Source organism: Chitinophaga sp. (assembly GCF_035538455.1).
Classification (GTDB): Bacteria; Bacteroidota; Bacteroidia; order Chitinophagales; family Chitinophagaceae; genus Chitinophaga.
The window spans coordinates 1-41,422 of sequence record NZ_DATLKJ010000047.1 but is presented as its reverse complement, the minus strand read 5'-3'; the positions used below and the strand labels follow the sequence as shown (position 1 = coordinate 41,422).

Here is a 41,422-nt window from a genome sequence, read left to right as displayed (position 1 = left end):
TCCACTATTTTGGTGGCAGTGTGGGGAAGTACCATCCTTAAATTCCCGATGCCTGCATCATAGCCGTAATCCTTTAATAGCTTACCATTCACGATTTGACTGAAAGACTTATTCTGAAACAGGCACAAGACGATGGAAATGATTGAGATTAGTTTTTTCCTTCTCATTTAATTAGGTTTTCTATGTTGTGTAGTAACCAGCAGGAATAGTTTATTCTGAGGTTGTTGGAATTACAAATAGGGTGATGATTCCGGTATTCCTGGCTTGCAAAAATAAGATTTTCCTGATCACTCCAAATATTATTTTGTTAAAATGATTTTGGTGACGGCGGTCAGGTAAATCCGCTACAGTCCTATGTCCGTAAGATTTTATATCGACATAAATAACGTGGCTTATGACAGCATATTTTGCTTGAAAATGTATATGATCATCATCACTATTTACTTAACGTCCGTCTTTTGCTCTTCCATGAGCAAACCTCCTGCAGGCGGGGTTTGTACCGTGTGATCGGGAGAAAGCCCGTCATCAACACCTTTGAGTCTTGCGGGTATGCCTTGTGTCATCCATTTTGGGGGGGCATCGCCTTTAAGGTAGTGCCCGAAAAACTGGCTCATGCGTATACTGAAATCTGTTGCCGGTTTCCCAAAGACGCCGTGATTGCCTTCGGTATATTCCAGCAGCCACGCTTTCTTCCCTAACCGGCGCAGCGCTGTAAACAGCTCCAGTGCTTGCGTAAACCGGCATATGCCGTCGTTGGTGGTATGCATCATCAGTACTGGTGTTGTAACTTTATCTACCGTAAAAATGGGCGAGTTGCTGATGTATTTTTCTGGTATCTGCCATGGTGTAGCTTTCATGCGTATCTGGCCCCCATCTTCAAAGACGCTTTGCATACTATAACCATTGTCGATCAGGTCGCCGTAGGCGCTTATCAGGTTAGAGAGACCGGAGGCGGTGCAGGCGGCGGCGAACATGCCGGTATGCGTTACAATATAGTTGGTCTCCAGGCCGCCAAAACTGCAGCCTTGTATGCCCATCCGGGATGCATCCACATAAGGCAACGCAGAAAGGTACCGGGCTGCGGAAACAACGGCATTATAAGCGCTCTTCATGGGATCGCCAGCTGTATAATGAATATCCGGTGCAAAAACCAGGTACCCTTGACTCACATAAGACGGGATATTGATGGTGCAACCATTGGCAAGGCTTTCAGGTGTAATAAAGGCGTTCAGTGCATCTGATTTTCTTTCATAGTAATGTAGTATGACGGGGTATTTTTTTTGTGGATCGAAATTTTCCGGCTTGTAAAGAATGCCTTGTATATCAGTGTTGTCTGGCGATTTCCAGGTATGGAGGGTAGTCGTGTACCAGTTGAAATTTCTTTCGGGATGTATATCGCTGAGCGGGGTGAACTGCCGGAAATCGCTGGTGCTGAAATAATTGAGTGATTCTGTAGCGCTCATCCGGCCAACTATAAATACATCGGCTTTCTTCGCTTTAACGGGGCTGAATCCGTTCACAGGTGTATATGGATTCCAGATGAGCTGGTAAATGTAAGGCCCCATTGTCAGTGCTTCAGGATCGGTAGCCTTGTCGGTTCCAGCGCGGAAGTAGCCATTATCTTTATTAATTGTATTAAAAGCATTCAGCAGCAGTGTGCCTTCAGGAATACTGTTTTCCGTATTATCGTTTAGTCCGAGGAAGAAGATGGTTTTGTGCGTGCGCCCATAGCCGTTAGTGATGCAGAATGGTGCTTTTTCGCCACGGGGATCTATTCTCCAAATGTCATAGCGATCGTAAAGGAGTAATGCTGCATCATTCGTCGTCCAACCAGCAATGCCGCGGGGAGTGATGGTAAGGTCATCACGGTACAGATTCATCCAGTCAGGGGAAGGTACATTGGCTGTAATGTTACGCACGATACCGGTAGCCGTTTCATAACTGAAGAAGTTTTTCTCTTCTGAATTATAGTAAACGACATATTTTTCTCCGGAAGAAATAGCAGCGCCGTCATCACCCTGCTTTTTGTCAATAATAGTGGTGTGTTTGCCATCTTTCAGTGAAACAAGAACATAGGAAAAGCAGCTTGCAGCATTCCAGTTTTTTTCACCATTATCAGCATCAGATTCCCGGCGGCAGATCAACGCGTATGATTGGGGCTGTTGATTCACCAGGTATTCGTTTTCGGTTGCCATTGGTATGACGCGGTTGCCGGAGGGCTTGATGAGAAGCATATTAGTAGCAGGAGTACTGAGTGACTTATATTGTGCTGGCTGCAATTTTTCATCGCTGTAACTCCAAATATTAAGTTGCACAGCGTCTGGTCTGGTTTTAGGGACTGGCAGTATTTTTTTTGCAGATAGCTGGATATACTGACCATCTTTACTGAATCCGCTTAGTTCGTCCAGGGTGAAGCTATTGTCTGTTATGATGCGTACGGCGCTATCTTTTCCCAGCATATAATGCCATAAGGATAATGTCCCTGATGATGTGTCTTCTCCCAAAAATGCAATCTGCCGGCCATTTTCATCATTGACGATTCTGCGCGTATTGCGTCCGCGCCATATGGAAGTGCGTTTACCGTTTTTAAGCTTTAATAGATTAAGTATTTGTATGCTGCTGTCTTTCTTTTCAGCTGTTTGTACCAGTAACATGTTGTCGTTGTCAATGAACTGGTATTCCTCTACTCCTGTGAAATACTCTTCTCTGTTGCTTTTCAGCTGTCGGATTACCAGCTGTTTTTCAGGTATAGAAGTTTGATAAGCCACCCAGTTGGCGGTTGTTTTATAGGAAATCACATGTGGAAAATAGCTAATCATATTTGTACCGGTACGTATAATACCCAGGCTGTCGTTGTTATTCCTGAATATGGCGAAACGGCTGTCTGCTGTAAATGCGGCGTCGGTACAATCACGTATTTCCATTTTCCAGCCACCATCTGTAGAAGTCAGGATAAGTGTGGTGCTGCCGGGCGGGCGGTTCGCTATTGCGTAGGAAAAATACCGGCCGTCGTCACTTAGGGATTTTCTCCAATCAGCAGCGGGCCATTTGTCATATACGGAAGTATCAATGAGCGGCTTCATTTGCTGCTGTGCGAGGCCGCATATACAGGTGAGCGTCAGTAACAGGCATAGTATGGGCTGTTTCATGAAAACAGTTGTTTTAATGATTACCAGAGGTTAGAGGAATTTAAGCAATTTAACTGCAATGAGGTGGCAAAATGCCGGAATGTTCTGCTGTATGCTGGTTGCGGGATTAAACAGTAAATTGGGATTAGTGGGCAGCCTGATCATCTGGCTCTCCAAGTCATTATAACCCGATAGCTTAACCCATGATGATAGAAACACATCGTTGTTTTATTCCTGCTTAACCGTATTCATCTCCTCTGCTCTAAGTTTTACCGTTTCTTTTTTGTATAACCCATGGGGCCGCCGAAAACCATTATAAAAGAGTAGGCAATTTCTCTCCTTTAAAATTTAGTACAATGAAAAAAGCAAAAATTTTATTAACAGCTATGATCCTTTTGGGAATGGCAGGTGGAGCATTAGCATATAAGGCTAATGAAAGAGGACGTTTTTTTAGGATCTTTTTTAAGAAAAATCCAATTAATCTGCATTGTAGTGTCCAAACTCTTTTAAGGATGACAGTTACAGTTACCGGTGGGACTTCGGTGAACGTAAGCGTAGCAGCAACTACCGCTCCTTGTCCATGGATCAAGCTTATCATTGATCTGTGATTCTCTTTGAATCAGTTGTTTAAGTACTAGTTTTCAGGAATTAATGCCTAACACCTAATTCCTGAAAGCTCTTCCGAAATTTATTTAGCTAACTAAATAAATTCTCCTACATTTGTCTCATGAAGCTAAGAAAGGAGCAGGATACCATAGGCTATTTATTAATGCAGATCTGCAAACTGCGCAGGAACCAGAACAACGCGTTACTGTCGGAAAGCGGCCTGCATGCGGGGCAGGAATTCCTGTTGTACCATCTCAGCCAGGAGGACGGGCAAACCATTTCCTGCCTGGTGGGGAAGATGTGCATTCAGCCAGCTACTATTTCCAATATGATCGACCGGATGGAAGCCAGTGGTATGATCACGAAAATGAAGGATAGTGAGGATAAACGTTCATCCCGTGTATACCTTACAAAAAAGGGGAGGGAAGCCCTCGGCGCTGTGGACGATGTCTGGAAGAAACTGGCTACCATTACCACCAAGGGCCTTACGCCCACGGAAGAGGCAACGCTGAGTAAGCTGTTGCAGAAAGTCCTGACGAATCTGTCGTGATTTTTTTTCTTCAAAAACTTAGGTGGCTAAATAATTTTATTTCTATTTTTTTAACTATAAACTTAGCCGACTAAATAATATGAAAAACTTATTATTATTTGCAGGAAGCAACAACTCAAAGTCCATCAATCATTCGCTTATAACTGCTGTGGCAGGGCTCATAAGTGATGGCAGCCATAAAGTGATTAGTCTCCTGGATTATCCATTGCCACTCTACGCCATGGAATTGCAGGTGCAGGGAATACCTGCGGAGGCTACTGCCCTGAAAGAGATCATTGACGCTCATGATGCGCTGGTCATATCAGTGGCAGAGCACAACGGCTCTGTATCTGCCTTTTTTAAAAATACGGTGGACTGGCTTTCGCGTGCCGGGAGCGACTATCGCATATTCAACAACAAGCAGGTGGTGTTGCTCAGCGCTTCGCCAGGCGGTGGCGGCGTAAATGCCATGAACCATGCTGAATCGGTATTGACAAGGCTTGGAGCTACGATCACGCAGAAGATTCCTGTCAACAATTTTTACAAACGCACTTCATTCACGGATCATCATCTTGCTTTCAATGATCCTGCTCTGCGTGATGAGATCCTGGAAGCAGTGACACGCATTGCTAATTAAAAACGGAATACAATGAATTATTCAACAGCAACCGTTGCCGTATTGGGTGCTACCGGAAAAACGGGCAGCCAGGTATTGGCGGTACTATCCGATGCCGGCATTGTGGCCCGTGCACTTACGCGCGATCTTTCAAATGCCCGCCAACTACCATTTACAGAGTGGATACAGGGTGATATGAATGATACTGCCTGTCTGCGAACACTGCTGGAAGGCTGTAATCGCCTGTACCTTAATTCCGGATTATCTTCCACCATGGTGGAAGAACAAAGCCGTATTATCGATGAAGCGAAGCGGTACGGTGTGAAGTATATCCTTCGGTTATCATCTCCTGCCGCGCGGCCGGACGCTACCGACAATCCCGGCAAATGGCACTGGCAGGCAGATGAATATCTCCGCTTATCCGGTCTGCAATGGAACGTATTGCGGCCACAGTCGTTTATGCAGAACTGGCTGGGGGAGCTGGCGGCATCTGTAAAAGGGGAACGCAGCATATATGAAGCGGCGGGCGGCGGTAAGAAAGCGTTTATACATACGCGTGATATAGGTAATGTGGCAGCTGCGTTGTTCAACGATCCCGGGGAATGGGTAAATGCAGCTATCCCGTTGTCGGGGCCTGCGGCCATCAGCTACCATGAAGTGGCGGCTGCTATCAGTGTTGCAATAGAAGAGCCGGTTACTTATGTAGAGCTGTCGCCGGCGGATGCGCGACAACGCGTTATGCAGAAAGAGGAGTGCCGCCCTGGATGGCAGATATATACCTTTCTGCGGCCGCCGCCCAGCGTAGCGGAACAGCTGAAAAACTGCTCAGCAATCATGTAAGTAGTATAACGGGAAAGCTGGCTACAGATGTGTATGCTTTTGCAAAACAATACATCGCCGCATTTAAATAGTTTTTTAAGAAGATGTCCTTATGCAGCAGGAGAGGGCATCTTCTTTCTCCGTTTAATTTTCATTAACGATTTGTTTGAACTCCATTGACACCCTCCAATCGGAATAATGCCTAACTTTTCTCCCGAAAATTCCACGAGTACTGTGAGGTGCCATAGTGAAGACCCGAAACATGCTCCCAATAACTGTTAGCCAACAGATCTCTGTTTATTTTTTAACCATATAAAATAACCGATGGTATGAAAATTTCATTGTTTGCCACAGCGTTGCTACTGCTGGGTGCATTATCCGGATGCGAAAAGAAAATGACTCCCGGCGATAGTTTGCTCTCTGCTGAAAAGCTGAAAGGAGCCAATATCTCCGCCGACCTTGCAGCGCCACCTGCCACCTGGCAGGAACATTGGTTTGAACATCAGCAATTATTGCATCGCGTGTTTTATGATACCAGTGTAGCATTTTATTTTGATAATGATGTCAACAGCAGCGTCAGCTGGCCTTTCTCCTATGCAGCCCAAATCTGGAACTACACCAAAAGAACCTACGGAACATTCGGCAATGAACGCCTCTATGCGATTCTGCATTCCGGCAAATATGGTGGCGGCCATCCTTCTACGTACATGGTTGCCGACCACGATTACCGGAATGTGATTGATATAGGTGTAACTTATCCCAACGCCTGGATGAATGCCACCGATTATGAGATTGATGTGATCTCCCATGAAGTAGGGCACATCGTGGAGGGCGCATCCAAAGGCGTGCATGACTCACCGGCCTTTGGTATCTGGCACGACAGCAAATGGATGGAGATCTATCAGTATGATCTCTATCGTGCATTGGGCCGCACTAATGATGTACAGCGCTGGTATAACAGCAAGATCACGCAGACAGACAATTTCCCGCGTGCTAATACCTACTGGTTCCGCGACTGGTTCTATCCCATCTACACCAACTACGGTGGCGCACCTACGTTGAACAGGTTCTTTGAATTACTGGCGCAACATTTCCCGAAACAACCTTTCAACAATGGCGTAACCACTTATCCGCAATACACCCGGGGCATGAACTTCGGTGAGTTTGTACATTTCTGGAGCGGTGCTGCCGGCGCTGATCTCAGACAGCTGGCGCTGACGGCCTTCGGTGATAAAGATGAACAAAGCAACGACTGGACTGTGCAACTGCAACAGGCTAAAACTGATTTCCCCGGCATTAACTACGGCGCCAGTGATATTACCAACCAGGGTACTGTCACCGTCAGCAAGGAAAATGGTGGCGGCGCGGGTGCAACCAGACCAAGGCATTCACCGTGAGCAACCAGATTGCCTATAAGTATTACAGGCTGTACATTACAGCCACTAACGGCAGTCCTGACTTCCAGCTGAGTGAGTGGAGGTTGCTGAAGTAAAGAATTCCTGAACAGTGAACGTTCTCTGTGGCCATCGTCCTTTCGGGGGCGGTGGCCTTATTGCTATGTTTTTTTCCTATATTTAGGGCGCCTGTACTATGTAATAGTTAAATAGTTGATGATGATAAGAGTAGATTTTTATGGTAAAGGAAAAGAATTGTTGTTTACCTGTTCTTTTACTGATCATGCCGATGCCGAACTGTTGATTGCCGATGTACTGGTGGATGACCAGTATTGTGAGAATGGTCCGTATTCCATGTTGTATACGGACTCTCTGGGACGCGAAATACATACATACTACCTTTGTGAAATACCGCCGGCCACGGCCGCAGCCTTTGCCAGAGCGGTTGCTGCACAGCGCGAACATGATAAGGATGATACGATCAGCGCATAATACTTATCATCTATAACCATCATCTGAATTACAGTTGACAATGAAAAAGAGAGCATTCTTAATTATTTCCTTATTCTCATCCGTGGTCACGTACGCGCAGGTCCCATCTATCAATGGGCCGAGGCTTTATGGTGCGCGGCCGGGAAAGGAGTTTTTTTATATGATCCCGGTAAGTGGAGAACGCCCTGTAACTTACCAGGCTGCGGGCCTTCCTGCCGGAGTAACGCTGAACAAGGTTACCGGTGTGATTTCCGGAACGGTGGCGAAAGCAGGCACCTATAAACTTGTATTGTCTGCCTCCAACAAAAAAGGGCGCACTAAAAAAGAGTTCTCCCTGGTGGTTGGGGATAAACTTGCGCTTACGCCGCCAATGGGATGGAGCAGCTGGTATAGCTTCGGTCGCAATGTATCGCTTGATAAAGTGATCAAATCGGCTGAAATTATCAAGGAGAAAGGCTTACAGCAATATGGCTGGAGTGTGATAGAGATTGATGATCCCTGGACCAATCAGCCCGCAAAGAGTGATACGGTGTGGGCCCGGTTGAAACGGAAAGCCGGAGATGTATATGACTATTACGAAGGACCTGGAAACCTGCCAGGAAGAACAGGACGTGTGAGAGATGAAAATAATGAACTGATCCCCAACCAGTTTTTCACCAACATCCGGAACTTCCCGGCTAAGATGCATGCGATGGGCTTTAAGGCCGGTATCTATAGCTCGCCCGGGCCTCTTACCTGTGGCGGTGTTGCCGGAAGCTATGGATACGAAACAACGGACGCGAAGTTTTTTGCAGATAACGGTTTCGACTATCTGAAATACGATTGGTGCAGCTACGGAGTATTTGCAAAGAATAACTCTAAAGAGGAGCTGATGAGGCCTTACCGCCTGATGTCCGATGCTTTGATGGCACAGAAACGTGATATTATTCACGCGCTTTGTCAGTATGGTATGGGCAATGTATGGGAGTGGGGAAATGAGGCGGGTGGGCAGTTGTGGCGCACGGAAGGAGATATTACCGATAACTGGAAATCTGTTTACAGCGCATTCCGGAAACTGGCGGATAAATCCGCTTATGTAAAACCTGGCAGCTGGAATGATCCGGATATACTGCAGATAGGTGTAGTAGGCGCACAACATGAAGGCGAGGCCCGACGGAATCACCTTACTCAGGAAGACCCACTTCAGTATGTGGTGTCTGCTCAGCGCTCCGTTGTTGCTGGGCGCTAATGTGGAGTTACTGGATGACTTTACATTAAGCCTGATCACCAATGAAGAAGTGATTGCTGTGAATCAGGATGCGCTGGGCCGTGCTGGCAGACTCGTAACAGTATTGCCCGACAGTACGGAGGTGTGGAGCAAGTCATTGGAGGATGGAGGTATAGCTGTTGGGTTGCTTAACCCGCAGGCGGTGGAACAGCATACAACGCTGTTTTTCGACAAACTTAACTTATCCGGCACTTATGTAGTAAGAGATCTCTGGAAGAAAAATAATATTGCTTCCGGTAGAAAAGATATAACTGTCACCATTCCTTCGCATGGTATCATATTACTGAAGCTGATGAAAAGCAAATAATACGTACAGGGACGTATACATTATGCGTCCCTGTGCTATAGTTACTTCGCTGTTGATGTCAGCTTTTCGATTTGTGCTGTAAGGCTGTTTATAGTCTGTGGCTCCTGAGTTGGTATATCTGTTAATTCAATACCAAATTCCTGTTCGAGCCTGGATGCAAGTGACACAGCCAGAATGGAGGTCATTCCCAGCTCTTCAAGCGTAGCATCAGTGGAAATCGCATCAGTTGGTACTTGTAATTGTTGTGCAACGAGGCTTCTTACTTTTTCAATAGTGGACATGGTTTTATTTTTAAGGGTGATACAAATTGAGGTTCACTGAAAGTAAGATTATCTCCCGTATAAAGTTGTTAATCCAAAAAAATTAAGGGTTATTTTTTATCTTCTTCCATCATCTCTTCATAGATCTCGTCAAACTCTTTTCCCTTGTGCTTTTGCCAGAGCGCCGAAAATTTTATCTCGATATTTTTCAGTAGCTGTATGCACAGTTGCTTATCATCTTCGGTAAGATCATGGGTCATCATAGCGGCATTCTTTATGATCCTTGCTTTGGCGGCTTCTACAGTTTTCTCTCCTTTGGCGGTCAGTTCAATCCTTTTGGAGCGTTTGTCTTCTTTATCGTTGTGCTCTTTTATCAGCCCCCTTGTTTTCAGGCGGGTGAGCATGTCTGTACCGCTGGAAACTTCAAACAGGTTAGCGTATATGAGTTCCGTCTTTTTGGGATTTTTCTCCTGCCTGATGGTGAGCAGCAAGCCCAGTTCTTCAAGTTGGTTCAGTCCTGTACCCTTCAGGGATAGATTGGCGTAATTGCTGTTCAGCTTATGTATGCGGCCAATCGTTTTCAACAATACGCCATCGGCTACAGGGGGAATCACGCCGCCTACCATTGGTCCCTTCACTTTCTTTTGTCGCTGGCTGGCCAGGTAATGCCTGCAGAAGTCCTCAATGTTTCCATTCGGATGTTGCTCTTCAAATGCTCCCCACAGTGTTACCAGTTTAACAGTCTGATTCATAATAATTTATTTCGGTTTCGTCATAAAAATATAAAAAAATACTACGGAAGTAATAATATTGTTTCGTAACCGTTATATATTTGTTGTATAAATTACGATAACGTATTAAAATCCTATTCTGTCATGATGATTATTTATCACATCGCGCTCATAACGCATATCGCTGGATTAGCCATGATGGCTGGTATTACGCTGGCTGATTTCATTCTTTTCCGTCAATTCTGGAAACAACTGGCTAAAGCCCGGGAAGGAGGCCTCGCGGTCAGTGAGGCTTTATTTAAGTTGCCTATCGCGTTTGGTATCGGCATATTATTCCTGATCGCGTCGGGCGTTACCATGATGGCTATTACGCACGGAGCTTTCGGAGAACAGCTCTGGTTCCGGATCAAATTTGCGCTGGTCATCCTGATTATTATCAACGGACTGGCCTTCGGACGCAGACAGGGTCTGAAATTGCGCCGGTTCCTTACTTCCGGAGAAACGGGTATCACTATGGAACAAGGGCTGCTGAAGATAAAAGGCAATCTTCAACTGTTCCATCTGTTGCAGCTGGCAATGTTCATTATCATCTTTACTTTGAGCGTATTCAAATTCAACTGATGTGATCAGCTGTTTAAAAAGATTGGCGCAGGAAATATGCTTTATGATCCGTATTCCCCTGGTGATACATCTATGTGTACTCCGGTTGCTGATAAGGCTCTCCAGGAACCTGAAGTATTTTATGTAGAAGGAGGGCGTCTAAAACTTATAAGACGCCCCTTCTGTATTTTACCGGTATAACTGTTTATTGATTTCGTCTGCAATGATAGTATAAATCTTTATGTAATACTATTCCTGTTGCTAACCTGGTTGGAGCGAATTTTTCTTGTGGCGTGAAACATAATGCTGTAGCTATTCTATGAAGGCTAGATATGTTGAGGAGTATAATGCTGGGGTGTTTTTTTCATAGGAAGTAACGGATTCCGCTAGTTAAGCAAAAATAATTTTGCACTAATGGAAAAATAATTACTTTGCGAAAGTGATGTTGTAAATCAGAACTATGCCTAAGTATTGTAGCTGATTTTCTTTTGATGTTAACGATAACCAGCTATTTACAAACTTTTCTGTACATGTAAAAACCTGCGTTAACCTGGCCTTTGTATCAGACTGATTGAATGTGCCCTATGCCGTATCCCGTATAGCCAGTAACCTATATAAAGGTGTTTTAACGTCTTTCCGTGTAGTAAGATTTACTCCCTATATATTTTCCTATTTATGCAACTTCAAATGAATTTAATCCTGAAATCAACCTTGATTATTGTACTTGGATGTATAATGTTTGTCTGCCGGGTATTCTCCCAGAGCAGCAATAAATATTTTGCACCCATAGTACAGCCATCGCCCACGGCAGCCAGCCTGGGCAAATTCGGAGATCTGCCAATAGATCTCTCTACTGGTGCTGCTACAGCCGAAATCCCCTTATATGAGTTTAACCTGAAGAATGGCGTGGATATCGCTATGGGATTGAATTATTCCAGCAATGGAGTGTTGGTAGATGCGACATCCGGTATTCTTGGTACCGATTGGTCTTTTACCGGTGAGTTCTGTATAAGGAGAAGTGTGTTTGACGATCCGGATGAAATTTCAGAGGACTTAACGAAGGGGCTGGAGAAAGGATTTGACGCAAAAGTATTGAGCAGGTTAATCTTTTTTGGTAGTACTCCCCGAATGGATGCCCAGCCTGATTTATTTACACTGGTGGCACCTGGATTTACGGGATACTTTTTCCTGTCTGGCGACACTGCTGTTTTTCTTAACCAGAATACGTCCTATAAAGTGAAGAAGGTAAGTAGCGGTTTCAGGGCGGTTGACGGGAAAGGAAATGTTTACATGTTTGGTGGCGACGCAATAGAAACTTCCAGGAAAATAGATAACTGCCCAAGTGACGGTTATCATCCTGACGCCATTTTCGCACCAACAGCCTGGTTCCTCAAAAGTATAACTACACCCGGACAGGAAACGGTTTCTTACATTTATTCACCAGAGTATTCTTACAACTATTATTCTGCATCTGAAATAACGGATGTTGTTACCCAGCGGACATTATTCCATGACGGCCCTCCTTGTGACTGTCCGGTCCGCGACAAAGTTATCTGTACCAATATGGCAACAACAAACACCTTCCGGTTACAGGAGATACGTACCAGCGATAAAATAAAAATCTCTTTTGGGTATGATAATAAACTCGAAAATTCGTCAGATTATTTAATGAAGGAAATGAGCGTGGAAGGGATCAAGGATAATGGTACAACATTGTTAAGGAAGATCAGAATGCAATATACCAACGGCACGAAGAAATACAGGCCCTATTTGAGCAGGGTAACGATTTTCTCCGGATCGATGCAAGACAGTATGGTATATAGAATGGACTACAACAATATTGACCGGTTACCGGAAAGAGGGGATACCCAGACTGATGCCTGGGGGTATTATAATGCCTCCGGAACGGGTAGCCCTTATCCCGACCCATCTGTTGCTCATTTTGGTACACTGGCGAGGATTACATATCCAACCGGAGGGTATACCAATTTTACCTATGAAGGGAATACGATTGCTTCCTATGTGAATCAGGTATCGTATACTAATGTAGGAAACCTCCATGGATATGGAACGGGCGATCATTCCGCACAGAAATATTCAACTACTAAAACGCTGGACAGATCAGGTTCGACTCAACTCAGAATATCAGGATATTGTGCGTGGAATTTCAGTGGAGCCCCCGATTACCCGATGCACCGTATGGATGTGGAAGTCAGGAATGCGGTTACCGACAAATTAATCCATTCTCAGTCTGTATATCCGGGCGAGACACTATCATATAGTATCATTGATATAGGAGATATATTTTCGGCAGGACCGACCGGAAGCGTAAAAATTAATATGACCTGTTACGGGGAATACCTGTATGGTGAATTCAACGCAGAGCAGGTTACCACTACACAGGTGCTTCAGAATGTATCTCATGGAGGAGTAAGGGTTGCAAAGGAAGAAGATGTAGATGCCGATAGTAAAACGCATGTGAAGAAATACGCGTACAATCGTTTTGGAAGAGATGAATCGTCTGGTAATTATCTTGGATATCTCAACTTTGAAGAAGAGCTATATACTGAAAACCACTGTCCTGATATACATGTCGGAGGGTTCTCCCATTGTTATGCAAAACTGAGACATAACAAGTCGCTGATGCAGCTTTTTGCGTATTCTAGCGCACCTGTTTATTATAGTAATGTAACTGAAACATTTGGCGACAATAGTGAGAATGGGTGTATCAGACACGAATTTGATGTAAGATTACCTATACCAGCAGTAGGTTACCAAACTGCGGCTACGGCTACGGGTCATACATCCACATCATTTTCATTAGCGCCTTTTACTATTGTGCGGGAACAAGCAGCGCTGGAAACAAAAACGGAATACTACAAAATAGTTGATAGTACATTAAAGCTGGTTAAATCGGAAGAGTATGAATACCATCTGTCAGGACCGGTTAGTAAATCCAGAACGGGTTATGCCTACAGAACCATGATCATGGGAGGAGATGATCCTAACTCAGTTTCCTATTTTACTTCTTATGATGTGATATCCTACTCTTTCTATGCAGGATGGGTTGGGCTGAAAACAAAAACTGAAACGCTTTACAATGAAACGGGGGCTCCTGTTATCAATACTACTACCGATTATTATAATGCACGCCCCGTCAACAATAACATTACTTCCTCTGTACTCACAAGTAGCAGAGGAGAGGCTGTTGTAACAAATTACAAATACGCCAGTGATTACACCGGTCTGGTGTATGATTCAATGTATGCGAGGAATATGTTGGATGCTGTTATCGAATCGTCGAAGCAACGTAGCGGACAACAAGTTGAGAAGATCCTTACTGAATATGGGTTCCCGAATGGTATTGCAGGCCTGATTGCATCATCCCGGATTAGTATTCAGAATGGTGGCGGACCACTTGAGCCAAGATATACGTTCAATAAATATGATGTAATGGGTAATGTACTGGAAAGAAATATGGCAGGCAACATCAATGAAGTATACCTGTGGGGATATGGTAACCAGCTACCGGTAGCGAAAGTTATAGGTAGCGACTATAATACAGTTAAGGCACTCGTGAATGATGCAATATTACAGAATCCAGTGGGAGATGCACAATTAAGAAATGAACTGGATCTACTCCGTCAGAAGCTTCCATCCGGTACTTCGGTGAATACCTATACATATAACCCCTGGTCTGGTATAACCAGTGAAACAGATCCTGCCGGAAAGACCACCTTCTATGAGTATGACAGCTTCGGACGACTGAGCGTGATCAAAGATCAGGATGGCAAAATTCTTAAGCACTACGAATACCAGTATCAGGTACCTGTCACCAAATAAAATATCTCTGTACTACTGAAATAAATTATTCTATGTTACATAAATATCCCATTAGCAGATGTTTACTTGGATGGATGATACTATTGATCTGTAATGTATCATACGCCCAGAATATACCAACAGGAGGGCTGCCACCACAGGCAACTCCTGTTACAACTCCCGGGCAGTACGTCAATCCGGTTACCAACTATATAAGAACCAGAGAACCAGCTATACCTGTAGGTGATGCTGCTACGGTGACCAATACGGCAGATGTTCGTTCCGTAAGGCAAAGCACGGAGTATTTTGATGCCTTTGGAAGCCTTCAACAAAAGGTAGTAAAAGGGTTTTCTCCCCAGGGGAATGACCTCGTAACACCTTATATCTATGATGCTTTCAGGCGGGAGCAGTATAATTATCTGCCGTACGCGGCGCCTACCGGCGACGGTAAATTGAAACTTAATCCCTTTCAGGATCAGGCTCAGTTCATCAAAAGCCTGTATCCTTTGGAGAAAATATACTATAAGGAAACGCAGTTCGAGCCTACACCACTTAACAGAATTACGAAGTCTATGTCTGCAGGAAACAGCTGGGCGGGTAGTGCAAGAGGAGTATCACAGAGGTTTCTTTCCAATACGGCTGCAGACGATGTAAGGGCATGGGATATATCTGCTGCAAATCTGCCTGTCAGTACGAAAGGATATGAAGTCGGACAGCTTTACAAGACTGTTACTACTGACGAAAACGGTTTCAGGAAAATTGAGTTTACTGATAAGGAAGAAAGGAAAATATTGACAAAGGAAGAAACGGTGGTAGGTACTGCTGACGGAAATACCAACTGGCTTTGTACATATTATGTGTATGACAATATTGGCAACCTGAGATTTATTATCCCCCCCAAAGCCGTGAAGCTATCAGCTGGTAGCTGGAGCCCGCCTCAGGATATGGTTAATGAGTTATGTTTTTATTATGCTTATGATACCAGGAACCGGATGGTGGAGAAGAAATTCCCCAGCGCTGCAATACAGGAGCAGGTGTTTGATCTGCGTGACAGACTCGTATTCAGCCGGGATGGAAAACAGAAAGCAGATGGGCAATGGCTGGCATATTTTTATGATGAACTCAACAGACCCATACTTACGGCTATTTATAAATCCGGTAGTGACCGCACAGTTTTGCAAAACCAGGTTAATAGCATTAACAACGGTAATGGTACTATTACTTCCACATTCCCTGGTATTGCGGATCTGGAGGTGGCTGTGCATGACGGCAGAAGTAAATACCAGGCGACAAACAGCATCTCTTTTAATATTGGATTCGAGTCGGGAGACAATGCCGTTTTTGAGACGGAGTTAGGCCCCACGGCCGGGCAGAGCCAGCAGACAATTACCGTTTCAAATGCCGTGGCTATTCCCGCGAGTGATTTAACGCCACTTATTTATACTTTCTATGATAATTATGGATACGCGGATGCACATACCTTCATACCCGGGGATTTTGCAAAACTTAAAGCAGGAAACAATATAGGGGCCGAATTTGTATCGGCTGCCAGCAACAGAACAAAAGGCCTGATAACAGGGAAGAAAGTAAGGATATTAGGTACTGACCAGTGGCTTACTACCTCTTATTTTTACGGTGATAAGCAGCGCATAATACAGACTATATCTGATAATGCAACCGGAGGAAAAAACGTACTCAGCAAAGGGTATGATTTCAGGGAGAATGTGTTAAGCAGCTATTTAAAACACACCAATCCAAGAAGCGCTCTTACCCCGCAGACAACCGTTATGACAATGTTTGCCTATGATAATGCAGACAGGGTTACTGCTATTAGCAAACAGCTGAATGATGATGGCGTAAATAAAGTGATCGTTCAGCGTAAATATGATGAATTGGGCCGGTTGGATGTTAAGACACTGGGTAATAATATTGAAAGTCTGGATTATGACTATAATATCCAGGGATGGTTAAGTGACATAAATAAGCAATATGCGCAAAATGGCGGGCAGAATTATTTTGGCACCTCCCTGTATTACGATTATGGTTATACCACCCGTCAGTATAATGGTAACATAGCCGGCATGACATGGCGTAGCAAAAACGATAATGAATACCGTTCTTTTGGTTTTAGTTATGACGGCGCCAATCGTTTGCTTAAAGCAGACTTTACACAAAACAACGGTCAGTGGAATAACAGCGCTGGTGTCAATTTCAGTATGATGCTTGGCGATGGAGCCACTCCGGATCTGGCCTATGATGCAAATGGTAATATCCTCAGCCTCACGAGAAACGGGTTGAAAGGAACCAGCAGCCCTGTTATCGATCAATTGAAGTATACCTATGTGTCCGGTAACTCGGGCAACAGACTGCAGGGAGTGATTGATGTTGCAAATGATCCCAGTTCTGTGCTCGGTGATTTTAAGGAAGTCAACGGAACCGGAGATAATGACTACAGCTATGATGCAAATGGGAATATTACCCGTGATAATAACCGGAATATCCCGGAAGGCGGTATTAGTTATAACTATCTGAATTTGCCCGAAAAGGTCACGGTTACCAATAAAGGAACCGTACAATATCTCTATGATGCAACGGGGACCAAACTCAGGAAAATTGTAACAGATAAGACTGTAACTCCTGCCAGGACTATTATTGCCGATTATATTGGAGATTTTTTGTATGAACAAGACACACTGCGGTTTTTCCAGCATGATGAGGGTAGGATCAGACTGGTTTATAAATCAGGGCAACCGCCTGCCTACACGTATGATTATTTCCTGAAGGACCATCAGAATAATACCAGGGTGGTGTTAACAGAACAGAGCGATCTCAGTGTATATACGGCAACGATGGAACAAAATGTTGCCGCCAGGGAAACAGCATTGTTCAGTAATGTTGATAAGACACGTAGCCCGGCGCCTGTAGGATACCCTGGTGCTCAGGGGATTTCCGGTAACCAATTTGTAGCAAAGTTGTCAGCCAGACAAGAAGGGAATAAAATCGGACCGTCATTGGTGTTGCGTGTGCTCACTGGTGATACTATACAGGTTGGCGCCCAGGCCTTTTATAAATCTCAACAGCCGGATAAGTCGGACAGAAATGCTATCCCGGCAGAGATGTTGACCTCGCTGGCACAAACATTTACCAACCCGGTACGCACAGGGGCTGATCATGGCGCTTTATCCGGGCCGGGTACCAATGGACCTTTTGCCAGTAACTTTACGTCCGCTGATTATCAGCGTTTGAAAGAAAAGGATCCGGACCAGAATTATATTGATAAACCCAAAGCTTTTTTGAATTTTGTTCTCTTTGATGAACAGTTTAAATTAGTAGACGGCAATAGTGGTGTCAAACAAGTGAAGGGAGAGCCTGACCAGTTACAGATGCTGGGTACCGATAAAATGGTGATGAAGAAAAGTGGGTTCCTGTATGTCTATACAAGTAACGAAAGCCAGCAGGATGTGTTCTTTGATAACGTAACAGTAACGCAAGCAACAGGGCCTATTCTGGAAACAACGCATTATTATCCATTTGGCTTGCCGATGGCAGGGATATCTTCCAACGCGCTGAAGGGGACAAGCTATCCTGAGAACCGCAGAAAGTATAATGGTAATGAGTTGCAGACAAAAGAATTCAGTGATGGTACCGGCCTCGATTGGTATGATTTTAACGCAAGATCATATGATGCGCAGACAAGCCGGTTTATGCAGGTTGATCCGATGATTGACGAAGACCAGGAGCATCTGACGCCATACCACTTTGCTTATAATAATCCAGTGAGGTTTGCTGACCCTGATGGGAAATTGGCATTTCTTATACCAGTTGCTATAGCTCTCGTTGAAGCTGGAGAAGCAGCTTATACCGGATATCGTATTTATCAGACTGCACATACTGCAGTGACCATTCTTAGCATGCTCCAGGCCGAGCATGTGGCGGTAAGAACAGCAAGGGAACTGAGTACTCCGGCATCTGATAATACAAGAGTTAACAGAAATGCCCCCCCGCCATCGGGAGCGGTCAGACTGGTCAACAAAAAGAAAGGTGGTGGAATACAGGAATTGCTCGATGGAATTGCGGCAGATAAAGCCAAACAGGAAGCTAAAGAAAAGAAGGATGCGCATCAACAGGCAGAGAAAAACAGGGCTCAGGGCAGAACGGGTAATTCCAATCAAAATGTCAGAGGTGAGCATAATTCTGGTGGCAAGAGCAAGAGTAAAAGAAATAATCATGAAGATGCCAATGCCAGAAGAGCCAGAGAACAAGCAGCTGCTGACGCAAAGAATAATAAGAATGGAGGGAACAACAACAATAATAACAATAATAATGGAGGTAACGGAAGTAACAATGGTAAAAAGCCCTCCGGATCAGGCAGCGCACCTTCAAAACCTGATCAGCCCAAGCCATCGGGCGCCGGAGGTTTACCAAACATAACGAATGGGTAAAAAATAGATCTGAAATGAACATGAAGAGCAGAAAGCAGTTGTTTGCCGATTTAAGAAAAAAGCCGGAAGATCCGGATTTACTATCTGAAATAGCATCCAGCTATTATAAGGAGGCGAATTATAAAAAGGCGTATGTATACGACAGGCGTGCATGGTTATGCAACAGGAATAATACTATACATATCACTAACCTGGCTGCAGACCTGGAAATGCTTGGGTGGCTTGAAGATGCCATTAAACTTTCGAAATGGGTGCTCACATGGAGTATAGAGAGGATATGCAGACATACAAATGTTTCCACTTCCCGTGCGATGACCATTAAGAACGATTGCCGCTTCAGGGTTAGTTACTGCTATTATAAACTGGAACAACATAGTCTGGCAAGAAGGTATCTGAACCTTTATTTCAAAATCAAGAAAAGAGATAAGCTGCCTTCTGACCTGACACATGACCACCAAAAAGAGTTCTGGCGAAGCCTCAACCTGGATGGGAAGATGAAAATATGGGAGACAGAGTGAAGGTCATGAAAAAGAAGAGAATATCCTTAAATAGAGAAGTGCTCCCATTGGGGAGCACTTCTCTATTTAAGGATATTTCAATTGACAATAACCAGTTGCTACACCATCACTCATAACCTGGATTCTGAGGAAATGTAGTTCTGTTGTTCATAATATCAATTTCCTGCTGAGGTATCGGATAGATGAGCCGGAATGCAGGCAAGGTCACTTTTTTATTCGCCAGTATTTCAGAGATTGCCCTGTTGGTCCGGACGAGATCGAACCATCTGTCGCATTCAAAAGGCAACTCCAGGCGACGTTGTTTGTATACTTCATTCCGGAAGCTGGCCTGATCTGGTAGATCCGCTGCCTGTAAGGCTGGAAGTCCGGCGCGGGTGCGTACCTGGTTGAGATAGGTGAAAGCATTGCCGCCTGCGCTGTAACCTTGTTCGTTCAATACTTCTGCCTGCATCAGCAGGATATCTGCAAAACGCAGTACCGGGAAATCATTACCGGCATTGCCGTTGATAGGATCGTCGAGAAATTTGCGTGGCATCATATTGGCATTGCCAACGGGTTTAGCTGATTCTGCCAACGGGCGTCTCAGGTCGTTGGCATCGTAGGCTTTCATTAACGTTGTATCCACCGTGATCGTCTGTGAATTGGCGTACCAGAAGCCATGATCCTGGTTGGCCACTCCTTTGGCGTAGCGTATTGCAAAAACTATCTCGGTATTGTATTTATTAGTGGTGCTGAAAACATCAGCTGCATTAGGTAGTAGTGTGAATACTTTACTGTCGACCACTTGCTGCAGCACCGTTTGCGCGGCGCTGTATTTCTTCTGGTAGAGATATACTTTCCCCAGCAAACCCTTTGCAGCGCCTGGAGTTGCACGTCCCAGTTCTGTACTGGCGTATTTGTCCGGCAGATTGGCGGATGCAAATACCAGATCCTCTTCAATTTGTTTATAGATGCCGGCAACGTCATCACGCTTCAGGTTAACGGCATTAACCGGGTCAGCAGGAATAGTGAGCAACGGCACTGCTCCCCATAGTCTTACGAGATTGAAATAATCCAGCGCGCGTATGAAGCGTGCTTCACCCTTGATACGGTTTTTAAGTGCGTCATCCATGTTGATGCCGTCGATGGCTGCCAGCAAGGTGTTGCACCGGAAGATACCATTGTAGATGCCTACCCAGGCATTGTAAAAGTTGGTGTTACCCGGATTATCCGAATAACGGTTAATCTGGTAGTTCTGACCTGAGTTGGAAGATGGATCCTGATCAGTGAAATTATCGGCACGCGCTTCCATAAGCGTCTGGAAAGTAGATCCGTACTGACTTCCCAGCGCAAGTGAAGCATAACAGCCGTTTACAGCTGTAACAGCATCACCGGCTGTTTTGAAAAATTGTCCGGGTGCGATCACAGACACGGGGTTGAGATCGAGAAATTCCTTCTTGCAGGAAATAAATGTCAGTACCAGTAACGGAAGACAGAAGATATATTTTTTCATAGTTTGCTGCATTAGAAAGTAACGTTAAGGCCAATCATATAAGTACGCGCCAGTGGATAGGAGCCGTAGTCTTCTCCTGCAGTGAGCGCATTTTCGGTACGGTTGCTGATCTCCGGGTTGAACAGCGAATACTTTGAGAACGTAAATGGATTCTGTACTACGCCATAGATTCTCGCGGAAGATATACCTGCTCTCCTGACCAACGATGCCGGGAGGTTATAACCCAGCGCAATATTTCTCACGCGGATATAGGAACCATCTTCTACATGCCAGGAGGAAGTAATTCCGTTACCACCTGTAGCCAGCCTGTTAGCGCGGTTTACAATTCCGTTACCCGGATCTTCCGGTGATACATAATGATCCTTCACTTCGCTGAGATTGTTGAAGTTGCCTTCCACATTGGCGATATAGCGGCGGAATAGATTGAGGATCTTATTGCCCTGGCTACCTTGTATGGAGAAGCTCAGGTCGATATTTTTATAGCGGATGGTATTGCTGAAGCCAAAGATATATTTAGGTTGAAAGCTGCCTACGATAGCGCGATCGTTCGCATCTATCTTTCCATCGCCGTTAATATCTTTGAACTTCAAATCACCCACGCGGGTAGGGTTGCTGGTTTTAGCAGAAGTATCCAGATCGCGTTGATCACGGTAGATGCCGTCTGTTACATACAGATAGTAAGAGCCAATGGTTTCTCCTATTTTCGTAATGAAGTAGGTATTTCCTGTTCCGCCGGTAGCAATAATCGGCGCACCGGAGGGACCGAGTCTTTTCACTTTATTGGTATTGAAAGCAATGTTGGCATTACCTTCCAGCTGCCAGTCTTTAGCTATCTGTTTATTCCACGATAAGGATACTTCCACACCTCTGTTGTTTACGGCGCCGATGTTCTGCAGATAGGTGCTGAAGCCTGAAGTGCCCGGAACTGGCAGATCCAGCAATAGTTTGGTAGTATTGGCATTGTAATAGTCGACAGTCAGGTTCAGTACTTCTTTCAACAGCCCGATGTCAACACCAACATCGAAGCTGGACATACTTTCCCAGGTGAGGTTGGGATTGGCCGGACTGGTAATGGAAACGCCGTTGACGAGTGTCTGGTTGCCGAGTATGTAATTGCCACCTTTGTTGCTCATCTGTGCAAGAGAGCCGTAGTTTGGTATCTGGAAATTTCCTGTAAGACCATAGCTGCCTCTTATCTTGAGAGAGCTGATTGCTTTTACCTGGCGGAAGAATGTTTCGTTGGATACCTGCCAGGCACCTGATACTGCCGGGAAGGTAGCCCATTTACGATTGAGGCCGAAGCGCGAAGAGCCATCGCGCCTGAGCGACGCACTCAGAAAATACTTATCAGCATAATTATACTGTATCCTTCCCAGCCAGGAGTTAAGGCTCCATTGTTCCAGACTGGAGCTGCCGGCATTTACCTGTCCTGCATTTAATGTAGTTACAATGTCTGTGGGAAAATTATTGGCAGTAACGCTGTTGTGTTCCTGGTTTTCTTTCTGTACTGTGAAGCCCGCCAATACATCAAACTTGTGTTTACCGAAGATTTTGTTATAGGTGAGTGTATGTTCTGTCAGCCAGTTGGTATACATGTCGGTATTGGAAAAACCTGTTGCCACAGAAGGCAGCGTGCCTGCAGGTAATGGCAGATTGGAAGGGCGATAGTAATCCCTGCGGAAGCTGTTCAGGTCCACACCTGCGGTGATCCTGTATTTCAGGTTTTTGATAAATTCATATTCCATGTAAGCATTTGCTGTCAGACGGAAATTTTTAATACGGTCTTTCACGAGTGTGGCAATGGCTACAGGGTTCAGCTGATTGGTCTGGCCATAGCCCCATACATTCACTGAGTCGGCGAATGTACCGTCAGGATTATATACGGGGAAGATGGGCGCATAACCTAGTGCCAGCGCAATGACGCCGGAGTTTGGCGCAAACCAGGGGCCTTCTGCATTCACTACGCGATTGTCTGTATAAGACGGCGTCATATTTACACCGAAGCGGAATTTTTTGGAGCCGCCATCAACGCGGAAGCGGCTGGAATAGCGCTTATAATTATTGTTGATGACGATACCATCCTGGTTGAGATAATTGCCGGAGAAATAGTAGGAGAGTCCTTCGTTTCCGCCGGAGATGCTGATGGTATGGCTTTGCATCGGCGCGGCACGGAAAATTTCTTTCTGCCAGTCAGTATTTGTCAGGCCTGGTTTACCTTCGAGGTAAGGCAGGATCTGCGGAGGTATCCACGTTGATGGATTTTTAGGTCGTATATTGTTGGGATCAGTAGGCTTGCCGGTGGGCACTGCATCGAGATAAGCATTATTGTGTCCGTCGTATACCAGCCTGGCATAGTCGTATGCATTCAGTACATCTACATGTTTATTGACATACTGTACGCCATATGTTCCGTCGTAGCTTATTGTCATCTTGCCAGCAACACCCCGTTTGGTGCGGATCAGCACTACGCCGTTGGAGCCTCTGGAGCCATAGATGGCTGCGGATGCGGCATCTTTGAGTACATCGATAGAAGCAATGTCATTGACGTTGATGGATGCCAGCGGGTTGAATGGCTGCTGGTAATTGTTTACGCCAGGCGAAGCGCTGCGGGTGTCGTTGGTGATAGGTACCCCGTCAATAACAAACAACGGATTATTGCCAGCACTGATAGAACCCACACCGCGAACACGTATCGATACGTTACCGCCGGGGGCGCCATTGGTCTGCATTACCTGTATACCGGCCATCTTGCCTGCCAGCGCCTGATCGAAAGAAGTAACGGCCTGTTGTTTCAGGTCTGCGGAGCGTAAGGATGATACTGCGCCGGTCAGTTCTTTACGGGTACGTGTACCGTAGCCCACTACAACCAGTTCATTTAATCCTTTACTGGCTTCTTTCATCCGGATCATCAGCAGGTTGCTATTGCTGTTTTTCACCTGAAAGCCGTTCAGCACACTGTTTTCATAACCGATAAAGCTGAAGGTGAAATCATACGCTGTACCTGCTTTCATGCCCTGCAGATGGAAGAAACCTTTTTCATCTGTTGCGGCATTGAACCGGTCATTGCCATTTCGTTGCCTGGCAGTTACAGATACACCGGGCAGTGGCTCTCCGGCTTCGTTCATGACACTGCCTTTAACAGCCACCATGCTGCCTGGTTCCTGTGCAAAGGTTGATAACGCGCATGTCAGCAACAGCAGCAAACAGGTATACGCTTTTAAAAATCTGCTCATGTTAAACAGTATTGGTTTAGAGAATAGTATAGCCGCATCACGCTTTTTGCGTGATATCAGATAGATGCAATGATTGAAGATGTTATCTTTTTTTTCGAAGTTTTATCCCTTCTCCGTCTTCCGTCAATTCCAGGTTATTCAGCTGGCATATTGTCAGCAGTATATTCCGCAAGGTGTCTGTTGATAGTACCTGTCCGGTGAAATATGCTTCACTGATATCTTCGTATTCGTAATGAATTTTTGTGTTGAATATATTTTCCAGCTGACTGAATACGCTGTCCAACGGCAGGTTGTTGAACTCCAGGAGTATGTTCCGTTTTACAGGAGTGTGCGTGCGTGGTACAGTATTGTCAGCTTGTATGCTATTTACGGCATACTGATGGGTGATATTGTTGATATGGCATTCTTCTCCTGGCAGCAGGTACAGGTTTCCCGGGAGACTGCCGTCCCTGGCTGATAACAGTACCTTACCGCTTTCCAGTGTTACGCTTACTTTCCCGGCAATAGCGGCATTCACGGTGAACACGGTACCCAGTGCTGTAGTGGTGACGTTGCCGCTGTATACTACGAAAGGTCTGTTGTGGTCAGCGTTTACAAAGAAGCGCGCTTTCCCCTGTAATGTAACATGCCTGACTGCACTATCGGTATCTCCTTTATAGGAAAGTGAGCTGCCGGGGTCCAGACTTACCCGTGAGCTTTCTGGTAGTGTGATTGTAACTGTTTTCCCGGATCCATTCCTAACCACTTTTGTGTGCAGTGCTGTCACTACGGGAACCGGGTTTCTGTTCAGTAGTTGATTGTATACAATTGCTGAGATACTGATCAGTAATACCACCGCAGCAGCGGCTAATAGTTGGAGCCATCGCGGATGCAACTGCCGTACAGGCACCTGTGTTATGGGTTCTTCGCGGGCTTGTATCTTCTCATGCATCTGAGACAATATTGCATTGGTTCTCTCGGGTGGGAGTACCTGTTCTCCTGTTGCTATAGCATTGTCAAACGCCTCCCGCAGTGTCTGCCGGAACTGGCTGTCTTCTTCCTGCTCCAGCATTGCTTCCAGCATGGCTATATCTTCCGGCGTAGCTACGCCGTCCTTTATCTTTTGTATCAGAATAGCGAATCGTTCCATATTCAATTACTATAAAAAGTACCGGAATAACAAAAGGAGGGGGTAAGGTCGTATTACGGAATTGTTAACAAAAAAGGCAGGGGTGTTACAGGTAAGCGGCGAGGAACAGTGCGCTCAGAACTGGCGCTGCTGCCTGGTTGGCGGCGATATAGGATTTTATGCTTTCGGAAGAGGATTGCAGGTATTCTTTAACGGTGTAGTGGGAGATGCCCATAATGTGAGCTGCTTCGGTGGCAGTTTTCCCTTCAAGACGGCACAGCTGGAATACTCTTTTCTTACGGGGAGACAATGTTTCGATGGCATTGCTGATCAATACATGTCTACGTTCGATGACGTCCGGGTTGTCATCTGCTGTGGCGTCCTGGATAACACTATATTCGGCCAGCCGTGTTTTTTCGGTGGCTGTTTTTTTGAGATATTGAAGAGATTTATGATAGCTGACAACAAACAACCAGTTGCCTGCTCCCTGCTGCAGATCAAGTTGTTGGCGGTGATGCCACAAGGCGAGAAATACTTCCTGTAAAATATCTTCTGCTACGTCATGCCTGTCTATCATCATGCAGATGTTTTTGAAAACTGCATGATGATATTGATAATAGATATTATCAAATACAGTTGTGTCAATCGTTTTTTGCATGAAGGTCGGATGCGGTTCTTGTGTTACTGATATGCATTCACGGTGAACAAATGTACAGCTGAAAGTATAAGATAGGAGAACTGCCAGTATTAAATAATGATTACTTTTATCTGCAACCTTATATGGTAGGAGAAAAAGGGTTGTCAACCCTCTTCTCCGAATAATTGTTTCCCTCCTTCCAGTGATGCACACACTGCAGCGCCGCTGTAGCTGATCATGCGTTGCTCATAATCGGTGATGGCCTCAGTGAGCGACCATATTCCGTTTGCAGCCTTTCCCAGGTTGGCGGCAAGCAGGGCTGCGTCCTGTAATGCGGTGTTGGCGCCTAATCCGGCTGCGGGGCTCATCACATGCAAGGCGTCTCCCATACCGGTTACAAGGTTAGTCTGCCGTGGTTGCAATGTGCCAGCACTTTTTACCGGGATCATCGTGGCCATTGACATATCCGCATGGTCAAATAATGCACGCAATGAAGAAGCCCAATGGCCTGTGCGTTCACTTATCATGGTTTGCAGCTCTTCGGGGGAAAACCGCAGTGAGTGGCCTGAGTTAATGCCAAGTGCAGCACGATGGCCTATGATAGCCCAGTACATATAATCGTCAACATGGGTGAGAGAGACGCCGGTAGGAGACGCTGAGGCCAATGTCTGAGGAGATGCTTTGAATTGCATGGCGTCAATGATCACTGCCAGTCCGGAATCAAATATGGCAGAGGTACCTGTCTTTAATACATCAGCAATGGCATCGCTGTTTTGTAACGTTTTACCATAGATGCAGATGTTTCCTGTATCAACCGGGGCAGAGCCGGGAAAGAGCTGCCGTGCAATAACAGAGTTCACGCCGTCTCCCACTATCAGCACATCGCACACATGTGTGCTGCCATCTGCAAAGTGCAATACAATTTTTCCGTCGCCGTGTTCTTCCCAGTTTACCGCATTGTGGTTGAAGTGAACATGTTCCCTGATGCCTCCCATGAGAATCTCCCGCAGCGTGAGTCTGTGCGCTTTCAGATCGGCAGCATCTTCACTGCTGCTATCCATCCAGGAGTAGATCCATTTATCATTGACGTTATCTAATGTGGGTTTGAGCGTACGTACGCCTGGGTAAGGCAGGGCACATGTATCGCGGAATAATGTATACATATCTGGCGGAAGGCAGGAGGCAAGCGCCTGTTGACCGTTCATGTCTATCCTGATCCTGTATCCCTGTGTCCTGCTGTTGGGGGCTTCATCTCTTTCAAATACTTCGAATGGTATTCCCAGTTTGTATAATCCCTGTGCAAGACATAATCCACTGATGCCTGCGCCTGTTATGGCTACCTGTATCTTTTTCATCCTTTGTGATGAAGAACTGTTCTGTCAGTTCAACGATACAAAGTTCAGCTGGTGGTGGATGATGATCAAGGCAGGAAACGGGGGAAGAATAGGATTATCCGCGGGATGTTTTCCGGGCTTGTGCGGGTGTCATTCCTGTAGACTGCTTAAAGATACGGCAGAAGTAGGAATAGTCATCATATCCCAGTTTATCTGCCAGCTCCTTGATGGATATATCGGTATAATATAATATCCGCCTTGATTCAGTGATAACGTGGTTCAGGATATGCCTGCTCACTGGCAGACCGGTCTGCTGCTTTACCACTTCGTTGAGATAGGAGAGGGAGATGTTCAGATGAGCAGCATAACCGGCAGGACTTTTCATGGTAAGAAAATGCCTGGAGAGCAGTTGCCTGAACTGATGAAGGATCTGTACTGGTCTTGATGTAAGGAGTTGTTGTACTGGTTCGTGTTCATGGTAGGCATTTGCGCAGATGCCGGTACAAAGATCTGTGGCGCTGCGTAATAGTTGTGGGGAGAAATGAAAATGTTTCCTGGCGGTATGCAGCTCATGCAGCAACGATATACTATGAGCAAGGGCTGTCGCCTTTTCTTTGCTGAGTGTGGCGGCACCTGCAAAAGGCAGGAAGGTAGTAAATGCGAAAAGGTAGTTTTCGTGTACCCATTCCCGTTTGACGGAAAGGACCCACGCATGACATTGCCGGGCAGACACTGCGCGGTGTACTTGCCCTGGCAGGATACAGAGTACCTGTCCGGCTTTCAGCGGCACTGTATTGAAATCCACATCCATGACACAGCTGCCTTTTTCCTGGATCACAAACTGGTAGTGGTCGTCGCGGTGAGCCATTTTGCGGTGTATGCTGCCGGGATTCACTGCGGTCAGCTTTTGTATTTCCAGCGCATCTGTAAGGGCATGCAGAGGAATCATATCATGGTGTATTGATTATTTAGGACGATGAGCAAAGGTAAATAAAAAGAGCACTGGTATGCCCGGTGCTCTTGCGATATTTGGGATTCACAGGATATTACGGTTTCTCTTCCCAGTGCTGTGAACCATCCACCGGATCGAGGTATGCGCCATCAAATCCGGCGTCAATGAGTTTTTGTGTATAAGATGCTGAATTGCCATAGATAAAGGCTTTCCACTCAGGCATCCAGTAGCGTATGTAGTAGTTGCCTTTCCAGTATGGATCCATTGTTTCGAGCCACGCTGGCGGATTTTTTACCCAGGCTGCTTTCCAGTACCAGCGGTACTGTTCCGCCTGTCCCATGCTCATGTAGGCCAGTACAATGCGTTTGCCGCCATTTTTCTTGGTCTTCAGCGATGTGATCAGGCTTTTATCCCAATGTACAGTGTCTGATTCGGGGAAGGCGTCCATAACAATCACATCATAGTTGGTTGCTTTCAGCGAATCCAGGAACCTGGTTCTGCTGCCGAAGCTGCCGCTGTTGATGAGATAGAGGAAGTTGCGTGCATCAGCCAACGTGTTGATGTTGTTGCTGTTTTCATTGAACGGCGCACCGGCAGGAATGTTGTCCAACTCGCGGTGTGAGGCCGCAAATGAAATGAAGCCATTCTTCTGATTTAACTGATAGGAATTTGCCACTTTACCGGGAGTGAAGCAATAGTCTGTGGTAAGCACGCGGAGGTGCTGACTGGCAGCTACTTTGCAGAATGCGAGCCATTCGTCGGAATCAGCTTTGGGCGTGGGCTTGTCGTCACTATTATCATATCCATAGTATAATTCTTCCCTGCCCACACCATCGAGGGCTTTGATATAGGCCGTATTTACAGTGCCTGCTGCGTCGCCATCGTTGGTAAGCAGTTCTGAACTGTTCTGCGCAACGATCAGGAAACCGTTTTGCTGTTGTTTGGCCCAGGCGCTGATTTCCTGGATAAAGTTGCGCATTTCCTGCCGGTAATTAACTACCTGCAATTGCGTTTTGCCGGCGATAACCTGGTGATTTTTCTCTGTTAATGACAAATCTTTGCTACAGGAAGAGGCGGTTAGCAGGCAGGCCAGTGCTGCCGCTGACAAAAAGGGATTTCTGGTAGTCATAAAATATGGTTCAGTGGGTGAAATAAAAGACCTACATTTTCGTATGTCCTTTATTGTTAGCATGGTTTGTTTGAGCGCCGGCAGCCCAACTTTAATATTGTCCGTTAAAGTTAAATATTCTTTTCAGGCCGTCGTCATGCCTTTTTCAAAATCACGGAAATACGTGGGTTTTTAAGCGGTTTTTAAGCTCTATGTCATTATGTTGTTAGGATATATCTGTTTCAATTTCAGGTATGCATTGCATTTACGGTCTGTAATTTGTAAATTTAACAGCTACCGCTGAATGAAGCGGCTTAATCCACATTCCACGATCTTAATCAACGAAACCCATGAACAGATCAAGAAGAAACTTTTTAAAGAGCGGCGCCTTTGCCATTGCCGGTGCTGCATTACTACCGGAGGCTTTACGGGCAGCCAATAGTTCAAGACCCATCCTGGGTATACAGTTATATTCCGTTAGGGATGATATGAAGAAGGATCCCGCCGGAACCCTGCGCCAGTTGGCTGGAATGGGGTACAGGAATGTGGAGCATGCCAACTACAAAGACCGCAAGTTTTACGGTTACAGCGCCGCGGAATTCAAGAAACTGCTCGACGGCCTCGAGCTAAAAATGTACAGCGGACATACCGTGCTGCGTAAAGACCATTGGGATGCCACCCGTAAGGACTTTACGGACGAGTGGAAACATACGGTGGAAGACGCTGCAGCTGTTGGCCAACGCTTTGTGATCAGCCCCTGGCTGGATGAAAGCCTGCGCAAAACCTATGACGGCTTTATGGCTTACATGGAAGTATTCAATAAATGCGGCGAATTATGTAAAAAATCGGGCATGAAGTTCGGCTATCATAACCACGATTTTGAATTCAGTACACAGCTGAACGGTAAAAAGCTTTTCGATCTCATCTTACAACATACAGACCCCAAGCTGGTGGCACAACAGCTGGACATCGGCAATATGTATCACGCCGGTGGTATTGCTATGGATATTCTCCAAAAATATCCCCGCCGTTTTGAACTGATGCATGTGAAAGATGAAATCAAATCGGCTGATAAAGGTGAAATGGGCGGCGGTTATGAAAGCACGGTGCTTGGAAAGGGGATCATTCCGGTGAAAGAGGTGATTAATCTAGGAGTGAAGGCTGGAGGTACACAATATTTCATTGTGGAGCAGGAATCTTATCAGGGCCGTTCTCCATTGGATTGTGCCAAAGATGATTACAGTGCGATGAAGGGCTGGGGTTTCTAGTTCTTAGTATATAAATTAGCGTTTGGCCGTTGGGAATGTAACCAGGGTGGCTAAACGCTAATTTCTTTTTGCAACAGCGTATTTCAATGTTTGTACGGCATTTTTCAGCTCTTCCGCATTGAGGTTGGCAAAGCCTATTCTCATAGCTGCCTCCCGCCTGGACTGGTAAAGAAGATGTTGCGGTAGTGTCAGCCCGTGATCCGCACATTCTCTGCTTATTTTAGAAAGGTTGATGGATTTGTCCCACCTTGTCCATACCGCCAGCCCGGCTTCGGGCTTTATAAATTCAACATATTCGCCCAGTTCTTCTGTAATCAGATCACACATCAGGTCGCGCCTGTTGCGGTATATTTTCCTGGATTTATCCATATGCCGGTGCATTTCCCCGTCAACAATAAATTCGGCGATAGACTGCTCTGTGATATTATCGCCGTAACCGGCCAGCAGTGTGCTGAACTTACTGAGTTCTGTGATGAGATTTTCCGGCGCCACCAGGTAACTGAGCGCAAAGCCCGGGGCCAGCGACTTCGCAAATGAACCGATATAGATTACCATTCCTTCATTATCAGCACAGGCAACAGGCAGCTGTGGCTGATGATCAAACTGGAAATCGAAGTCGTAGTCGTCTTCTATAATAATGAACCCATAACGGGCAGACAGCTGCAACAGCCGCTGTCTTCTTTCCGCCGACAGCACCGCTGTAGTTGGGTAGTGGCTATGTGGCGTAATGTAAACCACCCGGATATTCTTTTCCCGGCAGATCTTTTCTATATCATCTACGCATAGCCCGTCATCGTCAACCGGTACCTGTACCAGAGAAGCGCCTGACTGCTGGATGATCATGTTGGCAATATAATAACTGTAAGCGCCGATGATTACATTATCTCCTGCATTGAGCAGAGTACTGGCTGCAAGGAACAGCCCCATATGTACACTTCTGGAGATCAGAACATTGTTTTTGGTGATGGCGAGCCCACGGGTATTATTGAGATATTTCGCGAGAATCTCCAGGAAATAGTCGTTAGGTTTGCCGTAGGTGTAGTTCAGGTAGCGGGCTGTTTGTTTTCTCTTCACGAGCCTGTTATAAATGGTACTGAGCTTCACGATAGGCGTAATGCGTACATCGGGGAGTCCGTCTGTCAGCTGAAAGGCTTTGCCGGACGGCAGGGCGGTGCGGTCCAGGAGAACGTTGGGGATGAATGAATAGCCGGTGGTGACGGGATAGCGTAACATCGGTTGTTCCTTCGTTTCAGGATGCTCCGGGAGGGGGGCTAACCGGTCAGCCACCACAGCGCCTTTATAAGGGCTTACAATGATCCAGCCATGGAGGTTCAGATCATCGTAGGCGGCAATGACGGTTTTACGGTGCACTTTCAGAAAGGAGGCCAGTATCCTGGTTCCAGGCAGTTTTGCGCCGGGCGCCAGCATGCCTTTCCGGATGGCGTGTACCAGCTGGTCGGATATCTGACGGAAAACTGGTTCCCCTGACTCCCGGTTGATTTGCAGCAAACTTCTTATTAACTGGTAAAGTGGACTACTCATTATACTAAAACTGGATCATATGGCTAAAATAACAATTTCCTAATCTTGCGCAAAATAACTTGAAGTATGACAAATGATATTGCCGAAGTTCGCCACAACTGGACAATGGAAGAAGTAGCCGAGATCTACAATAGCCCGGTGCTGGAACTTATATTCCGGGGCGCTTCAGTGCATCATCAGTATCAGACTAACAATGAGATACAGGTGTGCACGCTTTTGTCTATAAAAACAGGAGGATGCCCCGAGGACTGTGCCTATTGCGGTCAGGCGGCCCGTTATCATACAGACATCACGGTGCAGGCGCTGATGTCGAAAGAAACAGTGCTGGAGTATGCCAGAACAGCCAAAGAAGGTGGCTCTTCCCGCTTTTGTATGGCGGCGGCCTGGCGCGAGGTGAGGGATAACCGCGATTTTGACCGGGTACTGGATATGGTGAAGGATATTAATGAAATGGGACTCGAAGTGTGCTGCACACTTGGCATGCTGAATGAAGAACAGGCGCAACGCCTGCAGGAAGCGGGCCTGTATGCCTACAACCACAATATCGATTCATCTGAAGGATATTATAAGAACATCATCTCCACCCGTACTTTCGACGACAGGCTGAAGACGCTGGATAATGTGCGCAAAGCAGGTATGACCGTATGTTGCGGGGGGATCATTGGTTTGGGCGAAACAGATGATGACAGGATCAGTATGCTGCATACACTGGCCACCATGCCGGTACATCCGGAATCTGTTCCGGTGAATGCGCTGGCCCGCGTACAGGGTACCCCTATGGCCGACCAGCCACGTGTACCTGTATGGGACATGGTGCGCATGATTGCTACCGCAAGAATCCTGATGCCGCGTTCTGTTGTTCGCCTCAGTGCGGGCAGGGCAGAGATGAGCCAGGAGGAACAGGCACTCTGTTTCCTGGCAGGAGCTAACTCCATCTTCAGCAGTGAGCACGAGAAGCTGCTGGTAACACCTAATCCGAACATTAATAAAGATAAAGAAATGCTTAACCTACTTGGACTAACCATTAAAAAGTCCGCTACCGAAAAGGCAGCGACAGTGTAAATACAGCAGACATATAAAGGCCGATCTTACAAGGGACAGCATTGGCTGTCCCTTGTTTTTTTCTGCGTATATCCCTTGTGTTTAGTCGCAAATGATGTATCGCTGAGTATAGATGCTTAACAAAAACGGGCATGCATTGCGTGCCCGTTTTTCCGGTACTGTTTATCCCTCCGGATTTACCCCGCAGGGCCCCGTTATTTCAGGATCAATTAAATGCTACTTGTTATAGATAGGGCAGCGCTTCAGCATATAATACAGCGCATCTTTATAGGATGTCTCCTCATTGAGGAATGCAGTACGCTGCTTGGAATAAATGCTTTCATTCCGCTGGTTGTAGATACCCAGTGTCACCTCATTTACATACTTTTTCTCTATGGTAGTATTGCTGGACGATGTTCCGGATTCCCTGCTTCTGCCGTCGCCTTTGTCTTTGCTTGTCCGTTCTTCGCCGCCCTGGGAGTTGATCTCTTCCTTGGAGCTGCGGTAAACGCCGCCGGTAACGATGTATTCCACGCCGAGCAGACGGCAGAGATCGCCGTAGGTATAACCGGCGATATTATTATCGTCTATTCCGCGGCGGAAGAGGAGCGCATTGGTAGTTTGCGGGTCCTGGAATTTGTACATGCCGCCGTGTTTGGAAAGATACGTGAATGTGTTTTCCTGCAGTTTCTGTTTGGTTACGGCTACCATATCGGGCCTGGTATCGTTGTCGCGGTATTTAAATGGGAGAATAGCCACCATATTGGGTTGTACGGGAGGCAGCTCTTCTCCGGCGGGTTTGGTAGCAGCCGGATTATTAACGACTTCCACACGACCGCTGGCGAAGGTAATTTTGTTGATGTCTGATTTTTTCAGGGTGTATACAAGCGTTTCACCGTTGTGAATGAACCGGATGGTGTTTTCATCCACTGAAGTAATTTTACCATGTTTCTCTTCTCCATTCAACATCACAATCACATCCTCTTTTGTCTGGACGCTTTTCTGGGCCACTGCGGGAATAAGGGAAACAAGGAGACAGCTGAGAATAAATAGCCTGATGGCGTACAGTTTTGCTTTCATGTTTTTTGAACGTATTGAAATTTTATGACAGTATACAGGAACAAGACGCGCGGCTAAACGGCGCACCCCTATACCATCCCAGTATTTAAATTATTGTTAACCCGCTGGTTGTCGCAGTGGGGAGCCGTAACTTGCCGCGCACCTAAGAAATTCTGTATGGTAAGGCGGATTATATTGTTTGTTTTGCTGTTGACAGCCGCTTCCTGTCTTACACGCCGGCCACCGTCAGCCTACAGGGAAACAGATTTCCTGAAAATAACCTTGCAGGCCGATTCATCCTGCCTGAAAGAGGATGTGCCTTTACTATATACCATCGAAAACCAGGGAAATGAACCAGTATACATAGACGATCCTTCTGCCTTCAACAATATACAGGCACTATTGTACCAGGATGATGTCCGTATCACAGAAGCCCGGAAAATAAAAGCTCCCCGTGATCAGCAAAAGGGAATGGTGCTGCTGCAGCCCCGTGAGAAGCAGGCGGTGAAGTACCAATATACATTGTATTACCTGTTTGGCAGCCGTATCCCGGCCGTTAAGAAAGGAAGCCGGTACAATGTGAAGCTCCGTTACTGGGGGGATGTATATGATGCTGACCGGAAACCTGTTTTTGAAAATAATGGCGTAGTCAGTAATACCATTAGTTTTTAGTATTGATTACTCTATATGGTTAGGATCATTGATTGGTTCTCATATTATCGAAATTAAATCATTATTTATATCGCCAATATGAAGGCCGGTTTCAGGCGATTGGTTTTTTCGAATGAATTTTTTATTTTTAAAAATACTGGCATTATTTTTAGTTAGAGAAATACATAGAAAATTATCCAGGTAAAAATACCACAAGCAAATAAAGTTGAGCACTAAATGACGGCGGGCGTTAAAAGGGGGTAGTAAACAGTAACGGTGGCCCGACCGGTTCCATGTTGACCATAGTAGTTTTTAAACAGTAATTGTAAACTGTAAATTTATATCTATGACGATGTCTGTGAAATGTACTGCCAACCCAACCCGGTTGCATTGGCTGGTTATCCCGTTCTTTTCAGTTTGTTACCGGAAGTGAACCAATAACATTTTTCAATATAGTTGTAACTATCGGTTATCTCTGCCGACGGTAGTTCCTGTATATTTTGTTACCCTTGCCAGGGATGTTGATTACTGACTGAATATAGGTCTATGGATGTTAATTATACCACAATGGTAATGCCACAGGCATTACAAGCGCTGCTGTATGCGCAACTCTTTACTGAACACAATGACTGGTTATGTTATTGCGCCACGAAAATTACGAAGGACCGTGAAATAGCAAGAGATGTTGTGCAGGATTTTTTTGCCTATTACTGGAGCAACAGAGAAAGTATTACAATCACAGCTTCATTTAAGTCGTATGCCACGAGAGCCGTTCAGAACATTGCTGTCTCTTATGTGAAAAAAGACCGGATCAGGGAGTTGCATTATGCCCGCTTGCCTGTGGAAGAAACAGAAGATATTTTTACGACTGAAATTTCGGAGAGAGAATACGATACCCTTTCGAGTAACCTGTTTGCAGCTATTGAAGGATTGCCGGAACAGCGAAGGAAAATATTGCTCATGCACCAGTTTGGGAAACTGAAGTATGCTGAGATTGCTGATACGTTAGGGGTAAGTAAGAACACCGTAAAGACGCATCTCAAGCTGGCTTACAGAACGCTTAAAGAAAATCGCGTGCGTTAATCCTATTCTTTTGGTAAATAAATATCATTCGATGATATTCTAATACCAATCGAATTAATGTTATCACATATAATGTTGATCGTCTGAATACCTTTACTGTAGCTGAATAGAAACAGATAATAAAATTCACTGTGGAAAAAATGGAACAACTCACGCAACAGAGTGTAGTCGTTATTGATAGTTTCAAAAAAATTAAAAAATCTTTTCACCCTCTTTTATTCTTCTGTATACTTAGGTATGTACAATAAGAGAAGGTGTTACGAAGAAGGGTGCGTCAGGTAATCTTTTTCAAAATGACAGGATTTGATAATTTTTTACTTTTTGATTCACCCTTTTCCGTTTTGCCTACTACTTAAATATACAGAGTGAACATGCTGACTGAGTATCCGCCTTATACTTCTGTTGGTATTACATAATATTTCTAACAGGTACGCCTTTACACAAAAGAACAACATGCGCTTTTTACTGTATAGTGTGCCTGGTGTTGGCTGGCAGGCCATTGTAAGCAAGCCGGTAACCCCGTATCCTACATGCTTAGACCAAACTGAACCCGGTAGCATTTGCTTCCGGGTTTATCGGAAATTATTCCGGAAGGATGACTATCATAATTTAGTTGTCGCCGGGATTAATTGATTTGTTATGCCTTTACCACCCTAAATGAAGTAGTAACTTATAACAAAGAAAAAACACACCAGTCTTTACCGGGAAATCGTCGTACAGAACCTGCTGCGGGCGGGGTGGCTTTGCCATGCATTTTAAAAACTAAACTGTGTAGTCGATATGATGCGTAAAATTCTACGGAGTAACTATTTGTTCATGCAACTGCTGCTGTTGTTTGTTCCATTGCTACGGCCCTCTACGGCGGTGGCCCAGCAGGATGCTATGTTCACACAATATATGTTTAATCCGCTGGCGGTGAACCCTGCCTATGCGGGCAGCAGAAATGTGCTCAGTTTGACTGCGCTGCATCGCAATCAATGGGTGGGACTGAAAGGTGCACCTAAAACTACCACTTTTTCCGCCGATATGCCTACCTGGAACAATAAGCTGGGACTTGGTTTTATGGCATTCAATGATGAAGTAGGGGTTACAAAATCAACCGGGTTTTATGGTGTGTATACTTACCGCATCCGGTTTTCGGGTGGCGGCTCTCTTGCAATCGGTCTGCAGGGCGGTGTTACTAACTATAAAGCGAACCTTACACAAGTGAACCTCATTGATCAGCCGGATCATGTGTTTGCGCAAAACATCAATTCATTCCTGCCCACCTTTGGCGCAGGTGTGTACTACAATACAGACAGGTATTATATTGGTTTCTCCGCGCCTAATATTATCAGGAGTTACCTGCGCAAAGATGTGTATCTCTATTCATCTGAGCTGATCGCCAAAAAATTTGATCATCTGTTCCTGATGGGTGGTTATGTTTTCGATCTGAAGGAGGATGTAAAACTAAAGCCTTCCTTCCTGGTGAAGTATGTGAGCGGATCGCCGATACAGGCAGATATTAATGCGCAGGTGTGGCTGAAGGATGTAGTATCTGTAGGAGCCTCATACCGCACAGATGGTAGCGGTGCACTTCTGACAGAGATCCAGTGTACGCCGCAGTTCCGTATCGGGTATTCTTATGATCTGTCCAACAAGGCGTTATCAACCTATAACCGTGGCTCGCATGAGATTATGTTGCGGTACGAGTTTGGGTTTGAGAAAGGAAAGATCTTGTCGCCTCGTTATTTTTAATCCGTTAGCCTATGTACCTTAAACTATACATATACTTACTTCTTCTTCTTGCGTTTTTTGTTTGCCATCCCATAGATAATGTGCATGCACAATCGGCCGGAAAACTGCAACGGCGGGCAGATCATGCCTATGCCGGGCTGCGGTTTACGGAGGCCCTGCACTATTACAAACTGGCGGATGAGAAGCAACCGGCTAATTCACATACTATTAAACACATAGCATTGCTCGAACAGGCATTGCAACATTATGCTGCATCGTTGCCCTGGTTTGAGAAGATCAACTTTGATAAAGAGGCGCCGTCGTGGTTATTGTTGTATTCACAGGCGCTGGCCAGCAATGGGCAATATGAGCGGGCCGATAGTTGCCTGCGGCTGTATCGTGTAAAGACACAGACGCCCGTTAATTATAACTTCAGTGAAACTGATAAGCTTTTCAGAGACTCCGCCCAGTGGCGCATTGAATATGCATCACTGAATTCTTCTCTGGATGAATTTTCTCCTGCCATGTACGGACGCCGGTTGGTGTACGTTACAAATCAGCGGTTGCCGGTTGCCGTAAAAAGAGTATATGCACGCAACGAGCGTCCATTCCTGCAGTTGCGTATGGTGGCGGATACCGGCACTATAAAGTATACGGATGTACGGAAAATAGATTCTGCTTCCACCAATGATTTTGTTTTCCGGTATATCATCAATGATGATGATACATATCCTACCAGCAACGACAGCCGGGTTACAGGTATTTACAATTTCCGCTATCAGCAGTGGAAAGGTATGAAGCGCCCCGGATGGAACAATGGTATAGATATTTTCGACAGGAATGTGGAAACGAAGTATCATGAAGGCCCTGTTACTTTTTCATCCAGGTTTGATACCCTTTATTTTACCCGGAACAACTATACACCCGGTAAGTACAGAACAGGCAAGGACGGCGTGAACAGACTGAAAATTTTCAGCGCCGTATTCCGTAACGGTGTATGGCAAGGAATCACATCTTTCCCCTATAACAATGATGATTACGCGACGGGGCATCCCGCATTGACACCGGATGGCAGTACCTTATTTTTTGTGTCAGATATGCCAGGAGGATATGGGGGCAAAGACATCTATTATGTTGTGAAGGCAGCAGATGGATCCTGGGGGAAGCCAGTGAATGCCGGACCTGTAGTCAATACGGCTTTCGATGAGATGTTCCCTTATGTTGATAATAAGTATACGCTATATTTTTCCTCCAATGGTCGCAATGGATTAGGGGGCCTTGATATTTACCGCATACAATGGGAGAATGGCGCAGCTATTGGCGCAGCGCAGAACATGGGGTATCCCGTCAATACATCGAAAGATGATTTCGGTATCTGGTGCACAGAAGATGCGGATGGATTTCATGGTTATTTCAGTTCTGATCGTTATGGAGATGATGACGTATTTCGTTTTCATATGCGTCCGCTACGATTACGGGTTGAGGGCAGTGTCTTCAAGCGTCTTACTGGTTTGCGGCAGGAGGGGGTCAGTATCTCACTGATCAGCACAGATCAGCGGCGCGATACGATCAGTGATATTACCGGAAACTTTGGCTGGCAGCTGTTTCCCGAAACCGATTATGAGTTGCATGCAGAGAAGAACGGTATGAAGAAAGTAATCGTTCCATTTTCTACAAAAGGGATCAACACAGATTCTATCATCCGCAGGAATATCTACCTGGATACACTGGATGAAGGAAGTACTCACTGGAGAAAAAACTGCGATTCACTCAGGAAGCTGTACACTTTCCCGGATGTATTGTTCGCGCTAGACAGCTATACTGTGACTGATGCGTCAAAGCATTCATTGGAACGGCTTGCTACAGCATTGAAGGGGGATACGTCGTTGTCGCTCATCATCAGCTCTTATACCGATGCACGCGCAAGTGTGGTATATAACAACCGTTTGTCTGCCAGGCGTTCTGATGCCGTTGCTGCATGGCTGGTACAGGCAGGTATTGCACCGGGAAGACTGATAAAGGAATACTACGGAGAAACCCGTTTGAAGAATGGTTGTAAGGATAGAGTGCCTTGTCCTGAGTATCTCCACCAGCAAAATCGCCGGACAGAATTTTACATTATAAAAGATGGCATTAACATCACGCTGGAATGTAATGAACAATCCGGCCGGAAATAATACTGATTTATTAGCATAAAGATGTCTTGTATGAAATGGAAACTTTACTTACTGCTGACTATTTTCTCGTTCCTGGCTGTGATGGTGCAGGCGCAGGTAGGTATTGGTACTAATACGCCGAATGCTTCCGCTGCACTGGATGTGACAGCCACAGACAAGGGTATGTTGGTTCCACGGCTGGCACTGAGGGATGTTACAGACCCCTTCCCTGTGGCAGCTACGCCGGCAAAAGGTTTGCTGGTGTTTAACACCGCAACGGATACCCGGGGAGGTAAAGGGGTTGGCTTCTATTACTGGAGCGGAACCGATGGTAATCCCCCGAATAAGTGGATATATATTGGTGGTGATTTCATAACAGAGATTACAAATAATCAAACATTAAGAGATTCGATTGTTAACCTGATCAAGAATTCAGGAAAGAATCTGAAATCCCGTACCACTAAGCTGTTGGTAGACGGGGGGGACAGTAGCGTGTTGAAACCTGTGTGGATAGACCTGGATATTAATGCGCTGGTTACGGATACTACTTTCAGGAATACGGTGATTAACCTGATTAGCAAGAATGCAAAGGCGGATAGTAGTGTTGCTAAGTCTGGGTTTATTGACTTGTATGATATAAAGGGTAATGTGCTGACGGCAGCAGATAGTAGCGTTTACCGTTATTTCAGGATTGGTGTAAACAGTAAGGCTTTCCGCGATAGTGTGAGCCTGGTGGTGCTGGATAGCCTCAATAAAGGCAGTGTTCGAGACAGTGTGTTGCAGATAGTCACTAATAATAAAACCGTTCGAGATAGTTTATTTATAGGCCTGAAGAATAAGTCTGATTCCGTAGGCCAGCGAGACTTCATTCAGTTGTATGATAAGTCGGGCAAGCCGTTGGCCGCGGGAGCTGACAGTGCAGTATTCAAGCGTTTCAACATCGGTGTGAATGGCAAAATCTTCCGCGACAGTGTGAGCGTGGTTGTGTTGGATAGCCTCAATAAAGGCCGTGTGCGGGATAGTTTGTTGCAGATAGTCACTAATAATAAAACCGTTCGTGATAGTTTATTTATTGGCCTGAAGAATAAATCTGATTCCGTAGGTCAACGAGATTTCATTCAGTTGTATGATAAATCCGGTAACCCATTAGCTGCCGGTGCAGATAGCGCCGTGTTCAAGCGCTTTAACATCGGTGTGAATGGCAAGATCTTCCGGGACAGTGTGAGCCTGGTTGTGTTGGATAGCCTCAACAAAGGGCGAGTGCGGGATAGTGTGTTGCAGATAGTAACTAATAATAAGACAGTTCGTGATAGTTTATTCATAGGTCTGAAGAATAAATCTGATTCAGTAGGCCAGAGAGATTTCATTCAGTTATACGACAAATCCGGTAACCCATTGGCCGCTGGTGCAGATAGCGCCGTGTTCAAGCGCTTTAATATTGGAGTGAATGGAAAGATCTTCCGGGACAGTGTGAGCCTGGTAGTGCTGGATAGCCTGAATAAAGGGCGAGT

31 protein-coding genes are annotated in these 41,422 nt (G+C 45.6%); 19 read left to right on the top strand and 12 right to left on the bottom strand.

The annotated features are described in order from the left end of the window. Window positions 1-440: 440 nt before the first annotated feature. On the bottom strand, window positions 441-3,149 hold the full coding sequence (locus VM802_RS06035; RefSeq protein WP_325528931.1) for an alpha/beta hydrolase family protein: 2,709 nt from the start codon (window positions 3,147-3,149) through the stop codon (window positions 441-443). A gap of 335 nt (window positions 3,150-3,484) precedes the next feature. On the opposite strand from VM802_RS06035, the gene VM802_RS06030 reads away from it, so the two are divergent. From VM802_RS06030 to VM802_RS05995, 8 genes are all read left to right on the top strand, one after another. Continuing rightward, a complete protein-coding gene (locus VM802_RS06030; RefSeq protein WP_325528930.1) occupies window positions 3,485-3,736 on the top strand; it encodes a hypothetical protein in 252 nt (83 codons plus the stop codon). 119 nt (window positions 3,737-3,855) lie between these two features. Beyond that, a complete protein-coding gene (locus VM802_RS06025) occupies window positions 3,856-4,284 on the top strand; it encodes a MarR family winged helix-turn-helix transcriptional regulator (protein WP_325528929.1) in 429 nt (142 codons plus the stop codon). 79 nt (window positions 4,285-4,363) lie between these two features. Further along, window positions 4,364-4,900: an NADPH-dependent FMN reductase gene (locus VM802_RS06020; protein WP_325528928.1), complete on the top strand. Its 537-nt coding sequence runs from the start codon at window positions 4,364-4,366 to the stop codon at window positions 4,898-4,900. A 12-nt stretch (window positions 4,901-4,912) separates the two neighbouring features. Further along, a complete protein-coding gene (locus tag VM802_RS06015; protein ID WP_325528927.1) occupies window positions 4,913-5,719 on the top strand; it encodes an NmrA family NAD(P)-binding protein in 807 nt (268 codons plus the stop codon). A 308-nt stretch (window positions 5,720-6,027) separates the two neighbouring features. After that, the gene (locus VM802_RS06010; protein ID WP_325528926.1) at window positions 6,028-7,095 is read left to right on the top strand and encodes a hypothetical protein; all 1,068 of its coding nucleotides are present in this window, start codon (window positions 6,028-6,030) and stop codon (window positions 7,093-7,095) included. Window positions 7,096-7,308: 213 nt separating this feature from the next. Continuing rightward, the gene (locus VM802_RS06005) at window positions 7,309-7,584 is read left to right on the top strand and encodes a hypothetical protein (protein ID WP_325528925.1); all 276 of its coding nucleotides are present in this window, start codon (window positions 7,309-7,311) and stop codon (window positions 7,582-7,584) included. Between the two features lie 40 nt (window positions 7,585-7,624). Then, window positions 7,625-8,812 (top strand): putative Ig domain-containing protein, encoded by a 1,188-nt coding sequence (locus VM802_RS06000; RefSeq protein ID WP_325528924.1) that lies wholly within the window; start codon window positions 7,625-7,627, stop codon window positions 8,810-8,812. Further along, window positions 8,772-9,158, top strand: coding sequence for an alpha-amylase family protein (locus tag VM802_RS05995; RefSeq protein ID WP_325528923.1), 387 nt, complete (start codon window positions 8,772-8,774; stop codon window positions 9,156-9,158). The genes VM802_RS06000 and VM802_RS05995 overlap by 41 nt, the downstream gene beginning before the upstream one ends. Window positions 9,159-9,199: 41 nt before the next feature. Here VM802_RS05995 and VM802_RS05990 read toward each other — a convergent pair whose 3' ends face one another. Beyond that, window positions 9,200-9,439, bottom strand: coding sequence for an acyl carrier protein (locus tag VM802_RS05990; protein ID WP_325528922.1), 240 nt, complete (start codon window positions 9,437-9,439; stop codon window positions 9,200-9,202). 89 nt (window positions 9,440-9,528) lie between these two features. Continuing rightward, on the bottom strand, window positions 9,529-10,170 hold the full coding sequence (locus VM802_RS05985) for a MarR family winged helix-turn-helix transcriptional regulator (RefSeq protein ID WP_325528921.1): 642 nt from the start codon (window positions 10,168-10,170) through the stop codon (window positions 9,529-9,531). A gap of 123 nt (window positions 10,171-10,293) precedes the next feature. Between VM802_RS05985 and VM802_RS05980 the strand changes: the two genes are divergently transcribed. The 4 genes from VM802_RS05980 to VM802_RS05965 all read left to right on the top strand — a co-directional run bounded on the left by VM802_RS05980 (window position 10,294) and on the right by VM802_RS05965 (window position 19,531). Next, a complete protein-coding gene (locus VM802_RS05980) occupies window positions 10,294-10,770 on the top strand; it encodes a hypothetical protein (RefSeq protein WP_325528920.1) in 477 nt (158 codons plus the stop codon). Window positions 10,771-11,460: 690 nt separating this feature from the next. Further along, window positions 11,461-14,592, top strand: a complete 3,132-nt coding sequence (locus tag VM802_RS05975) for an RHS repeat domain-containing protein (protein ID WP_325528919.1) — start codon at window positions 11,461-11,463, stop codon at window positions 14,590-14,592. A 74-nt stretch (window positions 14,593-14,666) separates the two neighbouring features. Then, window positions 14,667-19,013 (top strand): DUF6443 domain-containing protein, encoded by a 4,347-nt coding sequence (locus tag VM802_RS05970; RefSeq protein WP_325528918.1) that lies wholly within the window; start codon window positions 14,667-14,669, stop codon window positions 19,011-19,013. A gap of 20 nt (window positions 19,014-19,033) precedes the next feature. Then, a complete protein-coding gene (locus VM802_RS05965; protein WP_325528917.1) occupies window positions 19,034-19,531 on the top strand; it encodes a tetratricopeptide repeat protein in 498 nt (165 codons plus the stop codon). A gap of 106 nt (window positions 19,532-19,637) precedes the next feature. On the opposite strand, the gene VM802_RS05960 is transcribed toward VM802_RS05965, so the two are convergent. From VM802_RS05960 to VM802_RS05930, 7 genes are all read right to left on the bottom strand, one after another. Continuing rightward, window positions 19,638-21,023, bottom strand: coding sequence for a RagB/SusD family nutrient uptake outer membrane protein (locus VM802_RS05960; RefSeq protein WP_325528916.1), 1,386 nt, complete (start codon window positions 21,021-21,023; stop codon window positions 19,638-19,640). A gap of 11 nt (window positions 21,024-21,034) precedes the next feature. After that, window positions 21,035-24,256, bottom strand: coding sequence for a SusC/RagA family TonB-linked outer membrane protein (locus VM802_RS05955; RefSeq protein WP_325528915.1), 3,222 nt, complete (start codon window positions 24,254-24,256; stop codon window positions 21,035-21,037). Between the two features lie 82 nt (window positions 24,257-24,338). After that, window positions 24,339-25,385 (bottom strand): FecR family protein, encoded by a 1,047-nt coding sequence (locus tag VM802_RS05950; protein WP_325528914.1) that lies wholly within the window; start codon window positions 25,383-25,385, stop codon window positions 24,339-24,341. 85 nt (window positions 25,386-25,470) lie between these two features. Continuing rightward, a complete protein-coding gene (locus tag VM802_RS05945; RefSeq protein ID WP_325528913.1) occupies window positions 25,471-26,022 on the bottom strand; it encodes an RNA polymerase sigma factor in 552 nt (183 codons plus the stop codon). A gap of 143 nt (window positions 26,023-26,165) precedes the next feature. Then, a complete protein-coding gene (locus VM802_RS05940) occupies window positions 26,166-27,356 on the bottom strand; it encodes an FAD-dependent oxidoreductase (protein WP_325528912.1) in 1,191 nt (396 codons plus the stop codon). A 94-nt stretch (window positions 27,357-27,450) separates the two neighbouring features. Further along, window positions 27,451-28,284, bottom strand: a complete 834-nt coding sequence (locus tag VM802_RS05935; protein WP_325528911.1) for an AraC family transcriptional regulator — start codon at window positions 28,282-28,284, stop codon at window positions 27,451-27,453. Window positions 28,285-28,381: 97 nt separating this feature from the next. Further along, window positions 28,382-29,416, bottom strand: coding sequence for an endo alpha-1,4 polygalactosaminidase (locus tag VM802_RS05930; RefSeq protein WP_325528910.1), 1,035 nt, complete (start codon window positions 29,414-29,416; stop codon window positions 28,382-28,384). 329 nt (window positions 29,417-29,745) lie between these two features. On the opposite strand from VM802_RS05930, the gene VM802_RS05925 reads away from it, so the two are divergent. Further along, window positions 29,746-30,663, top strand: a complete 918-nt coding sequence (locus VM802_RS05925) for a sugar phosphate isomerase/epimerase family protein (protein ID WP_325528909.1) — start codon at window positions 29,746-29,748, stop codon at window positions 30,661-30,663. Between the two features lie 57 nt (window positions 30,664-30,720). On the opposite strand, the gene VM802_RS05920 is transcribed toward VM802_RS05925, so the two are convergent. After that, window positions 30,721-32,172: an aminotransferase-like domain-containing protein gene (locus VM802_RS05920; protein WP_325528908.1), complete on the bottom strand. Its 1,452-nt coding sequence runs from the start codon at window positions 32,170-32,172 to the stop codon at window positions 30,721-30,723. Window positions 32,173-32,271: 99 nt separating this feature from the next. Here VM802_RS05920 and bioB point away from each other — a divergent pair, with 99 nt between their 5' ends. Then, window positions 32,272-33,267 (top strand): biotin synthase BioB, encoded by a 996-nt coding sequence (gene bioB, locus VM802_RS05915; RefSeq protein ID WP_325528907.1) that lies wholly within the window; start codon window positions 32,272-32,274, stop codon window positions 33,265-33,267. 216 nt (window positions 33,268-33,483) lie between these two features. On the opposite strand, the gene VM802_RS05910 is transcribed toward bioB, so the two are convergent. Continuing rightward, window positions 33,484-34,326, bottom strand: coding sequence for a hypothetical protein (locus VM802_RS05910; protein ID WP_325528906.1), 843 nt, complete (start codon window positions 34,324-34,326; stop codon window positions 33,484-33,486). Window positions 34,327-34,482: 156 nt separating this feature from the next. On the opposite strand from VM802_RS05910, the gene VM802_RS05905 reads away from it, so the two are divergent. From VM802_RS05905 to VM802_RS05885, 5 genes are all read left to right on the top strand, one after another. Next, window positions 34,483-34,977 carry a hypothetical protein gene (locus tag VM802_RS05905; RefSeq protein ID WP_325528905.1) on the top strand — a complete coding sequence of 165 codons (495 nt, stop codon included), beginning with the start codon at window positions 34,483-34,485 and terminating at the stop codon, window positions 34,975-34,977. Window positions 34,978-35,502: 525 nt separating this feature from the next. After that, entirely contained in the window at window positions 35,503-36,039 is a 537-nt protein-coding gene (locus tag VM802_RS05900; RefSeq protein ID WP_325528904.1) for a sigma-70 family RNA polymerase sigma factor, read from the top strand. 780 nt (window positions 36,040-36,819) lie between these two features. Then, entirely contained in the window at window positions 36,820-37,776 is a 957-nt protein-coding gene (locus VM802_RS05895; RefSeq protein WP_325528903.1) for a PorP/SprF family type IX secretion system membrane protein, read from the top strand. 80 nt (window positions 37,777-37,856) lie between these two features. Then, window positions 37,857-39,932 (top strand): OmpA family protein, encoded by a 2,076-nt coding sequence (locus VM802_RS05890; RefSeq protein WP_325528902.1) that lies wholly within the window; start codon window positions 37,857-37,859, stop codon window positions 39,930-39,932. A 30-nt stretch (window positions 39,933-39,962) separates the two neighbouring features. Then, on the top strand, window positions 39,963-41,422 hold a 1,460-nt coding region (locus VM802_RS05885; RefSeq protein ID WP_325528901.1), incomplete at its 3' end, for a phage tail-like protein.

What these genes read in the sequence shown, in the direction of transcription:
- VM802_RS06035 (WP_325528931.1), bottom strand. Translation starts at nt 3,149, where the DNA reads ATGAAACAGCCCATACTATGCCTGTTACTGACGCTCACCTGTATATGC.
- VM802_RS06030 (WP_325528930.1), top strand. Translation starts at nt 3,485, where the DNA reads ATGAAAAAAGCAAAAATTTTATTAACAGCTATGATCCTTTTGGGAATG.
- VM802_RS06025 (WP_325528929.1), top strand. Translation starts at nt 3,856, where the DNA reads ATGAAGCTAAGAAAGGAGCAGGATACCATAGGCTATTTATTAATGCAG.
- VM802_RS06020 (WP_325528928.1), top strand. Translation starts at nt 4,364, where the DNA reads ATGAAAAACTTATTATTATTTGCAGGAAGCAACAACTCAAAGTCCATC.
- VM802_RS06015 (WP_325528927.1), top strand. Translation starts at nt 4,913, where the DNA reads ATGAATTATTCAACAGCAACCGTTGCCGTATTGGGTGCTACCGGAAAA.
- VM802_RS06010 (WP_325528926.1), top strand. Translation starts at nt 6,028, where the DNA reads ATGAAAATTTCATTGTTTGCCACAGCGTTGCTACTGCTGGGTGCATTA.
- VM802_RS06005 (WP_325528925.1), top strand. Translation starts at nt 7,309, where the DNA reads ATGATGATAAGAGTAGATTTTTATGGTAAAGGAAAAGAATTGTTGTTT.
- VM802_RS06000 (WP_325528924.1), top strand. Translation starts at nt 7,625, where the DNA reads ATGAAAAAGAGAGCATTCTTAATTATTTCCTTATTCTCATCCGTGGTC.
- VM802_RS05995 (WP_325528923.1), top strand. Translation starts at nt 8,772, where the DNA reads ATGTGGTGTCTGCTCAGCGCTCCGTTGTTGCTGGGCGCTAATGTGGAG.
- VM802_RS05990 (WP_325528922.1), bottom strand. Translation starts at nt 9,439, where the DNA reads ATGTCCACTATTGAAAAAGTAAGAAGCCTCGTTGCACAACAATTACAA.
- VM802_RS05985 (WP_325528921.1), bottom strand. Translation starts at nt 10,170, where the DNA reads ATGAATCAGACTGTTAAACTGGTAACACTGTGGGGAGCATTTGAAGAG.
- VM802_RS05980 (WP_325528920.1), top strand. Translation starts at nt 10,294, where the DNA reads ATGATGATTATTTATCACATCGCGCTCATAACGCATATCGCTGGATTA.
- VM802_RS05970 (WP_325528918.1), top strand. Translation starts at nt 14,667, where the DNA reads ATGATACTATTGATCTGTAATGTATCATACGCCCAGAATATACCAACA.
- VM802_RS05965 (WP_325528917.1), top strand. Translation starts at nt 19,034, where the DNA reads ATGAAGAGCAGAAAGCAGTTGTTTGCCGATTTAAGAAAAAAGCCGGAA.
- VM802_RS05960 (WP_325528916.1), bottom strand. Translation starts at nt 21,023, where the DNA reads ATGAAAAAATATATCTTCTGTCTTCCGTTACTGGTACTGACATTTATT.
- VM802_RS05955 (WP_325528915.1), bottom strand. Translation starts at nt 24,256, where the DNA reads ATGAGCAGATTTTTAAAAGCGTATACCTGTTTGCTGCTGTTGCTGACA.
- VM802_RS05950 (WP_325528914.1), bottom strand. Translation starts at nt 25,385, where the DNA reads ATGGAACGATTCGCTATTCTGATACAAAAGATAAAGGACGGCGTAGCT.
- VM802_RS05945 (WP_325528913.1), bottom strand. Translation starts at nt 26,022, where the DNA reads ATGCAAAAAACGATTGACACAACTGTATTTGATAATATCTATTATCAA.
- VM802_RS05940 (WP_325528912.1), bottom strand. Translation starts at nt 27,356, where the DNA reads ATGAAAAAGATACAGGTAGCCATAACAGGCGCAGGCATCAGTGGATTA.
- VM802_RS05935 (WP_325528911.1), bottom strand. Translation starts at nt 28,284, where the DNA reads ATGATTCCTCTGCATGCCCTTACAGATGCGCTGGAAATACAAAAGCTG.
- VM802_RS05930 (WP_325528910.1), bottom strand. Translation starts at nt 29,416, where the DNA reads ATGACTACCAGAAATCCCTTTTTGTCAGCGGCAGCACTGGCCTGCCTG.
- VM802_RS05925 (WP_325528909.1), top strand. Translation starts at nt 29,746, where the DNA reads ATGAACAGATCAAGAAGAAACTTTTTAAAGAGCGGCGCCTTTGCCATT.
- bioB (WP_325528907.1), top strand. Translation starts at nt 32,272, where the DNA reads ATGACAAATGATATTGCCGAAGTTCGCCACAACTGGACAATGGAAGAA.
- VM802_RS05910 (WP_325528906.1), bottom strand. Translation starts at nt 34,326, where the DNA reads ATGAAAGCAAAACTGTACGCCATCAGGCTATTTATTCTCAGCTGTCTC.
- VM802_RS05905 (WP_325528905.1), top strand. Translation starts at nt 34,483, where the DNA reads ATGGTAAGGCGGATTATATTGTTTGTTTTGCTGTTGACAGCCGCTTCC.
- VM802_RS05900 (WP_325528904.1), top strand. Translation starts at nt 35,503, where the DNA reads ATGGATGTTAATTATACCACAATGGTAATGCCACAGGCATTACAAGCG.
- VM802_RS05895 (WP_325528903.1), top strand. Translation starts at nt 36,820, where the DNA reads ATGATGCGTAAAATTCTACGGAGTAACTATTTGTTCATGCAACTGCTG.